This is a genomic window from Pseudomonas sp. S3_B11 (assembly GCF_054667715.1).
This window is the reverse complement of record NZ_CP162749.1, coordinates 3,892,739-3,950,409: the sequence shown is the minus strand read 5'-3', so window position 1 is coordinate 3,950,409 and position 57,671 is coordinate 3,892,739. Positions and strand designations below refer to the sequence as shown.

Genomic DNA, 57,671 nt, shown 5'->3' with positions numbered 1-57,671 from the left:
CTAACGAACTGCTGATCCGTCATGGCTTCGGCATCGACCTGAACCCCGATGACGTCATCGTCAGCTGGCTGCCGCTGTACCACGACATGGGGCTGATTGGCGGCTTGCTGCAGCCGGTGTTCAGCGGCGTCCCCTGCGTATTGATGTCGCCGGCCTACTTCCTGGCCCGGCCCCTGCGTTGGCTCGAAGCAATCAGCGAATACGGCGGCACTATCAGCGGTGGCCCGGATTTCGCCTATCGGCTGTGCAGCGAACGGGTCAGTGACTCGGCCCTGCAGCGTCTCGACCTGAGCGGCTGGCGCGTGGCCTATTCCGGTTCCGAGCCGATCCGTCTCGACACGCTGGAGCGGTTTGCCGAGAAGTTCGCCCCGTGCGGCTTCACGCCGGACAATTTCATGGCCTCCTACGGCCTGGCAGAAGCGACCCTGTTCGTCGCCGGTACGCCACGCCGCCACGGCATTCCTTCGCTGCGGGTGGATGATGCGGCACTGACGCAAAACCGTGCCGAGCCGGGGCAGGGCCGTGCGGTGATGAGTTGCGGTGTCAGCCAGCCCGGGCACGCGGTGCTGATCGTCGAACCCGCCACGTTGCAGCCGCTGGCCGACAATCAGGTCGGTGAAGTCTGGGCTGCTGGCCCGAGCATCGCCCTGGGTTACTGGCGCAACCCTGAAGCCAGCGCCAAGACCTTTGTCCAGCACGACGGGCGGACCTGGCTGCGTACCGGTGACCTGGGTTTCCTGCGCGGCGGCGAACTGTTCATCACCGGCCGCCTGAAAGACCTGCTGATCGTGCGCGGGCATAACCTCTATCCCCAGGACATCGAGCAAACCATCGAGCGCGAAGTGGAGGTGGTGCGCAAGGGCCGCGTGGCCGCGTTCGCGGTCAACGATGGCGGCGAGGAAGGCATCGGTATCGCTGCGGAAATCAGCCGCAGCGTGCAGAAAATCCTCCCGCCCGAAGCCTTGATCAAAGCCATTCGCCAGGCCGTGGCCGAGGCCTGCCAGCAAGCCCCGAGCGTGGTGGTGCTGCTCAATCCCGGCGCGTTGCCCAAGACCTCCAGCGGCAAGTTGCAGCGCTCGGCGTGCCGCAGTCGATTGGCCGACGGCAGCTTGGACAGTTATGCACAGTTCCCGTCAGCCGAGGCAGAAGTCGCTGACGAATCTGCTCCGTCATCCGAGCTGCAAACGCTCATCGGCCAAATCTGGCGCGAGCAACTGCAGGTCGAACAGGTCCAGGCTGACGATCATTTCTTCCTGCTGGGCGGTAATTCCATCGCCGCCACCCAGGTGATCGCACGACTACGGGAAACCCTGGGGCTGGAACTGAACCTGCGCCTGCTGTTCGAAGCGCCAACCCTGGCCGCGTTCGCCGCAGCGGTGGCGAACCAGCAACAGGACGGCGGCCAGCCTCAAGGCGCGATCAGCGCATTGTCGCGCGACGATGCGTTGCCGCAATCCCTGGCCCAGAACCGTTTGTGGTTTACCTGGCAGCTCGATCCGACGAGCCATGCCTACAACATTCCTGGCGCCTTGCACCTGCGCGGCGAGCTGGACGAAGACGCGTTGCGCGCCAGTTTCCAGCAATTGATCGAGCGTCATGAGTCCCTGCGCACGCGGTTCCTGGAGCGGGATGGCGTGGCCCTGCAACAGGTCGATCCGGCCGGTGAATTCAAGCTGCATGTCATCGATCTCGGCGACCTGCCTGCCGACTTGCGCGAAGCCCGGGCGCGGCAGGTTCGAGAAGACGAAGCGGCCACGCCGTTTGATCTGGAGAAGGGGCCGCTGCTGCGGGTCAGCCTGTTGCGTCTCGACGAGGATGACCATCAGCTGCTGGTGACACTGCACCACATCATCGCCGACGGCTGGTCGATGAATGTGTTGATTGAAGAATTCTCCCGCTTGTACGCCGCCGCCTCCCAAGGTCAGCTCGCCGAGCTGGCGCCGTTGCCCTTGCAATACGCCGACTACGGCAGTTGGCAGCGCCAGTGGCTCGCCCAAGGCGAGGCCGAGCACCAACTGAGCTACTGGAAGCAGCAACTGGGCGCGGAACCTTCGGCCCTGGTGCTGGGCACGGATCATCCACGCAGCGCTCAACGCCAGCGCAGTGCCGCGCGGCATAGCCTGCGCCTGGACAAGGGCCTCTGCGATACCTTGCGCCACGTGGCCCAGGCACACGATGCAACGCCGTTCATGCTGTTGCTGGCAGCCTTCCAGGCGCTGTTGCAGCGTTACACCGGCCAATCCGACATCCGCATCGGCGTGCCCAACGCCAACCGTCCGCGCCTGGAAACCCAGGGGCTGATCGGCTTCTTCATCAACACCCAGGTGCTGCGCGGGCAGGTCGATTCACGTCAGCCATTCGCTGCGCTGCTGGCCCAGGCCCGGGAAGCCACACTCGGTGCCCAGGTCCACCAGGACCTGCCGTTCGAACAACTGCTCGAAGCGTTTCCCGAGGCGCGTGAACAAGGCCTGTTCCAGGTGATGTTCAACCACCAGCAGCGTGACTTGAGTGCCTTGCGGCGCCTGCCGGGGTTGCTGGCCGAGGAGTTGCCGTGGCACAGCCGCGAAGCCAAGTTCGACCTGCAACTGCACAGCGAAGAAGATCGCAACGGCCGCTTGACGCTGTCGTTCGACTACGCCGACGAACTGTTCGAGGCGGCGACCATCGAGCGGCTGGCGGCGCATTACTGCAACCTGTTGCGGGCGGTCTGTGCCGATCCGCAGCAAGCCATCGGCGATGTGCCGTTATTGGCCGCCGATGAACACAGCCAACAGCAGCAATGGAGCGCGGCCCCGTGCGCGCCGGCCAGCCAATGGCTGCCGGAGCTGTTGAACGAACAGGCCCGGTGCACGCCGCAACGCACTGCGTTGCGCTGGGACGGTGGTCAACTCGATTATGCCGAGCTGCACACCCAGGCCAATCGCCTGGCCCTTTACCTGCGGGACAAGGGCGTTGGCCCGGACGTGTGCGTGGCGATTGCCGCCGAGCGCTCGCCGCGGCTGCTCATCGGTGTGCTGGCCGTCATCAAGGCCGGCGGTGCCTATGTGCCGCTGGATGCGGACTACCCGGCCGAACGCCTGGCCTACATGCTCCACGACAGTGGCGTCGACTTGCTGCTGACCCAAACCGAGCTGCTCGAACGTTTGCCGGCGTGCGACGGCGTCAGTGTCATCGCCATGGACGCCCTGCATCTGGAGCAATGGCCAAGCAATCCGCCGGGCCTGCACCTGCACGGCGACCATCTGGCCTACGTGATCTACACCTCCGGCTCCACCGGCCAGCCCAAAGGCGTCGGCAATACCCACGCGGCCCTGGCCGAGCGCCTGCAATGGATGCAAGCGACCTACGGGCTGGATGCCACCGATGTGCTGATGCAAAAAGCGCCGATCAGTTTCGACGTGTCGGTCTGGGAATGCTTCTGGCCTCTGATCACCGGCAGCGAATTGGTACTGGCCGGCCCCGGCGAACACCGTGACCCGCACCGCATCGCCCAGTTGGTGCAGCAGTTTGGCGTCACCACGCTGCACTTCGTGCCGCCGTTGCTCAGCCTGTTTGTCAATGAGCCGCTGAGCGCCCGCTGCAGCAGCCTGCGTCGGCTGTTCTCCGGTGGCGAAGCCTTGCCCGCCGAACTGCGCAAGCGGGTGTTGGCGCAACTGCCGGCGGTGCAATTGCACAACCGCTACGGCCCGACCGAAACCGCGATCAACGTCACCCATTGGCATTGCACCGAGGCCGATGGCGAGCGCTCGCCGATCGGCCGGCCCCTGGACAACGTCCTGTGCCGGGTACTCGACAGCGACCTCAATCCCGTGCCGGCCGGCGTGCCCGGCGAGCTGTGCATCGGCGGCCTGGGCCTGGCCCGGGGTTACCTCGGTCGTCCGGGCCTGAGCGCCGAGCGTTTTGTCGCTGACCCTCTGGGGCCGGCCGGTGCGCGGTTGTACCGTACCGGCGACCGCGCGCGTTGGAACGCCGACGGCGTGATCGAGTACCTCGGCCGCCTCGACCAGCAGGTCAAGCTGCGCGGTTTCCGGGTCGAGCCGCAGGAAATCGAAGCGCGCCTGCTGGCCCAGGACGGCGTCGCCCAAGTGGCGGTGTTGGTGCGCGACACCTCGGCCGGCCCTCAGTTAATCGGCTATTACACCGCCCCGGATGTCGCTCAGGATCAGGACGCGTTGAACATTCGGCTCAAAACCGCCCTGGCCGCCGAACTGCCGGACCACATGGTGCCCGCCCAACTGCTGCGCCTGGACGCCATGCCCCTGGGCCCGAGCGGCAAGCTCGACCGCCGCGCCTTGCCCGAGCCGCAATGGCAGGTGCGCGAGCACGTCGAGCCGGCCAGCGCCCTGGAGCAGCAAATCGCCGGCATCTGGCGCGAGGTGCTGGGCCTTGCGCGCATCGGCCTGCGGGACGATTTCTTTGCCCTCGGCGGTCATTCGCTGCTGGCGACCCAGATCATTTCCCGCACCCGCCAAACCTGTGACGTCGAACTGCCGCTGCGCACTTTGTTCGAGGCCAGCGAGCTGGGCGCCTTCGCCGAACAGGTGCGCTTGATCCAGGCCAGCGGCCAGGCCAACCGCCAGCCACCGATCGAGAAAGTTGACCGTAGCCAACCGGTGCCGCTGTCCTATTCCCAGCAGCGCATGTGGTTCCTCTGGCAGATGGAGCCGGACAGCCCGGCCTACAACGTCGGTGGCATGGCGCGGTTGCGCGGGGTGCTGGATGTCGGGCGTTTCGAGGCGGCCTTGCAGGCGTTGATCCTGCGCCACGAAACCCTGCGCACCACGTTCCCGAGCGTCGACGGCGTGGCCCGCCAGCAGGTGCACGGCGAGACGGGTCTGCGCATGGGCTGGAAGGATTTTTCGATGCTGGCTGCCGACATTCGCCAGCAGCGGGTGCAACAACTGGCCGACAGTGAGGCCCACCAGCCTTTCGACCTGGAAACCGCGCCGCTGCTGCGAGCCTGCCTGGTCAAGACCGCCGAGCATGAGCATTACTTTGTCCTGACGTTGCACCACATTGTCACCGAAGGCTGGGCGATGGACATCTTCGCCCGTGAACTGAGCGCGCTGTACGAAGCCTTTATTGATGACCGTGAGTCGCCGCTGGAAGCCTTGCCGGTGCAGTACCTGGACTACAGCGTCTGGCAGCGTCAGTGGCTGGAGTCCGGCGAGCGTCAGCGACAACTCGACTATTGGACCGCGCAATTGGGCCGCGAGCATCCGCCGCTGGAACTGCCCGGCGACCGCCCGCGTCCATCGGTGCAAAGTCATCGCGGTGAATTGTTCCGTTTCGACCTCAGTGATGATTTGGCGGCGCGGGTCCGTGCCTTCAACGCGCAACAGGGCCTGACCCTGTTCATGACCATGACCGCCGCCCTGGCCGTGCTGCTCTATCGCTACAGTGGCCAGACCGACCTGCGCATCGGCGCGCCGGTGGCGAACCGCATCCGCCCGGAAAGCGAAGGGCTGATCGGGGCGTTCCTCAACACCCAGGTCCTGCGCTGCCAACTCGACGGGCAGATGTCGGTGGGCGAACTGTTCGAGCAGGTGAGCCACACCGTGATTGAAGGCCAGTCCCATCAGGATTTGCCTTTCGATCACCTGGTGGAAGCCCTGCAGCCGCCGCGCAGTGCGGCCTACAACCCGCTGTTCCAGGTGATGTGCAACGTGCAGCGCTGGGAGTTCCAGCAGAGCCGCACGCTGGCCGGCATGACTGTGGAATACCTGGTCAACGACGCCCGGGCCACCAAGTTCGACCTCAACCTGGAAGTCACCGACCTGGATCAGCGCCTGGGTTGCTGCCTGACCTACAGCACCGACCTGTTCGACGAACCGCGCATCGCGCGGATGGCTGGGCACTGGCGCAATCTGCTGGAAGCGTTGCTGGTCGATCCGGCCCGACGCCTGAGCGAACTGCCGTTGCTGGACACCCGCGAGCAGCAACAGCTGCTCGACAGCCTGGGCGTCGAGCCCGGTGAGCATCGCCTGGACCAATGCCTCCACGAACTGTTCGACGAACAGGCGCGGATGCGTCCCGATGCGTCGGCCCTGACTTTCGCCGGGCAGACCCTGACGTATGCGCAACTGGACAGCCGCGCCAATCGCCTGGCCTGGATGCTGCGCGAACGAGGCGTCGGGCCGCAGGTGCGGGTCGGCCTGGCCCTGGAGCGTTCGCTGGAAATGGTCATCGGCCTGCTGGCGATCCTCAAGGCCGGCGGTGCCTACGTGCCGCTGGACCCGGAATACCCGCTGGACCGCTTGAGCTACATGATCGAGGACAGCGGCATCAGCCTGCTGCTCAGTGACCGGGCGATGTTCCAGGCCCTCGGTGCATTGCCCGAGGGCGTGGGCTGCTGGTGCCTGGACGATGATTCGCCAGCCCTGGCCCAATACCCGGATCAGCCGCTGCCGCTGATCAACCTGCCGCAACACCAGGCGTACCTGATCTACACTTCCGGCTCCACCGGCAAGCCCAAGGGCGTGGTGGTGTCCCACGGTGAAATCGCCATGCATTGCCAGGCAGTGATCCAGCGTTTCGGCATGCGCCCGGACGATTGCGAACTGCATTTCTACTCCATCAACTTCGATGCGGCCACCGAACGACTGCTGGTGCCATTGCTCAGCGGCGCCCACGTGGTGCTGCGGGCCCAGGGCCAATGGGACGCCGAGGAAATCTGTGGGCTGATTCGCCAGCATCGCATCAACATTCTTGGCTTCACCCCCAGCTACGGCAGCCAGCTGGCCCAGTGGCTGGCGACCCAGGGCCAGAGCTTGCCGGTGCGCATGTGCATCACCGGCGGCGAAGCCCTGACCGGCGAGCACTTGCAGCGCATTCGCGCGGCATTCAACCCTAGCCTGTTCTTCAACGCCTATGGCCCGACCGAAACCGTGGTCATGCCGTTGGCGAGCCTGGCCCCGGAGCGACTGGAAGAGGGCGCTGCCAGTGTGCCGATTGGCAGCGTGATTGGCGCCCGCGTGGCATACATCCTCGACGCCGACCTGGCGTTGGTGCCGCAAGGCGCCACGGGTGAGTTGTATGTGGGCGGCGCCGGTCTGGCCCAGGGTTATCACCAGCGTCCTGGCATGACCGCCGAGCGTTTCGTCGCCGACCCGTTCGCCACCGAGGGCGGACGCCTTTATCGCACCGGCGACCTGGTGCGCCAGGGTGCCGACGGTCTGGTGGAGTACCTGGGACGGATCGACCATCAGGTGAAAATCCGCGGCTTCCGCATCGAACTGGGGGAAATCGAAACCCGCCTGCTGGAACATGACGCGGTGCGCGAGGCCGTGGTACTGGCCTTCGACACGCCCGGCGGCAAGCAACTGGCCGGCTACCTGGTGAGCGACCTTGCCAGCCAGGACGGCGAGCAACAAGCGACCCTGCGCGAAGCCTTGAAAAACCACCTCAAGGCCCAGCTGCCGGACTACATGGTGCCCGCGCACCTGATCCTGCTGGCGAGCATGCCGCTGACCGCCAACGGCAAGCTCGACCGCCGTGCCTTGCCGTTGCCCGATCCCGAACTCAATCGCCAACACTACGTGGCGCCAAGCAATGCCCTGGAGCAGACCCTGGCGGCGATCTGGTGCGACGTGCTGAACGTCGGGCAAGTGGGCCTTAACGATAACTTCTTCGAGCTGGGCGGTGATTCGATCCTGTCCATCCAGGTGGTCAGCCGCGCCCGGCAGCAGGGCATTCACTTCACGCCCCGGGACCTGTTCCAGCACCAGACCGTGCAGACCCTGGCCGCGGTTGCCACGCGCAGCCAGCAGGTGCTTGCCGAGCAGGGCCTGTTGCAGGGGGAGTCCGGGTTGACGCCGATCCAGCACTGGTTCTTCGAGCGCCAGATCCCCAACCAGCACCACTGGAACCAGGCGCTGGTGCTGGCGCCGACCACGGCCCTGGAACCGCAACCTCTGGAACAGGCGCTGCGCAGCGTCTTCCTGCACCACGATGCCTTGCGCCTGGGCTTCGGCGAAAGCGTCGGGCACTGGCGTGCCGAGCACCAGCCATTGTCAGACGCGGCGTTGTTGCAGCACATATCCGTGGCCACCGCGCAGGATTGCGAAGCGTTGTTTGCCCAGACGCAGAGCCGTTTCAATCTATCAACCGGGCCATTGCTGCGCGCAGTGCTGGCGCAGTTACCCGACGGCCAGCAACGTTTGCTGATCGTCATCCATCACCTGGTGGTCGACGGTGTGTCGTGGCGGGTGTTGATGGACGATTTGCAAACCGTCTACCGCCAGCTCACCGCCGGGCAGCAGGTGCAGTTGCCGACCAAGACCAGCCCATTGCGCGACTGGGCCGCGCGCTTGCTGGCTTACGCCGGCAGCGAATCCCAGCGCGAAGAACTGGAGTGGTGGCAAGCGCAGTTGAGTGGTGCGCAGCTGCAGTTGCCCTGCGCGAATCCCGAGGGCGGGCTGCAGGAGCGTCATGCTGAAACCGTCAGCGTGCGCCTGGACGCCGAGCGCACCCGGCAACTGTTGCAACAGGCGCCGAGCGCCTATCGCACCCAGGTCAACGACCTGTTGCTTACCGCGCTGGCCCGGGTGCTGTGCCGCTGGAGTGGCCGTGCCTCGGCCCTGGTCCAGCTCGAAGGCCACGGCCGCGAAGCGCTGTTCGACGACATCGACCTGACCCGCACCGTCGGCTGGTTCACCAGCGTCTATCCCGTGCGCCTGAGCCCAGCGGACGAAGGCTTCGGTGCCTCGATCAAGGCCATCAAGGAACAATTGCGCGCGGTGCCCCACAAGGGCCTAGGCCATGGCGTATTGCGCTACATGGCCGACGCGGCGACTCGCCAGACGATGGCCAACCTGCCGCGCGCGGCGATCACCTTCAACTACCTGGGCCAGCTCGACCAGACCCTGGGTCAGGATGCGCTGTTCCAGCCGCTGGATGCGCCGCTGGGCGCGATCCACGATCCCGATGCGCCGCTGCCCAATGAGCTGAGCGTCGACAGCCAGGTCAGCGGTGGCGAGTTGGTGCTGCGCTGGACGTTCAGCCGCGAACGGCATGATCGTCAGGCTATCGCCACCCTGGCCGAGGCCTACCTCGATGAGTTGCAACGCCTGATCGAGCACTGCCTGACGGACGAGGCGGGCGGCCTGACGCCATCGGACTTCCCCCTGGCGAAGATGACCCAGGGCCAACTCGACAGCCTGCCGGTACCGGCCGGGCAGATCGAAGATGTCTACCCGCTGACACCGATGCAGGAAGGCATGCTGTTGCACACCTTGCTGGAACCGGGCACAGGCCTGTACTACATGCAGGATCGCTATCGCATCAACAGCGAACTGGACCCGCAGCGTTTTGCCCAGGCCTGGCAAGCGGTCATCGCCCGGCATGAAGCCTTGCGGGCGTCGTTCTGCTGGAACGTCGGCGAAGACATGCTGCAAATCATCCACAAGCCGGGCCGCACACCGGTGGACTATCTCGACTGGTCCGAGGTGCCCGAAGACGCCCAGGAAGCCAAGCTCCAGGCGCTGCTCAAGAACGAGCGCCAAGCCGGTTTCGATCTGTTGAACCAGGCGCCGTTTCATCTGCGACTGATTCGGGTCGGCGCGGCACGCTACTGGTTCATGATGAGTAACCACCACATCCTCATCGATGCGTGGTGCCGTTCGCTGCTGATGGACGACTTCTTCGAGATCTACACCGCCCTGGGTGAAAACCGCGAACCGCAGTTGACCGTGCCACCGCGCTATCGCGACTACATCGGCTGGTTGCAGCACCAGAGCCTGGCCGAGGCCCGGCAGTGGTGGCAGCGCAACCTGAAAGGCTTCGAGCGAACCACCCCGATCCCTGGCGACCGGCCGTTTCTGCGCGAGCACGCCGGTGACAGCGGCGGCATGATCGTCGGCGACTGCTACACCCGTCTCGATGTCGAGGATGGCGCACGGCTACGGGAACTGGCCCAGGCCCATCAACTGACGGTCAACACGTTCGCCCAGGCGGCGTGGGCCCTGGTGCTGCGGCGGGTCAGCGGCGACCGCGACGTGCTGTTCGGCGTCACTGTGGCCGGGCGTCCGGTGGAGCTGCCGCAGATGCAACGCACCGTGGGGCTGTTCATCAACAGCATCGCCTTGCGCGTGCAGATGCCTGAAGACTATCAGCGCTGCAGCGTGCGCCAGTGGCTCAGCGATTTGCTGGACAGCAACATGCAACTGCGCGAGTACGAATACCTGCCACTGGTGAGCATCCAGGAAGTCAGTGAACTGCCCAAGGGCCAGCCTCTGTTCGACAGTTTGTTCGTGTTCGAGAATGCCCCGGTGGAGGTCTCGGTGCTGGACCGCGCCCAAAGTCTCAATGCCACTTCGGACTCGGGCCGGACCCACACCAATTTCCCGCTGACGGCGGTCTGCTACCCGGGGGATGACCTGGGGCTGCACCTTTCATACGACCAGCGCTACTTCGATGAAAGCACCGTCCAGGGGCTGCTGGGCGAGTTCAAGCGGTTGCTGCTGGCATTGATGGCGGGCTTGCACGGCGACATGAGCGAGCTGCCGCTGATCGGTGCCGAAGAACAGGACTTCCTCATCGAGGGCTGCAACCAGAGCGAGCATGCCTATCCGCTGGAGCAGAGTTACGTCGAGCTGTTCGAGGCCCGAGTCGCGGCCCATCCGCAGCGCCCTGCGGTCAGTTGCCTGGACGCGAGCTACAGCTACGCCGAGCTGAATGCGCGCAGCAACCGCCTCGGTCATGCCCTGATCGCGTCCGGTGTCGGCCTGGATCAGCCCGTGGCGCTGCTGGCCGAACGGGATGCCGAGCTGCTGGGCATGATCGTCGGCAGCTTCAAGGCCGGTGCCGGCTACCTGCCGCTGGACCCGGGCCTGCCGAGCCAGCGCCTGAGCCGCATCATCGAATTGAGTCGCACGCCGTTGTTGGTTTGCACCCAGGCCTGCGAGGCCCAGGCGCAGGCTTTGCTGGACGAGTTCGCCTGTTCCGGGCGGCCGAAGTTGCTGGTGTGGGAAGCCGTCCAGGCCAGCGCTCTTTCGCTGGAAAACCCAGGGATCTACAGCGGGCCGGATAACCTGGCCTACGTGATCTACACCTCCGGTTCCACCGGCCTGCCCAAAGGCGTGATGGTGGAACAGCGGGGCATGCTCAACAACCAACTGAGCAAGGTGCCGTACCTGGCGCTGAGCGAGGCGGATGTGATCGCCCAGACGGCGTCCCAGAGCTTCGATATTTCGGTCTGGCAGTTCCTGGCCGCGCCGTTGTTCGGTGCCCGGGTCGACATCGTGCCCAACGCCATTGCCCACGACCCGCAAGGGTTGCTGGAGCATGTACAGCAGCAGGGCATTAGCGTGCTGGAAAGCGTGCCGTCGTTGATCCAGGGCATGCTCGCCCAGGAACGCATCGGTCTGGACGGCTTGCGCTGGATGCTGCCCACCGGCGAAGCGATGCCGCCGGAACTGGCCCACCAGTGGTTGTTGCGTTACCCGGACACTGGTCTGGTCAATGCCTACGGCCCGGCGGAATGCTCCGACGACGTGGCGTTCTTCCGGGTCGACCTGGCCTCGACCCGTGGTACGTATCTGCCGATTGGCACACCCACCGACAACAATCGTCTGTACCTGCTCGACGGCGCGCTGGACCTGGTGCCGCTGGGCGCGGTGGGTGAGCTATGCGTGGCGGGCACCGGGGTCGGGCGTGGTTATGTCAGCGATCCGTTGCGCACCGCCCCGGTCTTTGTGCCGAACCCGTTCGGCGCGCCGGGGGAGCGGCTGTACCGCACTGGCGACCTGGCACGGCGGCGCAGCGATGGGGTGTTGGAGTACGTCGGGCGCATCGACCATCAGGTGAAGATCCGCGGCTACCGCATCGAACTGGGGGAAATCGAAGCACGCTTGCATGAACAGCCGGAAGTGCGCGATGGGGCGGTGGGTGTGCAGGAGGGCGCCAATGGCAAGCATCTGGTGGGCTACCTCGTGGCCACCGACTCGGCGCTCAAACCCGCCGAACGACTGGAGCGCATCAAGCAGCGCCTGCGGGCCGAACTGCCGGAATACATGGTGCCGCTGCACTGGCTGTGGCTCGAGCGCCTACCCCTCAACGCCAACGGCAAACTCGATCGCAAGGCCTTGCCGACCCTGGAGATCGGTCAGTTGCAAAGCCAGGACTACCAAGCCCCCGGCAATGAACTGGAACAGACCCTGGCAGACATCTGGGCCCAGGTGCTGAAAGTCGAGCGGGTGGGGGTGCGGGACAACTTCTTCGAACTGGGCGGGCATTCCCTGCTGGCGACGCAGATCGCCTCACGGGTGCAAAAGGCCCTGCAACGCAACGTACCGCTGCGGGCGATGTTCGAATGCAGCACGGTGCAGGAACTGGCCGACTACATCGATGGGCTGGCGGCCGGCGAAATCACTGAGGAGAAGGTGGATCGGTTGAATGATTTGATGGCGGAGTTGGAAGGAATGTAGTTTTGCGGCGTCTATAAGGACCCCTTCGCGGGCAAGCCTTGCTCCCACAGGGATCAGCTGTGAACAGAGTATTTGTGTTCGAGCATCAACCCTGTGGGAGCAAGGCTTGCCCGCGATGAGGGCAGCATAGGCACTGCCGGCTCAAAGGTTGACTGCTCAGCCTGCACAGCTCAGTCTCCCAAGGCTTTTTCCAGACACAAACAAGGAGGTCACCCATGCCCTTTTCAATCATTGACGGACAACCGCTTCACTACCTGGACCAAGGCCAGGGCCCGGTGGTGCTGCTGGGCAGCAGCTATCTGTGGGACCACACCATGTGGGCGCCGCAGATCGAGGTGTTGTCCCAACATTACCGGGTCATCGCCCTGGACTTGTGGGGGCACGGCCAGTCCGGGCGTTTGCCTGAGGGCATGACCTCCCTGGACGACCTGGCTCGTCAGGCATTGGCATTGATGGATCACCTGGGCATCGACTGTTTCAACCTGCTCGGGCTCTCGGTGGGCGGGATGTGGGGGGCACGGCTGGCGCTGGCGGCGCCTGAGCGCGTGCTGTCGCTGGTATTGATGGACACCTACGTCGGTGTCGAGCCGGAACCGACCCGCCAGTACTACTTCTCGTTGTTCGACAAGATCGAAGCCAGCGGCAGCGTTCCCGAGCCGTTGCTGGACATCATCGTGCCAATCTTCTTCCGGCCGGGGATCGACCCGCAGTCGGCGCTCTATCAGCAGTTTCGCGCCGCGCTGGCCGCGTTGCCGACCGATCGCCTGCGCGACAGTATCGTGCCGCTGGGGCGGATCATTTTCGGTCGGGACGACATCCTGCCGCGCCTGCATGAACTGGATGCCAAGCGCACGGTGGTGATGTGTGGCGACCAGGACAAACCGCGTCCGCCGTCCGAGTCCATGGAGATGGCCGAGTTGATCGGTTGCCCACATATACTGATTCCGGAGGCGGGGCACATCTCCAACCTGGAGAACCCTGAATTCGTGAATCGGACATTGCTGGGGTTATTGCGCAACTGATCCGCCGTCATCGCGAACAGGGATTTTGTGACCGATGCAAAGCCCCTGTGGGAGCGAGCTTGCTCGCGATTGCGGTGTGTCTGTCATATCAATGCTGACTGATCTGCCGCTATCGCGAGCAAGCTCGCTCCCACAAGGGGTCTGCAGTGGAGGCCAGTCACTTCGGCCCGAGAATCTTCGCCAGTTTGTCCGGTGACGGCGCGCCTTGCTGTTGTTGCAGTTCGCCTTTTTCATCCAGATAGAAAATTGCCGGGGTGGCGGACAGTTCCAGTTCGTCCATCAACTGCTGGTTGGCGTCCAGTTTCGCCTGGATGGCCGGCGGTATGTCCTTGAGCGGTTTGAGCGGGCTGCCCTTGCCGGCCTTTTCATGCTCGGCCAGGGTTTTTTCCGGGTCCTTGGCCGCCAGCAAGGCAGCGGATTTACCCGGGCTGTCTTCGCGGATGATGCCCACCATGATGTGACGCAACTGCACCTTGCCGGCCTTGACCCAGGGCCGTGCCTGTTCCCAGAACATGTTGCAGTACGGGCAGTTCGGATCGCTGAACAGGTACACCGTGCGCGGTGCGTCCTTGTTGCCGTCGGCGATCCAGTTGCTGCCCTCCATCTTCGCCCAGATGGCCTTGGCCATCGGTGCATAAACCAGTTTTTGCAGTGGCTCGGCGCTCAGGTCCTTGCCGTCGGCGTCGTACAGGTTGCCCAGCAGGACGTGTTGCCCATCCGGGGTCAGGTACAGCGCCATGCCACGGTTCTGGTATTGCGCCGCGTAACCGCGCAAGCCGTCCGGCGCGTCGAAGGTGCCAACGATTTTTGCGCCCTTGGCTTCGATCTTCTTGATGGCTGCGGGCGATTCTTCGGCCTGGAGCAGCGGGGCCTGCGACAGTGCGGCGGCAACGGCCAGGGTCAGCAGGTGGCGGAGGCGGGGCATGGCGTTTTCCTTGTGGCGGAGTGGGGCGTCGTGGACGAGTCCGGCGTTTCGAAGTTTTCCAGGGCGCGAGCCAGGCTCGCTTCCGACAATTCCCCCAGGTGGCTGCCCAGCAGGCGGCCATCGGCGCTGTAGAACAGGGTCGTCGGCAGGGCCATGGAGCCGACAGCCTGGCCGAGACGACCGCTGCCATCGAACAACACGTTGTCCAGGCTCAGGCCTTGGGTGGCGAGGTAGGTGCTGACGCTTTGCATGCTTTCGGCCTGATTGACGAACAGGAAGGTCAGGTCTGGACGTTGTTGCTGGGCTTCTTCGAGCACCGGCATTTCACGCCGGCAGGGCGGGCACCAGGTGGCCCATAGATTGATCACCAGGGGGCCGCCCTGGTAATCGGTGAGTTTCACGGTCGCGCCGTCGGCGGTGCGCAGGGTTATGTCCGGCAGCCGGGTGCCTTGTTCATAAATCGTCAATGACAGGGTCGCCACCAGCCAGAACAGCAAGCCGCTGCCGACGCCAAAGCCCAATGGCCGGCGCAGGGGCGGACGGCGCCGGGCCCACAACAAGGCGCCAATCAGCAGCGCCACGATGCCCGGCCAGGCCAGGAAGCCACCGTCGCGCAGGTCGACGATCTGCCACGGGTCGTCCCGGTAATGTTGCCAATAGGCGACGACGAAGCCGATCCGTGCGGCCAGCAGGCCCAGTAGAAACAGCACGAACAGCACCGACTCGGGGTTTTCGCCACCGCGCTTGGCCACTCGCCAGCCCACGAAGGTCGCCAGCGCCAGGGCGCTGATGAGCAACAGGTGGTTGAGGGCGATGGCAAAGGTGCCCAAGGTAAACGTCAGCATCAGCGCGCGTCCCGGGTGAGGTTCCAGCGCTCCAGGAACGCCTTGGCGTCGACTTCCCCGGTGATCCGCTGGCTGCGGCGCTCTTCACCGTCGGCGCCGATCCACAGCAGGCTCGGCGGCCCCGGCACTTGGTAACGGCCCAGCAGTTCGCGGCTGGCAGGGCTGTCGGCGGTGACGTCCAGGCGCAGCAGGCGCACACCGCTCAGGGCGTCGAGCACTTCGCTGCGGCCGAAGACCTGTTTTTCCATGATCTTGCAGGACACGCACCAATCGGCGTAGTAGTCCAGCAGCACCCACTGGCCCTGGGCCTTGGCGGCATCCAGTTCCCGTTGCAGGGTGGCGGGTTCGTTGACCGTGACGAACGCATCGTGGGCACTGACGGTCGCGCGGCCTTCGGTGCCGGCGTAGACCTTCAGGGGTTGGAAGAAGTCATCGCCGCCGCCTGCTGCGCCAATCACCAGCAGGCTGCCCCACAGGCCGAACAGCAACGAGGCGCTGCCGCAGACATAGGCGATGCGGCCGAACCCTTCGGTCTGGCGCCAGGCGCTGTAGGCGGCAATCAACATCAGCACGCCCCACAGGCCGACCCACAACGAACCGTCGATGATCGGACGAATCATCAGCAGCGCGGTGCCCAGGAACAGGAAGCCGAACACGCCCTTGAGCAGGTCCATCCAGGCACCGGGCTTGGGCAGGAAGCGGTTGCCCACGGTCACCAACAGCAACAGTGGCAGGCCCATGCCGATGCCCATGGTGAACAGGATCAGCCCGCCGTGCAGCGCATTGCCGCTCTGGGCGATATACAACAGCGCGCCAGCCAGCGGCGCGGTCATGCACGGGCCCACCAACAGGCCGGACAGCGCCCCGAGAATACCGGCGCCTACCAGGCTGCCACCGCGCTGCTGGCGCCCGGCGTTTTCCAGGCGGTCACGCAGGGCGGCCGGCAATTGCAATTCGAAGAAGCCGAACATCGGCAGTGCCAGCAACACGAACACGGCCGCAAAGCTGCCCAGCAGCCACGGTTGTTGCAGCAGCGCCTGAAGGTTGGCCCCCAGCAGCGCGGCGAGCACGCCCATGGCGGCGTACACCAGGGCCATGCTGATCACGTAGCTGCCGGCCAAGGCCAGGCCGCGTCTCGGCCCGGCACCGCTGCCCACCACCAGCCCGGCCAAAATCGGCAGCATCGGCAGCGAACAGGGGGTGAACGCCAGCAGCAGGCCCAGGCCGAAGAACACCAGCAGGCTCCAGCCCAAGGCCCGTTGTTGCAGGCCGCTGGCCAGGGCCTGGTCCGGCGCCTCGCCGCTGGCCGCCACCGGTGCGCTGCCCCCCAGGTCGACCACTTGGGTCTGGGGTGGATAGCACAGGCCGGCGTCGGCGCAGCCTTGGAAGCCGACCTTGATCTTGCCCGTGGCACCGGCCGGAATCTTCAGCTCCAGCGCCTGGCGATAGACCTGCTGGTCGCCGAAAAATTCGTCGCTGTGGGCTTCACCCTCCGGCAGCTTGGGTTTCTGCGCCTCGGCCAGGCCATCGAACTTGAGGCGCTGCTGATACAGGTAGTACCCATCGGCGATCTGCCAGAACAGCTGGGTTTCACCGGAGTCCAGGCGTTCGGAGGTAAACACGAACGCCTTTTCCACCGGCAGGAAATCGGGTTTGGTCTCGAAGGGATTGGCGGCCTGGGCCAGGCCCGAGATCAGGAACAGCCACAGCAAAAACAATCGACGCATGGATAAAGCCTTAGAACGAAGCAAGTGGAAAACACAATGGCGGCTGGCGATTAACCGTCGATTAACCCGACGACGGCCGGCAGGCGCCAATGATCGCCCATGTTGGCCGTACTCGTCGCATAATGTCGGCTTAATCGGCCGGCGGCCTAATGTACCTTTTTCCACGGGGCTTACCATGCGCGTACTGGTCTGCGAAGACGATGAGTTGATTGCCAGCGGGATCGTTGCCGGCCTTACGGCGCAGGGCCTGACCGTCGAGCACGTCGCCACTGCATCGGCGGCGCGGGCGATGGTCGGCGTGGCGGAATTCGATGTCATGGTGCTGGACTTGGGATTGCCCGACGAGGACGGTCTCAAACTGCTCAGGCAGTTGCGTCAGCAGGGGCTGGAGACGCCGGTGCTGATCCTCACCGCCCGGGACTCGGTGACCGACCGGGTCGACGGCTTGCAGGCCGGCGCCGATGACTACCTGCTCAAACCCTTCGACCTGCGCGAACTTGCGGCGCGCCTGCACACGTTGCTGCGGCGCGTGGCGGGGCGCAGCGTCAACCTGATCGAACACGGTCGCCTGACCTATGACCCCAGCAGTCGGGAAACCACCCTGGACGGCCAACCGGTGGATCTGTCCCGGCGCGAGCAATCGCTGTTGCAGGCACTGTTGCACAGTCGCGGCAGGGTGCTGTCCACTGAACAGCTCAAGGACAGCGTCTACGGGTTCAACGACGAACTGGAAAGCAACGCCCTCAACGTCCATATCCATCACCTGCGGCGCAAGTTGGGTAACGGGATTGTCGAGACCGTGCGTGGCCTGGGCTATCGCCTGGGGCCGGCCGAAGGTGGAGAGTCTTCCAAGTGATGAGCCTGCGACTGCGCCTGAGCCTGACCCTCGGCGCGGCCTTTGCCCTGATCTGGGCCCTGGCCGCGGCGTGGATGCTCAGTGACCTGCGCAACCAGATGATGTTTTCCCTCGACCAGCGCCTGGTGGCTTCGGCGCGGATGGTCGCCGGGTTGCTGGAACAGATGCCACCGTTGCCCAGCAAGGGCGACGGCACGCATTTGAGCTCCGAGCAATTGAGCATTCCAGGCGGCATGGCCTGTCAGGTCAGTTCCTTGCGCGGCGAGATTCTGGCCCGCAGCCACGGCACCCCGGAGCAAACCCTGGAAGCCGAGAAAATGGGCTTCCACGACCAGATGATCGACGGCGCGCCCTGGCGCAGCTTCACCCTGGCCCGGGGCGATTTGCGCATCACCACCGCCGACCGCCAGATCGAACGCGAAGCCCTGAACATGTCGATACTGTTGGCCGCCTCGGTGCCGGTGGGCGTGGCGCTGCTCGGTTGCCTGTGCCTGTTGTGGCTCGGCATTGGCCAGGGCCTGGCACCGCTCAATCGCATTCGCGATGCGCTGATGCGGCGTAGCGCCGATTCCCTGGAGCCCTTGCAGATCCATCCACTGCCCAGCGAATTGCGACCGCTGCTGGAGACCCAGAACCAGTTGTTCCAGCGCATCGGCAAGACCATCGAGCGTGAGCGCCGGCTGACCGGCGACGCCGCCCACGAGCTGCGCAGCCCGCTGACCGCGATCAAGACGCACCTGCAAGTGGCGCGCATGACCGAAGGCGCCGCCCGCGACCAGTCCCTGGCCCGGGCCGAGGAGGGCGCCGACCGCATGCACCGCACACTCGAACAGTTGCTGTTGCTCGCGCGGGTCGAAGGCAGCCTGTCGTTCGACGATGGCGTGCAATGCAACGCCGAGCAGGTCGCCCGACTGGCGATCCAGGATGCCGCCAGCAGTGATTCGCGGCGGATCAGGCTGCACGTATCCCCAGGGTTGTCCGATGCACCGGTGCAGATGCCGGCGGTGCTCTCCATCGCCGCCTTGCGCAACCTGCTGGATAACGCCCTGCGCCATACCCCGGACGATACCGATGTGGAGCTGAGCCTGGAGATGGTCGGCCAGCGCGTGCGCTTCCAGGTCCGCGACCACGGCCCCGGCATCGCCGCCGACGACATCCAGCACCTGACCCAGCGCTTCTGGCGCAATGGCCATAGCACCGGCTGCGGACTGGGGCTGGCGATCGTCCAGGCCATCGTCCAGCGTTGCGGCTGCGGCCTGCATTTCGACACGCGCCCGGATGGGTTGCGGGTCGAGTTGACGGTGCCGGTGCAGGTGTTACCGGCCTGATTCACTCCAACAATGGCCTGTGCAACGGCTTTGCTCCCACAGGCTTCATGAACAAGCCACTGATCGCGTCGACCCGCAAAGTTCTGCCCGAGAGTAAATCCCTGCGTTGCTGATGCGTTTCCACAACAGGAAACCTGCATGTGCGCTCCGACCGGAGATGCACCTGTGCGGTGTGTCGTTGGGTCATTACTTCAGTGTATTGCGGGGTCGAGGGATGTCAGTCGCCAACAGTCTTATCGAAGCACAGCCGGCCCGGGTCAGCCCTGCGCCGGTCGAGACGCTCTACCAGTTCAATGAGTCGCCGCTGCTGGCCCGCCAGAATCGGCAGGAGTCCAACGCCCGCAGCTACCCAAGGCGGATTCCCCTGGCCCTCAAGCGTGCCAAGGGGCTGTATGTCGAGGACGTCGAGGGTCGCACCTTCATCGACTGCCTGGCCGGCGCCGGCACCTTGGCGCTGGGGCATAACCATCCGGTGGTGATCGAAGCGATCCAGCAGGTGCTGGCCGATGAGCTGCCCTTGCATACCCTGGACCTGACCACGCCGGTCAAGGATCGTTTTGTCCAGGACCTGTTCGGCTTGTTGCCGGCAGAGCTGGCCGCCGAGGCGAAGATCCAGTTCTGCGGCCCCACCGGTACCGACGCGGTGGAAGCCGCCCTCAAGCTGGTACGCACCGCCACCGGCCGCAGCACCGTGCTGTCGTTCCAGGGCGGTTATCACGGCATGAGCCAAGGGGCGTTGAGCCTGATGGGCAGCCTGGGGCCGAAGAAACCCTTGGGCGCCTTGCTCAGCAGCGGCGTGCAGTTCATGCCCTATCCCTACGATTACCGCTGCCCGTTCGGACTGGGTGGTGTCGAAGGCGTGAAGGCCAATCTGCATTACCTGGAAAACCTGCTGAATGACCCCGAGGCCGGCGTGCAATTGCCGGCAGCCGTCATCGTCGAAGTGGTGCAGGGCGAGGGCGGGGTGATTCCCGCCGACCTGGACTGGCTACGCGGTTTGCGGCGGATCACCGAGCAGGCGGGGGTGGCGTTGATCGTCGACGAAATCCAGAGCGGCTTTGGCCGTACCGGCAAGATGTTTGCATTCGAGCACGCCGGGATCATCCCGGACGTGGTCGTGCTGTCCAAGGCCATCGGTGGCAGCCTGCCCCTGGCGGTGGTGGTTTATCGCGATTGGCTCGACACCTGGTTGCCGGGCGCTCACGCCGGGACCTTCCGTGGCAATCAGATGGCCATGGCCGCCGGTTCCGCAGTGATGCGCTATCTGCAGGAGCACGACCTGCCGGCCCACGCCGCGGCCATGGGTGAACGCTTGAGCGAGCACCTGCGCATCCTGCAGCGAGACTTCCCGCAACTGGGCGATATCCGCGGTCGCGGGTTGATGCTCGGCGTCGAACTGGTGGATCCGGCGGGTAAGCCTGACGCCCTGGGCCATCCGCCGGTACATGCACGGCTGGCGCCACAGCTGCAACGTGAATGCCTCAAGCGCGGGCTGATCCTGGAGCTGGGTGGCCGGCAAGGCGGCGTGGTGCGGTTCCTGCCACCGCTGATCATCACAAAGGCGGAAATCGACCGGGTTGCCGAGATTTTCGGGCGAGCCCTGCAGGCGGCGGTCGTCGAGGCCTAATTTTCACCCCGGCCCGTACGTTCCTTTCATATCCTGGCTGCGCATGCGCCGCCGCGAACCTCGAGCAAAGATGGAGAGACACCCATGACTTCAGTATTCGACCGCGAGGACATCGTCTTTCAGGTCGTGGTCAACCACGAAGAACAGTATTCGATCTGGCCAGACTACAAGGCCGTCCCCGAAGGTTGGCGCACCGTCGGCAAAAGCGGGTTCAAGAAGGAATGCCTGGCCTACATAGAAGAAGTCTGGACCGACATGCGCCCGCTGAGCCTGCGCAAGAAGATGGAAGAACAGGCGGCTGTGGCTCATTGATACAACGGTTGTAAGAACGCCTCAACCCTTGTGGGAGCGAGCAGGCTCGCCCCCACAAGGGTTTTGTGTTGTTGCGGGGTTACTTGAACCGCCGCTCCACCCCTTTCTCCACCAGGATCTTCGCCGAAATCTCTTCCACGGAAAAATGCGTGGAATTGATGTGCGGAATATTCTCCCGCCGGAACAGGTTTTCCACCTCGCGCACTTCGAACTCGCACTGGGCATAGCTCGAATAGCGGCTGTTGGGCTTGCGCTCGTTGCGGATCGCGGTAAGGCGGTCCGGGTCGATGGTCAGGCCGAACAGCTTGTGCTGGTGTGCGCGCAGGGCGCTGGGCAGTTGCAGGCGCTCCATGTCGTCTTCGGTCAGCGGGTAGTTGGCCGCACGGATGCCGAACTGCATCGCCATGTACAGACACGTCGGCGTCTTACCACAGCGCGACACCCCCACCAGGATCAGGTCGGCCTTGTCGTAATAATGCGTGCGCGCGCCGTCATCGTTGTCCAGCGCGAAGTTGACCGCCTCGATCCGCTCCATGTAGTTGGAGTTGTGGCCAATGGAGTGGGATTTGCCGACCGAGTAGGAGGAATGCTCGCTCAGTTCCTGCTCCAGGGGTGCCAGGAACGTGGAAAAAATGTCGATCATGAAACCATTGGACGTTGCGAGAATCTCACGGATGTCCTGATTGACGATGGTATCGAAGATAATCGGGCGGAAACCGTCGGTTTCGGCGGCTTTATTGATTTGCTGTACCATGGCCCGCGCCTTGTCGACGTTGTCGATGTACGGCCGTATGAACTTGGCGAAGGTAATGTTTTCGAACTGTGCCAACAGGCTTTGGCCTAGCGTTTCGGCCGTAATGCCGGTGCCGTCGGAGATAAAGAAAGCAGATCGTTTCATTTGCGCCTTGGGCCTTAAGCTAGTGAGCTAGTGACGATTCTTGGATATGATAGGCGCGATTTGCTGGCCGCCAGTGGTCCGCATTCTCACTTATTTTCCAGGTCCAGGCCATATCGCCGGTCATCGCTCCCCCTGGAGCCACCGGTGCCTTGAGCTTTTCCAACACAGTTAGTGGAGAGATCACCTTGGTAGAGTACGTAGTTTCCCTCGATAAGCTCGGCGTCCATGATGTGGAGCATGTGGGGGGCAAGAACGCATCCCTGGGCGAGATGATCAGCAACCTCGCCGGCGCCGGCGTATCGGTGCCAGGCGGCTTCGCCACGACCGCCCAGGCTTATCGTGATTTCCTGGAACTGAGCGGCCTGAACAAGCAGATCCACGATGCGCTCGATGCCCTGGACGTCGATGACGTCAATGCCCTGGCCAAGACTGGTGCCCAGATCCGTCAATGGATCATGGACGCCGAGTTCCCCGAGAAACTGAACGCCGAGATCCGCACCGCTTTCGCCAAGCTGTCCGAAGGCAATCCCGATATCGCCGTCGCCGTGCGTTCCTCGGCCACCGCCGAAGACCTGCCGGACGCCTCCTTCGCCGGCCAGCAGGAAACTTTCCTGAACATCCGTGGCGTGGAAAACGTCATCCGCGCCGCCAAGGAAGTCTTCGCCTCCCTTTTCAACGACCGTGCCATTTCCTACCGCGTGCACCAGGGCTTCGACCACAAGCTGGTTGCCCTGTCCGCCGGTGTGCAGCGCATGGTGCGCTCCGAAACCGGCACCGCCGGCGTGATGTTCACCCTCGACACCGAGTCGGGCTTCCGTGACGTGGTGTTCATCACCGGCGCCTACGGCCTGGGTGAAACCGTCGTGCAGGGCGCGGTGAACCCGGATGAGTTCTACGTCCACAAAGGCACGCTGCAAGCCGGTCGCCCGGCTATCCTGCGCCGCAACCTGGGCAGCAAGGCCATCAAGATGATCTACGGCGACGAAGCCAAGGCCGGTCGTTCGGTGAAGACCGTCGACGTGGACAAGGCCGAGCGCGCGCGTTTCTGCCTGAGTGACGCCGAAGTCAGCGAACTGGCCAAGCAGGCGATGATCATCGAACAGCACTACAAGTGCCCGATGGACATCGAATGGGCCAAGGACGGTGACGACGGCAAGCTGTACATCGTGCAGGCCCGCCCGGAAACCGTGAAGAGCCGCACCCAGGCCAACGTCATGGAGCGCTACCTGCTCAAGGAAACCGGCACCGTGCTGGTGGAAGGCCGTGCCATCGGCCAGCGCATCGGCGCCGGCAAGGTGCGGATCATCAAGGACGTCTCGGAGATGGACAAGGTCCAGGCCGGCGACGTACTGGTCTCCGACATGACCGACCCGGACTGGGAACCGGTGATGAAGCGCGCCAGCGCCATCGTCACCAACCGCGGCGGGCGTACCTGCCACGCGGCGATCATCGCCCGTGAACTGGGGATCCCGGCAGTGGTCGGTTGCGGCAACGCCACCGAGCTGCTCAAGGATGGCCAGGGAGTGACCGTGTCCTGCGCCGAAGGCGATACCGGCTACATCTTCGAAGGCGAACTGGGCTTCGACATCAAGAAGAACTCCGTGGACGCCATGCCGGACCTGCCGTTCAAGATCATGATGAACGTCGGCAACCCGGACCGCGCCTTCGACTTCGCGCAGCTGCCGAACGCTGGCGTGGGCCTGGCCCGCCTGGAGTTCATCATCAACCGCATGATCGGCGTGCACCCCAAGGCGCTGCTGAACTACGACGGCCTGCCGCAGGAAACCAAGGACAGCGTCGACAAGCGCATTGCCGGTTACAACGATCCGGTCGGTTTCTACGTCGAGAAGCTGGTGGAAGGCATCAGCACCCTGGCCGCAGCGTTCTGGCCGAAAAAGGTCATCGTGCGCCTGTCGGACTTCAAGTCCAACGAATACGCCAACCTGATCGGCGGCAAGCTTTACGAGCCGGAAGAAGAAAACCCGATGCTGGGCTTCCGTGGCGCTTCGCGCTACATCAGCGAAGCGTTCCGTGACTGCTTCGAACTCGAGTGCCGCGCCCTCAAGCGCGTGCGCAACGAGATGGGCCTGACCAACGTCGAGATCATGGTGCCGTTCGTCCGGACCCTGGGCGAAGCGAGCCAGGTCGTCGACCTGCTGGCGGAAAACGGCCTGGCCCGTGGCGAAAACGGCCTGCGCGTGATCATGATGTGCGAGCTGCCGTCCAACGCGATCCTGGCTGAAGAATTCCTCGAGTTCTTCGACGGCTTCTCCATCGGTTCCAACGACCTGACCCAGCTGACCCTGGGCCTGGACCGCGACTCCGGGATCATCGCGCACCTGTTCGACGAGCGGAATCCGGCGGTCAAGAAGCTGCTGGCCAATGCCATCGCCGCCTGCAACAAGGCTGGCAAGTACATCGGCATCTGCGGCCAGGGCCCTTCGGACCACCCGGACCTGGCCAAGTGGCTGATGGAGCAGGGCATCGAAAGCGTTTCGTTGAACCCGGACTCCGTGTTGGAAACCTGGTTCTTCCTGGCTGAGGGGCAGGCGGCGGTCTGATCGAGTGAAGGGGCCTCACCGGTAATGTAAGCCGGGTAACCTTTGTGGGAGCGAGCTTGCTCGCGATAGCGGAGTGTCAGCCAAGATTGTTTTGCTGATCCACCGCCATCGCGAGCAAGCTCGCTCCCACAGTCGTCTTTTTTTGTGCAAGAAGATCATGCAAAGCAGCAGCAACCTCTTTCCTGTCGCCCTGATCAGCGCCGAGCGGCGCGGTGATCTGAGCGAAGATGTCTATCGCTTGAAACCCGGCAACAGCCCGGACGCCAGCGTCGAACTGGCCGTCACCCGGCTGGGCATGGCCGACGCCTGCGAAACCCGTGGGGTCCCGGTGATCCTGTTGCACGGCAGTTTTTCCAATCGGCGTTTCTGGTATTCCCCCAAGGGCCTGGGCCTGGGCGCGTACCTGGCACGCCTGGGGTTCGATGTCTGGATTCCCGAGATGCGCGGCCATGGGTTGTCCCAGCGCAACCAGGGCTATCGCAACAATCGCGTCGCCGACTACGCCCGCTACGACTTGCCGGCCATTGGCGCCTTCGTTCGTGAGCAGAGTGGGCAAGTGCCCCACTGGATCGGTCACTCCCTGGGTGGCATCACCCTGGCGGCCGCCTTGGGCGGCCATTACCTGGGCGAGCCGGCGGTGGCTTCGGCGGCGTTCTTTGGTACCCAGGTCAGCCGTACCTACTGGCCGTTGAAGATTCCGCCAGTGGAGTGGAGCGGTCGCTTCATCCTCAAGCGTTTTGCCCAATTGTCCGGTTCAAGGCTCAAGCGCGGCCCCGAGGACGAGCCCATCGGCCTGGCCCTGGAAAGCATGCGCTGGTACGGCCTGTTCGGACGTTTCGGCGATGCCGAGAAGAACTGGTGGGCCGGGTTGGCCGATGTCCAGTTGCCGGTGTTGGCGGTGAGTGCCACAGGCGATCACCAGGACCCGACCTGGGCGTGCCGCAAGCTCTTCGATCAGATTGGTTCCGAGCACAAGCAGTTTGTCTGCCTGGGCCGGGGACAGGGTTTCACCGAAGACTTCGGTCACGTCGAGATGCTGGTCAGCAAGGCTGCGCATCTTGAAGTATGGCCGCTGGTGGCGCGTTGGCTCAAGGATCAGCAGGCCCCTTTGCTGGCCGAACAGCCCCAGTTGGCCGAGGCGGTTTGAGGCGAAGGCTCTGACAAGGGCATTTCGCTCTGGTCGGCTTGCGGCTAAGATATGACGCTTCAAGCGGTTCCAGTCACAAACGGTTGCTCATTCAGTCCGACGTTCCAGCCTTTCAGGAGTTGTTCGATGAACCATTACCTCACGCCCGATCTGTGCGACGCCTACCCGGAACTGGTACAGGTGTTGGAGCCGATGTTCAGCAATTTCGGCGGCCGCGATTCCTTCGGCGGCGAAATCGTGACCATCAAGTGCTTCGAGGACAACTCGCGGGTCAAGGAGCAGGTTGAACTCAAGGGCAACGGCAAGGTGCTGGTGGTCGATGGCGGCGGTTCCCTGCGTCGGGCGCTGCTGGGGGACATGCTGGCGGAAAAAGCCGCGAAAAACGGCTGGGAAGGGCTGGTGGTCTACGGTTGCATCCGCGACGTCGACATCATTGCCCAGACGGACCTCGGGGTCCAGGCCCTGGCCAGTCACCCGATGAAGACCGACCGGCGTGGCGTCGGCGAACTCAATGTGCCGGTGGCCTTTGCCGGCGTGACGTTTCGCCCGGGCGAGTATGTCTATGCGGACAATAACGGCGTGATCGTCTCGCCAAGCCCGCTGAAAATGCCTGAATGAAGCAGTACAGCCATAAGGGATGAGGATGTTCGAGGAAGAAAACGCGCAGTGGGGGCTGGTGCATGCCCTGGTGCTGGACGGTAAAGGCGGCGCGCGTTCCATAGCCCGGACCGAACTCGACGATTTGCAGTTGCAGGCCCATGAAAGCCTGTGGCTGCACTGGGATCGCAGTCATCCGCAAACCCACACCTGGCTGCGCAAATCCAGTGGCCTGAGCGAATTCAACTGCGACTTGCTGCTCGAAGAGAACACCCGGCCGCGCTTGTTGCCGTTGCCCAACGCCGAACTGCTGCTGTTCCTGCGGGGGATCAACCTCAACCCGGGCGCCGAACCTGAAGACATGGTGTCGGTACGGATCTTTGCGTCTGCCCAGCGGGTGATCTCCCTGCGCCTGCGTCCGTTGCGCGCCACCGATGAGCTGCTGGCGCAACTGGCCGAGGGCAAGGGTCCGAAAACGGCGTCCGAACTCATTCTCTACATGGCGCAATACCTCACCAATAAGGTGCAGGACCTGGTCACCTGCCTCTCCGAAATCGTCGATACCGAGGAAGAAAAACTCGATACCGACGAACGGTATACCCCTGAGCACGACGCCATTTTGCACATCCGTCGAAGGGCTGCGGGGCTCAAGCGATTCCTGGCGCCACAGCGGGACATCTTCGGCCAGATGACGCGGCTCAAACTGCCATGGTTTTGCGACGATGACGGCGACTACTGGAACGAATTGAACAACAGCCTGACCCGTTACCTCGAGGAGCTGGAATTGACCCGAGAGCGCGTGGGGCTTGTGCTGGAGGCCGAAGACCGGCGCCTTTCGGTGCGCATGAACCGCACCATGTACCGCTTCGGTATCGTCACCGGGATTTTTCTGCCGATGAGTTTTCTCACCGGCCTTCTGGGTATCAATGTCGGCGGCATTCCGTTTTCCGCAAGCCCCTACGGTTTCATGATCGCCTGCCTGCTGATGATCTGCGTGGCGCTGGGGCAGTGGTGGTTGTTCCGTCGTTTGCGCTGGGTGTGATGGGGTTTCATGTGACCCGACGAAATTTGATCGCGTCTTCCACAGACATCACGAGAGGTGCGTATGCACGATCCGTTTGAACAGTCTTTGCGCGACATGCTCAAGGCTTCGCCGTCCAGCCGGGACGACGATGCATGCCTGGGACGTGTACTGAAAACCGCCAACCGCCAGGTCGGCGCAGGTGATCTGTTCAGCCTGCTGGGCCGCTGGTTGCCCGCGCTGATGATCGCCCTGAATAACGGATCGGCCCATCTCTCGCCGGTTTCCCGCCGTAAACCTGTTACTCGCACCGTTGATAAGGCTGATTGAATATGGAACTTGATCTCTGGACCCAGAGCCTCGTCACGGCGATGACTGCGTTGTGGACCAAAGTAGCTAACTTCATCCCGAACCTCTTTGGCGCCCTGGTGGTGCTGCTGTTGGGCTTTGTCGTGGCCAAGCTGCTGGACACGCTGCTGTCCAAGCTGCTTGCCAAGCTGGGCCTCGATCGCCTGATGGGTGGCACCGGCCTGACCAAGTTGCTGTCCCGTGGCGGCATCCAGGTACCGATCTCGACCCTGGTCGGCAAGATCGTGTATTGGTTCGTATTGCTGATTTTCCTGGTTTCGGCAGCAGAATCCCTTGGCCTTGAGCGAGTTTCGGCTACGCTCGATATGCTCGCATTGTATTTGCCGAAGGTTTTTGGTGCTGCGCTGGTGTTGCTGGTCGGCGTTCTGCTGGCGCAACTGGCCAATGGGCTGGTGCGCGGCGCGGCCGAGGGCGTTGGGCTGGACTACGCCGCTGGCGTAGGGCGAATTGCTCAAGGCCTGGTGATCATCATCAGTATTTCGGTGGCGATCAGCCAGTTGGAGGTCAAGACTGACCTGCTCAACCACGTGATCGTGATCGTTTTGATTACCGTTGGTCTGGCGGTTGCGCTGGCAATGGGATTGGGGAGTCGTGAAATCGCCGGTCAGATCCTGGCGGGAATCTATGTGCGTGAATTGTATGAGGTTGGGCAACAAGTGCGTGTTGGCGAGGTCGAAGGCCAGATCGAAGAAATTGGCACGGTGAAGACCACATTGCTGACCGAGGAGGGCGAGCTGGTGTCGCTTTCCAATCGGATCCTGCTGGAACAGCATGTGAGTAGCCGCTAACCCGGCAAACCCTGCTAATGTATGCCGCCGCAAAATGCCTGCTATCGCAGGCTGCGGCGCACATTGACCTAGACTGTCGGCCCGACTTGTTTTGAACAAACCCCAATCGCTATCTACGCGCTACGACCCCCGTGATCTCTCCGATGAGGAGTTGGTCGCGCGCGCGCATACCGAGCTGTTTCACGTAACGCGCGCCTATGAAGAATTGATGCGCCGCTACCAGAGAACATTATTTAACGTTTGTGCACGATATCTTGGGAACGATCGCGATGCTGACGATGTCTGTCAGGAGGTGATGTTGAAGGTGCTGTATGGGTTGAAGAACTTCGAGGGGAAATCGAAGTTCAAGACCTGGCTCTACAGCATCACCTACAACGAATGCATCACGCAGTATCGCAAGGAACGGCGAAAGCGTCGCTTGATGGACGCTTTGAGCCTGGATCCTCTGGAGGAAGCGTCGGAAGATAAGGCGCCCAAGCCCGAGGAGAAGGGGGGACTCGATCGCTGGCTGGTCTATGTGAACCCGATCGATCGGGAAATTCTGGTGCTACGATTTGTCGCAGAGCTGGAATTCCAGGAGATCGCAGACATAATGCACATGGGTTTGAGCGCGACAAAAATGCGTTACAAGCGCGCTCTTGACAAATTGCGTGAGAAATTTGCAGGCATTGCTGAAACTTAAGTTCGGCGCAAATATCTCTTACGTGTAGGCAAGTTCTGTTAGACTTGCCGCCGAGTTGTCCCCCGGTTTGCGGGACTGCTTCACAATCACCAGATGGGGATTTAACGGATGAAACTGAAAAACACCTTGGGCTTTGCCATTGGTTCTTTGATTGCTGCCACTTCGTTCGGCGCTCTGGCACAAGGCCAAGGCGCAGTTGAAATCGAAGGCTTCGCCAAGAAAGAACAATTCGACAGCGCTCGTAACTTCAAGAACAACGGCAACCTGTTCGGCGGTTCGGTTGGTTACTTCCTGACCGACGACGTTGAACTGCGTCTGGCCTACGACGAAGTGCACAACGCCCGTACTGACGACGGCACCAACGTCAAAGGCGCCAACACCGCTCTGGACGCTCTGTACCACTTCAACAACCCAGGCGACATGCTGCGTCCATACGTTTCGGCCGGTTTCTCCGACCAGAGCATCGACCAGAATGGCAGCAACGGCCGTAACCGTTCCACCTTCGCCAACGTTGGCGGCGGCGCCAAGCTGTACTTCACCGAGAACTTCTACGCCCGTGCTGGCGTTGAAGCTCAGTACAACATCGACCAGGGCGACACCGAGTGGGCTCCAAGCGTCGGTATCGGTGTGAACTTCGGTGGCGGCTCCAAGCCTGCTGCTGCTCCAGTTCCAGCTCCGGCTGAAGTCTGCTCCGACAGCGACAACGATGGCGTGTGCGACAACGTCGACAAGTGCCCTGACACCCCAGCCAACGTAACCGTTGACGCTGATGGCTGCCCAGCTGTTGCTGAAGTCGTACGTGTTGAGCTGGACGTGAAGTTCGACTTCGACAAGTCGGTTGTCAAGCCTAACAGCTACGGCGACATCAAGAACCTGGCTGACTTCATGAAGCAGTACCCATCCACCAGCACCACTGTTGAAGGTCACACTGACTCCGTCGGTCCTGACGCTTACAACCAGAAACTGTCTGAGCGTCGTGCAAACGCCGTTAAGCAAGTTCTGACCAACCAGTACGGTGTTGAATCGTCCCGCGTTCAGTCTGTTGGCTACGGCGAATCCCGCCCAGTTGCTGACAACGCCACTGAAGCTGGTCGTGCAGTTAACCGTCGCGTAGAAGCGCAGGTTGAAGCCCAAGCTAAGTAATTAGCCCACAGCTTTGGAAGAGCCCGGCCTAGGCCGGGCTTTTCTTTGCCTGGGATTTATGAAAATCAGCGGGGAAATAGTTTACGGTGGCGGTTTGATTGGGTGCATATCCATTGCTGCGCGATGGCGGTCTGACGGCATGACCGGGTACATATCCATTGCTGCGGTAACGGCTACTTAGGGTTCCGCCCTTACGGCGGCTCACTTTTTTTCAGACGCCAAAAAAAGTAAGCAAAAAAGGCTTGCCCCACCACTCGGTGCCTCGCTTAGGCTCGGCATGCCCTCACTCCGGCATTGCTCCGTGGGCCCGCCGCGAAGGGCCATCCATGGCCCAGCGCGGCTAACCCGGCATCCATGCCGGGTTGCCCACTGCGCAATGCCTGCGTTCGGCCAGCGTGGTTAACGGGGCGTCCCAGATCAAAATCAAAAGCGAGGCGGCCTAACAGCCGGTCTGGTTCTCCCGGTCGTACGCCCATCCGATCTGTGGGAGCAAAGCTTGCTCGCGAGGCGGCCTAACAGCCGGCCTGGCTCTCCCGGTCGAACTCAGATCCCATTGTGGGAGCGAGCTTGCTCGCGATTGCTGTGTGTCAGTCACCATCCAGGCTGCTGATACACCGCCATCGCGAGCAAGCTCGCTCCCACACTGGTAGGGGGTCTATGTCAGAGGGCTGAAACCTGGACCCAGGCAGACGGGGAGGTGGCCAGTTCGGCAGCACCGGCCACCGCGCCAATCACCAGGATCGCCGGGCTCTTGAGTTGAAAGGTGCTGGCATCGGCTTCCATCGAGGCCAGGTCGCTGCGGCAGTCACGTTGATGGGGCAGGGACGCATTTTCGATCATGGCGACAGGCGTGTTCGCGGCCAGGCCACCGGCCAGCAACTGTTCGCGAATTTCGCTCAGTTTCGCCACACCCATGTACACCACCAGCGTCGTGCCGCTTTGCGCCAAGGCTTGCCAGTTCAGGCTGCTGCCATCCTGGGTGTGGGCCGTCACCAGCGTCACGCCCCGGGCAATCCCGCGCAGGGTCAGTGGAATATCGCACTGGGTCGCCCCCGCGAGGCCGGCGGTGATGCCATTGACCATCTCCACTTCGACACCCTGCTCGCGCAGCCACTGCGCCTCTTCACCGCCGCGGCCGAAGATGCATGGGTCGCCACCCTTGAGACGCACCACGCATTTGCCCTGGCGGGCATAGCGCAGCATCAGGCGATGGATAAAGGCCTGGGGCGTGGAGCGGCAGCCGCCGCGCTTGCCCACGGCAATGATGCGCGCGTCGGGGCAATGTTCCAGCACCGCGGCGTTGACCAGATCGTCGATCAGCACCACGTCGGCTTCGCTCAAGGCGCGCACGGCTTTGAGGGTCAGCAATTCAGGGTCACCAGGACCTGCACCCACCAGCCAGACTTTTGCGTTCATAGTGTTTTCCTCACGAGATAGCCGCCAGCGGTTGCGCAGTGGCAACCAGCAGGCGCTTGATTTCCGGTACGCAGGAGCCGCATTGCGTGCCACAGCCCAGCTCCTGTTTGAGCCCCTGCAAGTCCAGGCCGCGTTCAATGCCTGCGCAGATCGCACGCTGGCTGACGTTCATGCAGTTGCACAGCGTTTTACTGCCACCCGTTGCGGCGCCGACATTGCCCGGCGGCGCGCTCAAAGGCGCCAGCAGCCAGCGCCGCAGTTGTTCATCGGCACGACCTTCCAGCCACAGGTTCTGCAACCAGTGCCGGGCCAGAGTTTCGCCGGCCAGGCGAATGGCGGTGATGCGGCCGTTTTCGATGCGCACCCGCTTACCGATGGAGCGACGCGGATCGTCGTAGGCCAGCACCGGCCCATCGATCAGGCCCAATTGTTCATCAATGGCCTGGAGCAGTTGCGGTTCGGGGGCGACAGCGCTGGCAGCGCGAATCAGCAGCGCGGGACGCTCACGGCCAGTCAGGCTCAGGCTGACGTAGGAAAACGCCTCGCACAGGGGGCGCAGGGCCTCCAGATGCTGTTGAACATCGCCTTCGATCAAGGCGAAAAGCTGCCAAGGCAGGTTTACCGGTTCCAGGCGTACGCCGCTGTGCTTGAGTTCCGGTTGTTTCGACAAGGGATCGAAGGCCGGTTGCGTCAGGGTATTCACGCCGCCCTTGAGGAACCGGTCGCCCCAGTGCATGGGCAGGAACGCCTGGCCGGGCCGGACGCTGTCGTCGCTGTCCACGGCCACGATCACGCTGCCGCGACGGCTCTTGAGGCTGACCAGGTCGCCCGCTTGCAGGCGATGGCGTTGCAGTTCGTCGGGGTGCAGGCTGAGGACCGCTTCGTTCACATGACCAAACAACTGCGCGGCGGTACCGGTACGGCTCATGCCGTGCCATTGGTCCCGCAGGCGGCCGGTGTTCAGGGTCAACGGGTAGCGGGCGTCACGCAGTTCCTTGGCGACGCGATAGGGGTCGGTCACAAACCGCGCCCGGCCGCTGTCAGTAGGAAAAATTCCGTCCACGTACAGGCGCGCCGTCCCGACCGTGGCGCCGTCCGGGAAAGGCCATTGCTGAGGGCCGAGTTGGTCGATCAGGGCATGGCTGATGCCGGACAAGTCCAGGTCGCGGCCACGGGTCAGCTGTTTGTATTCATCGAAGAGTTGGGCCGGGCTTTCAAAGGCGAACAGGCTGGGTTGGCTCGGGCGCAGGTGTTTTTCCAGGCGTTGTGCGAAATCTACCGTGATTGCCCAGTCCGGCCGTGCTTCACCCGGTGCGCCGATGGCCCGGCGGACGTGGGAAATGCGCCGTTCGGAGTTGGTCACCGAACCTTCTTTCTCGCCCCAACTGGCCGCTGGCAGCAGCAGGTCGGCAAACGCGGCGGTTTCGGTGGTCCGGAACGCTTCCTGCAACACCACGAACGGGCAGGCTTGCAGGGCTTCACGTACCGCGGTCTGGTCCGGCATCGATTGGGCAGGGTTGGTACAGGCGATCCACAAGGCCTTGATCTTGCCGCTGCGAACCTGCTCGAACAGCTCGATGGCGCTCAAGCCAGCGGTGGCGGGCAGTTGCTCGACGCCCCAGTAGTGGGCGACTTCGGCACGATGTTCCGGGTTGGCGGCTTCGCGATGGCCCGGCAGCAGGTTCGACAGGCTGCCGGTTTCCCGTCCGCCCATGGCGTTGGGTTGACCGGTCAGCGAGAACGGCCCCGCACCTGGACGGCCGATCTGCCCGGTGGCCAGGTGCAGGTTGATCAGGGCGCTGTTTTTCGCGCTACCGGCGGTGGACTGGTTCAAACCCATGCACCACAACGACAGGAAGCTTGGCGAGGTGCCGACCCATTCGGCGCACTGATGCAGTTGTTCGACACTGATGCCGCACAGCTGGGCGACCATGCTCGGGGTGTAATCGCGCACCAGGTTTTTCAGCTCCGCCAGGCCTTCGGTGTGGGCCTTGATGAAGTCGCGGTCGATCCAGTCTTCCCACAGCAGCAGGTGCAAAATCCCATGGAACAAGGCGACATCGGTGCCCGGCAGGATCGCCAGGTGCAGGTCTGCCAGATCGCAAGTGTCGGTGCGCCGGGGGTCGATGACGATGATTTTCATCTGCGGTCGACGGGATTTCGCCTCTTCGAGACGGCGAAAGAGGATGGGATGGGCGTAGGCCATGTTACTGCCGACGATCATCACGCAGTCGCTCAACTCCAGGTCTTCGTAGCTGCAGGGCGGGGCGTCGGCGCCGAGGCTGCGCTTGTAGCCCACCACGGCGGAGGACATGCACAGCCGCGAATTGCTGTCGATATTATTGGTGCCCACCAATGCCCGGGCGAGCTTGTTGAAGGCGTAGTAGTCCTCGGTCAGCAATTGGCCGGAGATGTAGAACGCCACGCTGTCCGGGCCGTGCTCGGTGATGGTCTCGGCGAAGACGCTGACGGCGTGATCCAGGGCGCTGTCCCAGTCGGTGCGGGCCCGGGCCAGTCCTTTGCCCAGGCGCAGTTCGGGGTAGAGCGCGCGTGCGGCGAGGTCGCCGGTCAGGTGCAGGGTCGAGCCCTTGCTGCACAGTTTGCCAAAGTTGGCCGGATGGGCGGGATCGCCGCTGACGCCGAGGATGCGCTCGCCGTCATGCTCGATCAGGACGCCGCAACCGACCCCGCAATAACAGCAGGTCGAGGCAGTGATCTGGCGGTTCATCAGCTTGCGTCCCGCAGGGCCAACTGCACCCGGCCGTTTTCGACCCGGGCCGAATGATGATGGGCGCAGCCTACGTCCGGGGCCTGGGCCTGACCGCTTTCCAGGTCGATCTGCCAGTTGTGCAGCGGGCAGGCCACGCGTTTGCCATAGACCAACCCTTGGGACAACGGGCCACCCTTGTGCGGGCAACGGTCATCGAGGGCGAACACTTCATCGTCGCTGGTACGAAAAATCGCGATGTCGCCTTTCGGGCCATTGATGATGCGCGAACCCAGGATATTGATGTCCTCCAGTGCGCAGATATCCAGCCAGTTCATGCCGGCACCTCCAGGTTTTTCACGGGGATGACCTCAAACTCTTTCTTCAACTGGGGTTGTTCCAGGCGTTGTTTCCACGGGTCTTGTTCCAGCGACAGGGAAAATTTCAGGCGTTCATGGAGCGCCTTACGTCGAACCGGATCTTCAAGCACGGCTTTCTTGATGTGCTCCATGCCGACCCGCTGCATGTAATGCACGGTGCGTTCGAGGTAGAAGGCTTCCTCGCGGTACAGCTGCAGGAAGGCACCGTTGTATTCACGCACTTCTTCGGCGGTCTTGAGCTTGACGAAAAACTCCGCGACTTCGGTCTTGATCCCACCGTTGCCGCCGATGTACATCTCCCAGCCGGAGTCGACACCGATAATGCCGACGTCCTTGATGCCGGCTTCCGAACAGTTGCGTGGGCAACCGGAGACGGCCAGTTTCACTTTGTGCGGCGACCACATGTTGAACAGGTCGTGCTCCAGCTCGATACCCAGTTGGGTGGAATTCTGTGTGCCGAAGCGGCAGAACTCGCTGCCCACGCAGGTCTTCACGGTGCGGATGGACTTGCCGTAGGCGTGGCCGGACGGCATGTCGAGGTCTTTCCAGACGCCGGGCAGGTCCTGCTTCTTGATGCCCAGCAAATCGATGCGCTGACCGCCGGTGACCTTGACCATGGGCACGTTGTATTTGTCGGCCACGTCGGCGATGCGCCGCAGTTCCGAAGGGTTGGTCACGCCACCCCACATCCGCGGGACCACGGAATAGGTGCCGTCTTTCTGGATGTTGGCGTGGGCGCGTTCGTTGATCAGGCGCGACTGTGGGTCGTCCTGGGCTTCGCCGGGCCAGGTGGAAATCAGGTAGTAGTTCAACGCCGGGCGGCAGGTGGCGCAGCCGTTGGGGGTGCGCCAGTTCAGGTAGCTCATGGCCCCGGCGATGGTCAGCAGGTGCTGGTCGCGGATCGCCTGGCGGATCTGGCCGTGGTTGAGGTCGCTGCAACCGCAGATGGCTTTTTCGCTTTTCGGCTTGACGTCCGCCGCACCGCCGACGGTGTTGATCAGGATCTGCTCCACCAGGCCGGCGCAGGAACCGCAGGAACTGGCGGCTTTGGTGTGTTTTTTCACGTCATCGACGCTGAACAGCCCGTGCTCCTGGATCGCCTTGACGATGGTGCCCTTGCACACGCCGTTGCAGCCGCAGACTTCGGCGCTGTCGGCCATGCTCATGGCTTTGTCCTGGCCCTGGTGGCCTACGTCGCCCAAGGCGTTTTCACCGAACATCAAGTGATCGCGGATCTCGCTGATGCCATGGTTCTCACGGATCTGGCGGAAATACCAGCCGCCATCCGCCGTATCGCCGTACAGGCAGGCACCGACCAGCACGTCATCCTTGATCACCAGCTTTTTGTAGACGCCGCCGATGGGGTCGGAAAGGGTGATGGTCTCGGTGCCTTCGCCGCCCATGAAGTCCCCGGCGGAGAACAGGTCGATGCCGGTGACCTTCAACTTGGTCGAGGTGACCGAACCCTTGTAAGTGGCGAAGCCCAGTTGCGCGAGGTGGTTGGCGCAGACCTTGGCCTGTTCGAACAACGGCGCCACCAGGCCGTAGGCGGTGCCACGGTGGCTGGCGCATTCACCAATGGCGTAGATGCGCGGGTCGTAGGTTTGCATCGTGTCGTTGACCAGGATCCCGCGGTTGCACGGGATGCCGGATTTTTCCGCCAGTTCGGTATTGGGACGGATGCCGGCGGCCATCACCACCAGGTCGGCGGGGATGATGTCGCCGTTCTTGAACTGGACCGAGCCGACCCGGCCATTGCCGGCATCGTGCAAGGCCTGGGTCTGCTCGCTGAGGCGGAATTTCAGGCCACGGTTTTCCAGGGCGGTCTGCAGCAGTTGGCCGCTGGTCTTGTCCAGTTGCCGTTCCAGCAGCCATTCGCCCAGGTGCACCACAGTCACGTCCATGCCCCGCAGCTTCAAGCCGTTGGCGGCTTCCAGGCCGAGCAGGCCGCCACCGATCACCACGGCGTGCTTGTGGGTCTTGGCGGTGTTGATCATCGCCTGGGTGTCGGCGATGTCGCGGTAACCGATCACGCCTTCCAGGGTGTTGCCAGGAATCGGCAGGATGAAGGGTGTGGAGCCGGTGGCGATCAGCAAGCGGTCGTACTCGGCTTCGCTGCCGTCTTCGGCGATGACCCGGCGTTTGACCCGGTCGATTTCCACCACTTTGCGGTTGAGCAGCAGCTTGATGTTGTTGTCCAGGTACCAGCTCAGGTCGTTGAGCACGATCTCTTCGAACGTCTGCTCACCGGCCAGCACCGGCGAGAGCAGGATGCGGTTATAGTTGGTGTGGGGCTCGGCGCCGAACACCGTGATGTCGTACAGCTCGTTGCTCAGCTTGAGCAGTTCCTCGAGGGTTCGAACCCCGGCCATGCCGTTGCCGATCATCACCAGTTTGAGTTTTTTCATCAGGGTTCTCCGCAAGCTCAGGTCCGCTTTATCACGGCGATCGGACTGGCTCGGTCATTTTTACGAAAACAAAAAAAGGCGTCCCGCTAGCAAGCTAGCGAGGACGCCTTTGTCCTGGTCCCGTTCTCTCGGGAAGCACCGCCTTCATCGTTGGAGGCGTTGCCTTATGTCTGTTGAAAGGGATTATGCAGTGGTTGTGCCAACTGGCGCGAAGGCACGGATTTATTGAGTGGCGGGCTGGTGGAGCGGATTGGGGAGGGATTTATTGCACCGAATCAAAGCGTGTTGCCCGGTAATGGAGCGTGGCAGCCGGCAGCTTGGTAGTGGCAGGCAGGCCGCCATCGCGAGCAAGCTTTGCTCCCACAGCAGATCCCCTGTGGCAGCAAATTCCCTGTGGGAGCAGGTCCCCTGTGGCAGCAAAGCTTGCTCGCGATGGGCGCGACCGGATCTCAGCCATGAAACACTAGAAACAGCAGCACCAGATTCACCACCAGCGACACCAGCGCCAACGTCCGCCAGACCTTCAGCGGTTCTCTTTCCAGCAGCGGCCTGGGCCTGACGCTCAAGCTGCGGCGCTCGCCCTGTTCCAGCAGCAACAACCATTCCTCGGCGGTTTCAAAACGCTGCTCCGGATCCGCCGCGGCGGCGCGTTCCAGGCTTTGCCCGAGCCATTCGGGCAGGTCCGGCCGATAGCGGCTGGCACTGACCGGCACGCCAAAGCGCGGGCGCTGGAAGGCTTCGATTTCGCCGTAGGGATAGTGCCCGGTCAGCAGGAAATACAAGGTCACGCCGACGGCATACAAATCCTGTTGCGCCGTTGGCGCGGTGCCGCCGAAGGCTTCCGGGGCAATGTAGCTGGGGGTGCCGGGCAAGACGTTGGCCTGGTCCTCGGACAGGCCCGGGCAGTACGCCAGGCCGAAATCCAGCAGGCGCAATTCCCCGTCGTCGCCCTGGTGCAGGTTTTCCGGCTTGATGTCGCGGTGGTAGATCTGCCTTCGATGCAACAGGCCCACCGCCCGCACCAGCCGTTGCGCCAGGTCCAACCACTGGGCCAGAGGTAGCGGCCCGCCCTGGTTGAACAGCTCGGCCAGGGTCGCACCCGGATATTCCCGCATCACGTAGTACAAATGCTGACGCTGGGGAACGCCATGGACCTCGGGAAACTGCCGCCCGGCGACGCGCTTGAGAAACCATTCTTCCGAAAGCAGGGCCTGTCCGGCCCGGCTGTCGTCCCGTAGATGCACGGGCAGGGTTTTCAGCAGCCAGGGTTGGCCCTGGCCGTCGCGTACCCGGTAGAGCAACGATTGCTGGCTGTGGCCGAGCAGGCTTTCGATCTGCCAGCCCTCGAACACCTGGCCCGGTTTCAGCGCAGGTGGCAGGGGCCATTGCTGCAGCTGGATCAGGGCATCGCCGATGCTGGCTTCGCCCACCGCATCGACCCGCACCAGCAAGGCGCTGGCGTTGTCCTGGCTACCGGCCAGGTGCGCGGCGTTGACCAGCGTCTGCGCGGCCAGGTCCAGGTCCGGCTGGTCGCGCAGGATACCGGCGATGGCCGTATCCCCCAGGACCGCCCAGACGCCGTCGCTGAGCAGCACGAAGGTTTCGTCGGTGCGCAGCTCGCCGTCGAGAAAGTCGAGGATCAGGTGTTGATCCAGGCCCAGGGCGCGCTTGAGCACATGCTGCATGCCTTGCTGTTCCCAGACGTGATCCTCACTGACCCGTTGCAGGTGGTCGGCGTGCCAGCGGTAGACTCGGCAATCGCCGACATGCGCGAGGGTGAAGCGCCGGCCCCGCAGGACCAGGGCGCTGACGGTGGTGAGCAGCGGTTGCCCGCCACCGTTGGCTTGCAGCCAGCGATTCTGCGCCAGCAACAGCCGGTCCAGCGCCTGGGCCACGCCCCAGGTTTGCGGCGTGGAGTAGTAGTCCAGGGCCAGCGCCTGCAAGGTCGAACGGGCGGCCAGCCCGCCGTCGGCGCATTGGCTCACGCCGTCGGCGATGGCGAACAGGTAACCCTTGCTGGCGGCCAGGGCTGGGGCGGGGGTGACCAGGCGCAGGGCGTCCTGGTTTTCCTCCCGCGGGCCGATGGCACTGGCTTCGGCGAAACTCAGTTGCAGGCTCATGGTTGCAGCTTATACCCGAGCAGCGGTGACAGCTGCCGAACCCCAAGTGGTTCTCCAGCGACGCTTGACGCCGTGCAGGCCGAACCAGGCCAGGACACCGAGGCTGGCGAACAACCACAGCGCCAGTTGATAGCTGCCGGTGCTTTGCTTGATCGCGCCCATGCCCGCCGCCAGGGCGAAGCCGCCGATGCCGCCGGCCATGCCGATCAGCCCGGTCATCACGCCGATCTCGCGACGGAAGCGTTGTGGTACCAGTTGGAACACCGCACCGTTGCCCGCACCCAAACCGAGCATGGTGCAGACGAACAGCGCCAGGGCCGCGTAGGAGCTCGGCAGGTTGAAGCCCACTGCGGCGATGCAGACGGCCGCCACGGTGTACATGCCCAGCAAGGTGCGGATGCCGCCGAAACGGTCCGCCAGGGCGCCGCCCAATGGACGCATCAGGCTGCCACCGAAGACGCAGGCGGCGGTGTAGTAGCCGGCGGTGACCGGGCTCAGGCCATATTGGTCGTTGAAGTAGCCGGGCAGGGCGCTGGCCAGGCCGATGAAGCCGCCGAAGGTCACGCTGTAGAAGAACATGAACCACCAGCTGTCGCGGTCGCCCAGGGCCTTGAGGTAATCGGCCATGGATTTGGCTTTTGGCCGCTCGGGGGCGTTCTTGGCCAGCCAGGCGAAAAGCACCAGGGTCAGCACCAGCGGGATCAGCGCGAAGCCGAACACGTTGGTCCAGCCGAAGGCCACGGCCATGACCGGTGCGATCAACGCAGCGAGCACGGTGCCCGAGTTACCAGCACCGGCAATGCCCATGGCCTTGCCTTGATGCTGTGGCGGATACCACTGGGACGCCAGCGGCAGGGCCACGGCGAACGAAGCACCGGCCACACCCAGGAACAGGCCGAGCAGCAGGGCTTGTTCGTAGCTGTGGATACCCAGTTTCCAGGCGCAGAACAGCGCGCTGATCACGATCACCTGGCCCACCATGCCGGCGGTTTTTGGCGAGATCCGGTCGGCCAGCAGGCCCATGAACAAACGCAGCACGGCGCCAGCCAGGATCGGCGTCGCGACCATCAGGCCGCGTTGCTGGGTGGTCAGGTGCAGGTCAGCGGAGATCTGTACCGCCAGTGGGCCGAGCAGGTACCAGACCATGAAGCTCAGGTCGAAGTAGAGGAAGGCCGCGAACAGGGTCGGGGTATGGCCGGATTTCCAGAAGCTTGAATTCATCGCGCACCTCAGCTGTAAAAGTCTCGAGAAATGAGTCAGTGCTTTGAGCAGTGCGCCGTCTGTGGTCGCACCACCGGTCCCGAAGGGCCAAAACAAAAAAACGCCGCAACCCGGATCGCCAGAGAGGCAAGAAGGGTGTGCGACGTCTTTGTCGTAGGTGGGGCAACCGCCGTTGGTTACCTGTGGGTTTGCTTAAGCGATATCTGTGCCAGGTCTGTCATGATCGTTCCTACGCTCTGCGTGGGAATGCATCCCGTGACGCTCTGCGTCACCTTGTGAAGCGGAACGCGGAGCGTCCCTGGCGGCATTCCCACGCAGAGCGTGGGAACGATCATTAGTAGGGGGCGAGGCAGGCGCTACAAGGCTTTCAGCCCAGCAGCTCATTCATGGCAATGATCTGCTCCGCCACCTGGATCAGCTTCTGCTGGCGGCTCATGGCCTGGCGGCGCATCAGGGTGTAGGCCTGTTCCTCGTTGCATTCCTTCATCTTCATCAGCATGCCCTTGGCCAGTTCGATGCGCTTGCGCTCAGCCAATTGCTGGTCCCGGGCCAGGAGCTGGGCGCGCAGGGCCTGGTCGCTTTCGAAGCGGGCCATGGCCACGTCGAGGATCGGTTGCAGGCGCGCGGCATGGATGCCTTCGACGATGTAGGCGCTGACGCCCGACTTGATCGCCTGGCGCATCACATTGGGGTCGTGCTCGTCGGTAAACATGACGATCGGTCGTGGCTGGTCGCGACTGACCAGCACCACTTGCTCCATCACATCGCGCCCGGGTGACTCGGTATCGATCAGGATCACGTCCGGACGCACCGTTTCGACGCGCGCTGGCAGGTCGATGGTCAGGCCGGATTCGTCGATGACTTCGAACCCGGCTTCAATCAGGGCGGCCTTGAGGCGACCGACTTTTTTCGCGGTGTCGTTGATCAGCAGGATACGCAGCATGGTCGTGGCTCCTGTCAGCGGCTGGCGAGAAGGGGAGCCGCATCGCTCAAGGCGTGCAGTTTGAAGCTGCGGGCGTACCCGGCCGGATCCGAGCCGTCCCAGGTGATGCCGTCGATCAGTTGGCTGCTGCGCATGTCCTGGCGCGGGGACGCGATGTCCAATGCCGCGCAGGCTTCGCGGTACAGCTTGAGTTGCTGGACGTCCTGGGCCACGGCCAGGTAATCCGGGTCTTCGCGCAGCAGGCCCCAGCGGCGGAACTGGGTCATGAACCACATGCCGTCCGACAGGTACGGCAGGTTCACCTCGCCGTTGCCATGAAAGCGCATGGCGTGGGGATCCTGCCAGCTATTGCCCAAGCCGTCGGCATAAATCCCCAGCAGGCGCGGCTCGATGCAGTCCAGCGGGGCGTCGAGGTATTCAGGCGCAGTCAACAGTTGCGCGGTACTGCGACGGTTTTCGCTGCTTTGTTCGATGAAGCGGCTGGCTTCGAGGATCGCCATCACCAGGGCCCGGGCGGTATTGGGGTATTGCTCGACGAACGCGCGGGTGCAACCCAGGACTTTTTCCGGGTGATCGGGCCAGATGGTCTGGGTGGTCGCCAGGGTGAAACCGAGGTTCTGCTTCACCGCGCTGGCGCACCAGGGCTCGCCGACGCAAAACCCGTCGATACGCCCGGCTTGCAGGTGCGCGATCATTTGCGGCGGAGGCACGACCACGCTGTCGACATCCGACAACGGGTGGATGCCCTGGGCGGCGAGCCAGTAATAGAGCCACATGGCGTGGGTGCCGGTGGGGAAGGTCTGGGCGAAGGTCAGTTTCGGGCGAGTTTGGTGCACGTGTTGTTCCAGTGCTTCAGGACTGGTCACGCCCTGGGCCTGCAAGCCATGGGACAGGTTGATGCTCTGGCCGTTCTGGTTCAGCCCCATCAGCACGGCCATGTCACTCGCCGCGACCCCGCCGATGCCCAGGTGCACCGCGTAGATCAACCCATACAGGCTGTGGGCGGCATCGATTTCGCCGCTGACCAGCTTGTCGCGCAGGTTGGCCCAGGAGGCCTGGCGCTTGAGGTTCAGGGTCAGGCCGTAGGGTTGGGCGAAGCCCTGGGTGGCGGCCACGACGAGCGGGGCACAGTCGCTCAAGGCCATGAAACCGAGGTTGACCGCGCTCTTTTCCGGGGCATCGCTGCCGTTGACCCAGGCCAGGGGGTTGGCTGGAACTTCATTCATCGGTATCACCTTCCACATAAAAAAGCGCCGTGTCCGGGCCCAGGAGGCCGGACGACGACGCCGTTGTCCCTTAAAACAGTGTGGCACTCATTCCGTCGTTGGCATGGGCGCTGATGACCAAAAGGGTGCAAGGCATATGCCAGCGCTATCGTTTTGTGCGGGCGCCTCGCTTGAGCCGCCGTTGCCCGGCTATAATCGCCGCCTCATTTCGTCGCCCGAGTCAAAGCCGCCCATGTACACCCTGGCCCGTGAACTGCTGTTCAAACTCTCCCCGGAAACTTCCCACGACCTGTCCCTGGACTTGATCGGCGCGGGCGGACGCCTCGGCCTAAACGGTTTGTTGTGCAAGGCCCCGGCAAAATTGCCGGTGACGGTCATGGGCCTGGAATTCCCCAACCCGGTCGGGTTGGCGGCGGGCCTGGACAAGAATGGCGCGGCCATCGACGGGTTCGCCCAGTTGGGTTTCGGTTTCGTGGAAATCGGCACCGTCACCCCCCGACCGCAGCCGGGCAACCCCAAGCCACGGCTTTTCCGCCTGCCGCAAGCCGAGGCGATCATCAACCGCATGGGGTTCAACAACCTGGGCGTCGATCATCTGTTGGCCCGTGTGGCCGCGGCCAAGTACAAGGGCGTGCTGGGCATCAACATTGGCAAGAATTTCGACACGCCGGTGGAGCGCGCCGTCGACGACTACCTGATCTGCCTGGACAAGGTCTACGCCCACGCCAGCTACGTGACCGTCAACGTCAGCTCCCCCAACACCCCGGGGCTGCGCAGCCTGCAGTTCGGTGATTCGCTCAAGCAACTGCTGGCCGACCTGGCCCGGCGGCGCGCAGAACTGGCGTTGATTCACGGCCGGCACGTGCCGCTGGCGATCAAGATCGCCCCGGACATGACCGACGAAGAGACCACCCAGGTGGCCCAGGCCCTGATCGAGACGGGCATGGACGCAGTAATCGCCACCAACACGACCCTGGGTCGCGAAGGTGTCGAAGGGCTGGAACACGGTGACGAGGCGGGCGGCTTGTCTGGCGCGCCAGTACGTGACAAGAGCACCCACACCGTGAAGGTGCTGGCCGCTGAATTGGCGGGGCGCTTGCCGATTATCGCCGCGGGCGGGATTACCGAAGGCCGCCACGCCGCCGAGAAGATCACCGCCGGGGCGAGCCTGGTGCAGATTTATTCGGGCTTTATCTATAAGGGGCCGGCGTTGATTCGTGAGTCGGTGGATGCCATTGCGGCGTTGGGTTGATTCAGGAACGGTCGGCATCTATTGATGCGAGCAAGTTGTGGGAGCAAAGCTTGCTCGCGATGCAGGCGCCTCGGTTCCAGGTAGACCGCGTCGTCTTCATCGCGGGCAAGCCTTGCTCCCACAGCGTGTCGCCACAACAGTGTTTGCAGCTCAACCTCTTGAAACCCAGGCATTAAAAAGGGCTCCTCGAAGGAGCCCCCTGGGCCGTAGCCCGCCGTCCGGATGGGACGTGCGTGGTTAAATCGATATGAGTGTCAAATTGTCGAGTTCTTGAGTATTAAGCCCTGTGTCAGCCGACGGCGTGAAGTTCGTTGAGTCTATGGATACCCGCAGTGCCGGTCATACCGTCCCAGTTGTCGCCGCGTCCTTCTCGCCAGCCATTGATCCAGGCTTGACGTACCGACGGTAGAGTAAAGGGGCAAAGCTCACGGGATTTACCACCAACGCCATATTGGTAACCACGTAAAAATGCTCTTTCCAACGGATCACGCTTAAGTCTTCTCATAGGGTGTTGCCCTCACTTGTTGACTGTTACTTAGCGTCGACCTCTATCGAGGCCGGGGCAGAATCATTCTGCCGTTGGTGGCTCGTTGCCGGCGTGACGAGCCGAGGTGTTGACGCCGTTGCGACGTCAACCTGTGTTGAGTTCTAACCAAAGCGTCACATGGATGGAATGATCGTTTTGTCATAAGCACGTAACAATAAAGATGTTAGGGCGATAAGTAACTTGATGTTCGTTGACCGCTTTTGAGCAAGACCCCTGTATGATCGGCCCTGCGCCGAAAGGGGTAGGTCTGGCTCGGATGAGAATGTCCTCCCGTTGCACTCGGGTACTATTCGACGAAAGGGTCGAGTTTTCACAATTTGTTGCACAGAATTTTTTTTCTGCCTTCGCATCTAAGCTCTTTTAACCTGAGCGGCGAGGGTGGCACGGCACACTTTCGTGCCACGCGGGTGCTCTTGAGAAAAGCACCTGATTGAACCCGGCCCGGCAATGCGTTGCCCGGTCCACTTAGCCAAAGGCTCTGGAAATCCCATGTCCGATCGTTTCGAACTCTTCCTCACTTGCCCCAAGGGCCTCGAAGGCCTGCTCATCGAGGAAGCCGTCGGGCTTGGCCTTGAAGAGGCGCGCGAGCACACCTCGGCCGTGCGCGGCATGGCCGACATGGAAACGGCGTATCGCCTGTGCCTGTGGTCGCGCTTGGCCAACCGCGTGTTGCTGGTACTCAAGCGCTTCCCGATGAAGGACGCCGAAGACCTGTACCACGGCGTGCTGGATGTCGACTGGCAAGACCACATGCTGGCCGATGGCACCCTGGCGGTGGAGTTCAGCGGCCACGGCTCGGGCATCGACAACACCCATTTCGGCGCCTTGAAGGTCAAGGACGCCATCGTCGACAAGCTGCGCACGCCGACGGGCGAGCGGCCGTCCATCGACAAGCTCAACCCGGACCTGCGCATCCACCTGCGCCTGGACCGCGGCGAAGCGATCCTCTCCCTCGACCTCTCCGGCCACAGCCTGCACCAGCGCGGTTATCGCCTGCAGCAGGGCGCCGCGCCGCTGAAGGAAAACCTCGCCGCCGCGATCCTGATCCGTGCCGGTTGGCCACGCATTGCCGCTGAAGGCGGGGCGCTGGCCGACCCGATGTGCGGTGTGGGCACATTCCTGGTGGAAGCCGGGATGATCGCCGCCGACATGGCGCCGAACCTGCGCCGCCAGCAGTGGGGTTTCACCGCCTGGCTCGGCCATGTGCCGGCGTTGTGGAAGAAACTCCACGAAGAGGCCAGTGAACGCGCCGCCGCCGGCCTGGCCAAGCCACCGTTGTGGATTCGCGGCTACGAAGCCGACCCACGACTGATCCAGCCGGGGCGTAACAACGTCGAACGTGCCGGCCTGAGCGAATGGATCAAGATCTATCAAGGCGAAGTCGCCACCTTCGAGCCGCGTCCGGACCAGAACCAGAAGGGCCTGGTGATCTGCAACCCACCGTACGGCGAGCGCCTGGGCGATGAAGCCAGCCTGCTTTACCTCTACCAGAACCTTGGCGAGCGTCTGCGCCAGGCCTGCCTGAACTGGGAGGCGGCGGTGTTCACCGGCGCGCCGGACCTGGGCAAGCGCATGGGCATTCGCAGTCACAAGCAGTATTCGTTCTGGAACGGCGCCTTGCCGTGCAAATTGCTGCTGATCAAGGTGTTGCCGGACCAGTTCGTCACGGGTGAGCGTCGTACCCCGGAACAGCGTCAGGCCGAGCGTGAACAGGCCGTCTACGACCAGGCCCCGGAAGTACCGCAGGAGCGCCAGTACAACAAGAACGGCAACCCGATCAAGCCAGCACCGGCGCCGGCCCCTGTGGTCGAGCAGGCGCGGTTGAGCGAAGGCGGGCAGATGTTCGCCAATCGCCTGCAAAAAAACCTCAAGCTGCTGAGTAAATGGGCCAAGCGTGAAGGCGTTGACTGTTATCGGGTCTACGATGCCGACATGCCGGAATATTCCATGGCCATCGACCTGTACCACGACTGGGTGCACGTCCAGGAATACGTCGCGCCGAAGTCCATCGACCCGGAAAAAGCCTCGGCCCGGCTGTTCGACGCCCTGGCGGCGATTCCCCAGGCGCTGAACGTGGACAAGAGCCGCGTGGTGATCAAGCGTCGCGAGCGCCAGAGCGGCACCAAGCAGTACGAGCGCCAGAGCGCCCAGGGCAAGTTCACCGAGGTCAACGAAGGTGGCGTGAAGCTGCTGGTCAACCTCACCGACTACCTGGACACCGGGCTGTTTCTCGACCATCGGCCGATGCGCCTGCGGATCCAGAAAGAGGCGGCCGGCAAGCGTTTCCTCAACCTGTTCTGCTACACCGCGACCGCCAGCGTCCACGCCGCCAAGGGTGGCGCGCGCAGTACCACCAGCGTCGACCTGTCCAAGACCTACCTGGACTGGGCGCGGCGCAACCTGTCGCTCAATGGTTTTTCCGACAAGAACCGCCTGGAGCAGGGCGATGTGATGGCCTGGCTTGAAGCCAGCCGTGACGAATACGACCTGATCTTCATCGACCCGCCGACTTTCTCCAACTCCAAGCGCATGGAAGGCGTGTTCGACGTGCAGCGCGACCATGTGCAGTTGCTGGACCTGGCCATGGCGCGCCTGGCGCCGGGCGGCGTGCTGTATTTCTCCAACAACTTCCGCAAGTTCCAGCTCGAGGACAACCTCGGCGAGCGTTATGCGGTGGAAGAAATCACCGCCAAGACCATTGATCCGGATTTTGCCCGCAACGGCAAGATCCACCGCGCCTGGAAGATCATGGCACGTTGATTTGCAGTTGATTGGATCCACGAAGCCTTGTAATACAAGGCTCCTGGCCTATTTTAAGGGCTGGTCAAAGTGATGGCGAATAGCTATAACTTAGGCTGTGTCCAGGGCTATGCCTATGCCTGGCTCCTTTCTGAGTTGTATTTATGGCATTGCATCAGGTGCGTCCCAGGATCCTGGGCTTTATCAGCGAAGACGTTTCGGCCTGGCTGGTGGCTTCGCTGGTCCTGCTGGCCGGTACGGTCCTGACCGGCTTGCTGACCTGGGCGATGATGAACCTGTTCAATCAGCAATTGCGCCAGCGCTTCGAGCTGCAAGCCGAGGAGCGTTTCAGCCGCATCGAAGAACACTTCCAGGACCAGGAGCAACGCCTCGACAGCCTCAGGCGTTTCTTTGCCAACTCCGAAGGGGTCTCCAACACTGAATTCCGTGGTTACGCCGACGCGCTATTGCGGCGTACTCGCGCCTTCGCCTGGGCGCCCAGGGTGCTGCGCGACGAACGGCAATCGTTCGAACAACACGCGCAGGCCGAAGGGGCCACCCAATTCACGATCCGCGAGGCAGACGGCGACGGTGGCTTGCGGCAGGCCTCCGAACGGGACGAATACGCTCCAATGCTCTACATCCAGAGCCAGGCTTCCTACGGGGCGCCGCTAGGCCTGGACCTGCTTTCCGAACCCTTGCCTCGTGCCGCCCTCGAGCGGGCCCGCCAGCGTGACGGGCTGGTGGCCTCGCAGCCATTGGACCTGATGGGCACCGACCCGGTGTTTGCCCGCGGTGTGCTGCTGGTCGCGCCCGTCACCCGGGAATCGGCCAGCGAACCGTTGGGGTACGTGGTGGCGGCTATCAGCATGCGGCAACTGGCGGGTGATGGGCTGCCAGCGTCCAGTCACGACAATCTGTCGATGCGTGTCATGGACCTGTCTGGCGAAAACGCGGAAGAGGCGTTGTTCGAATCCCACAACCCGCCAGGTCGTAGTGATTTGTCGTCGACCCGCCTGCTGCGTCTGGCTGATCGCGACTACCGGGTGGAATTGCGGCCCAGCCGGGTGTTCCTGGCCACCAATCATTCTTCGGTCACCAGCATGGTGATACTCGGCGGTTTGCTCAGCCTGCTGCTCAGTGCCTTGCTCTATGTGCTGGTCAGCCAGCGGCAGCGGGCCTTGAAACTGGTAGAGCAACGCACCCGAGAACTGCGCGCCCGGGAGCAGGAGCTGCGCGGTACCCACGGCCAGTTGCGCGGTGTACTGGATGCCGCAACCCAAGTCGCGATCATCGCCACTGACCTGCGCGGCGTCATCACCACCTTCAACGCCGGCGCCGAACAGATGCTCGGCTACCCGAGCTGCGAGGTCCTGCAGAGCATGACCCTGGAAAGCCTGCATGTACCGCGCGAACTCCAGGCCCGCGCCGCCCAACTCGGCGCGCGTTTTGGCAAGCCGATCCCGGCGTGCCACGCGATGCTGCTCGAAGGCGGCGAGCAGGGCGGGCAACAGGCGCGGGAGTGGACCCTGGTGCGCCGCGATGGGAGTCACCTGACCGTGAACATGCTCGCCACACCGATGCTCGATGACCAGGGGTTGTGGATCGGGCACCTGGCGATCTGCATCGACATCACTGAACGCAAGCGCGTCTACGAAGCATTGGCTGCCCGTGACCTGTTGCTGAAAAAGCTCAGTGCCCACGTACCCGGGGGGATCTACCAATTCAGAATGGATTTCAACGGTCGCTTCAGCGTCATCTATGCCAGTGACGGCATTCGCGACATCTATGAATTGGAACCCGATGTGCTGGTGCAGAACGCCGAGGCGATTTTCTCGCGCATTCACCCGTTGGACAGCACGCGCGTCCGCGCTTCGATTCGCGCTTCGGCCCACACCTTGAGCCCGTGGCGGGAAGAGTACCGGGTGCAACTGCCTTTGCGCGGCCTGCGCTGGGTACGCGGCGAGGCCACGCCCGAGGAACTGCCCGGCGGCGGGGTGTTGTGGCACGGCTATATCTCGGATATTTCCGACCTCAAGCGCGTAGAAGAAGAGCTGCGGGCCCTGTCCGTGACCGACGCCCTGACCGGCATTCGCAACCGTCGCTATTTCCAGGACCGCCTGACTTCGGAGATGGCTCGGGTCGAGCGCGGTTCCGGAGGGCTGGCGGTCATCATGCTCGACATCGACCACTTCAAGCGCATCAACGACCAGCATGGCCACGCAGTGGGCGACCGGGTGTTGCAGGCCGTCTGTCAGCGCGTCGGCCAACGGTTGCGGCGCACCGATGTGTTCTGCCGGCTGGGCGGAGAAGAGTTCGTGGTGCTGTGCCCGGACACAGACAGCGAGAGTGCCTACACCTTGGCATTGGAGCTGTGGGAAGGCTTGCGGGCGGCGCCCATCGAGGGTGTGGGGTTTGTCACCGCCAGCTTCGGTATCGCCACCTGGCGCATCGGGGAGGGTGCCGATGCGTTGCTGCTAAGGGCTGACTCGGGCGTGTATGCGGCCAAGCAGGCCGGACGGGATCGGGTTGAGGTGCAGTTGGGCTAGCCACATATCATCGCGATATCGGTGGTTCAGTTGATGAATAGACTGAATGACATGCCGCTATCGCGAGCAAGCTCGCTCCCACAGTGGGTCGGCTTCGTACACGAGTTTTATGCCCGCGGCAGATCAAGTGTGGGAGCGAGCTTGCTCGCGAAAGCGGTGTGTCATTCAGCATCGATGTCTGCTGACCTACCGAATCGCGAGCAGGCTCGCTCCCACATTGGGTTTGTGCTGGATTAGAGCGCCGAAGCCGTCTGTGGCAGTTTCGGCTGGCGATACAGGTCCAGCAGCACCTGGTCCAGCACCGATGAAGCGCCCCAAGGCTTCGGATCGTTGAGAATCGCCACCACCGCCCAGGTGTTGCCATTGATGTCACGGCTGAAGCCGGCGATGGCGCGGACGGTGTTCAGGGTACCGGTCTTGACGTGGGCTTCGCCGGCCATGGCGGTGGTCTTCAGGCGTTTGCGCATGGTGCCGTCGGTGCCGGCAATCGGCATCGAACTGATGAACTCGGCCGAGTACGGGCTGCGCCAGGCAGCCTGCAGCATGGCCGCCATTTCCCGGGCGCTGACCCGTTCGGCACGGGACAAGCCGGAACCATTCTCCATCACCAGGTGCGGCGCGGTGATGCCTTTCTTGGCCAACCACTGGCGCACCACCCGTTGCGCGGCCTTGGCGTCATCACCGTCGGCTTCGTTACGGAACTGCGCACCGAGGCTCAGGAACAGTTGCTGGGCCATGGTGTTGTTACTGTATTTGTTGATGTCGCGGATGATCTCCGCCAGGTCCGGGGAGAACGCCCGGGCCAGCACCTTAGCATTGCTCGGGGTCGCGGCCAGGCGGTCCGTGCCCTGGATGCTGCCGCCCAGCTCTTTCCAGATCGCCCGCACCGCGCCTGCGGTGTAGGTGGCATGGTCCAGCAGCGACAGATAGGTCTGGGAGCTGCAACCGTCACCGAGCTGGCCGCCGACGGTCACTGTCACGCTGCCGTCCGTCTGGGCCACCGGGTTGTAGCGCACACCGCCGGTGCATTGCTTGGAGTTGACGGCCTTGACCTGGTTGTCGATGCGAATGCTCGCAATCGGCGGCTCCACCGACACCAGCACCCGGCCGCCGTCGTTACGGGCGACGAAGCGCAGGGCCTTGAGGTTGACCAGCAACGAGTCGGGCTTGACCAGGAACGGTTTGTTTTCGTCGTTGCCGTCGTCGTTGAATTCAGGCAGTTGCGGCTGGATGAAGAAGCCTCGGTCCAGTACCAGGTCGCCGGTAACCTGCTGCACGCCGTTGGCCCGCAGGTCGCGCATCAGCAGCCAGAGTTTTTCCATGTTCAGCTTGGGATCGCCGCCGCCCTTGAGATACAGGTTGCCGTTGAGGATCCCGCCGTTGAGGGTGCCGTCGGTGTAGAACTCGGTTTTCCACTGGTGATTGGGGCCGAGCATTTCCAGGGCCGCGTAGGTGGTCACCAGTTTCATGGTGGAAGCGGGGTTAACCGAAACGTCGGCGTTGTGCAGGGTCGGGGTGCCGGGGCCATTGAGCGGCACCATCACGAGGGACAGCGCGTCATCCTGCAGCTTGCTGGCCTTGAGGGCCTTTTGCACGTTGGGCGACAGGGCAGTGTTGATCGTGGCGGCGTGGCTGGTGACAGGGAGGGCCAGGGGAAGAAGAAGGCTGGCCAGAAGCAGTGGACGCAAAGATTTGATCATTTGAAATAAAACCCTACGGGCGAGGGGGAAATAACGAGGACATGAAAATGAACGTCCTCAACGGTCACGAAAGTGTCGGCATTATGCCCCAAGCCGCAGCCGCTTGGGCCGTGCCTGAGCCCTTCGGCTGCTATTTTTTACCGACGGTAGGCCGATACGCCCGATCAGTCGGGCAATCGACGCATCAAACTGGTAAAGTGCCGGCCGTTATTACTTATGAGGATTGTTCCAATGGCGACTAACCGTTCCCAGCGTCTGCGCAAAAAACTGTGCGTGGATGAATTTCAAGAGCTGGGTTTCGAACTGAACCTGGATTTCAAAGAAGATCTGGCCGATGAGGCTATTGACGCTTTCCTCGACGCTTTCCTGAAAGAAGCCATGGAAGCCAACGGCCTGGGCTACGTCGGCGGTGACGACTACGGTCTGGTTTGCCTGCAGAAGCGTGGCTCGGTTTCCGAAGAGCAGCGCGCTGCCGTTGAAGCCTGGCTCAAGGCACGTCCTGAGCTGACCAGCGTTGAAGTCAGCCCACTGATGGACGTCTGGTACCCGGAAAAGCCGATCAATCCGGTCGCTTGATGGTCAGAAACCGGCAGCCCTTTCGGGCGCCGGTTTTTTTGTGCCTGTCTGTTGGGTTGATCGTTCCCACGCTCCGCGTGGGAATGCCTCTAGGGACGCTCCGCGTCCAGTGACGCGGAGCGTCACGGGCTGCATGCCCACGCAGAGCGTGGGAACGATCAGGCGCTACGCCAGTTCAGGATCAGCAAGGTCAACACCCCCGCCACAATCCCCCAGAACGCCGAACCGATGGAGAACAGCGTCAGCCCCGACGCCGTGACCATGAAGGTGATCAACGCCGCTTCCCGCTCCTTCACTTCGCTCATGGCGATGCTCAAGCCATTGATGATCGACCCGAACAGCGCCAAGGCCGCGATGGACAGCACCAGCTCCTTGGGCAGCGCCGCGAACAACGCCGCCAGCGTGGCGCCGAACACCCCGGCAATCCCGTAGAAGATCCCGCACCAGACCGCCGCCGTGTAGCGCTTGTTGCGATCTTCGTGGGCGTGGGGGCCGGTGCAGATGGCCGCGCTGATGGCCGCCAGGTTGATGCCATGGGAGCCGAACGGTGCCAGCAGCAGCGAGGCGATGCCGGTGCTGGTGATCAACGGCGAGGCCGGCACGTTATAACCGTCGGCCCGCAGCACGGCGATGCCGGGCATGTTCTGCGAGGTCATCGCCACCACGAACAGCGGAATGCCGATGCTGATGGTGGCCGCCAGGGAAAAGTGCGGCGTGGTCCAGACCGGCGTCGCGACTTCCAGGGCAAAGCCGCTGAAGTCCAACAGCCCCAGCAGGCCCGACAGCGCCGTACCGATCAACAGTGCCGCCAGAACCGCGTAGCGGGGCGACAGGCGCTTGACGATCAGGTAGGTGAAAAACATCCCCAGCACCAGGCCGGTGCGATGCTGGGTGGCGACGAAGATCTCGCTGCCGATCTTGAACAGGATCCCCGCCAGCAACGCCGCCGCCAGCGAGGCTGGAATACGCTTGACCAGGCGCTCGAAACTGCCGGTCAGGCCGCAGATCGTCACCAATACTGCACAGGTGATATAGGCGCCGATGGCCTCGCCGTAACTCACACCGCCCAGGCTGGTGATCAGCAGCGCCGCGCCGGGTGTCGACCAGGCGATGGTGATGGGCGTGCGATAGCGCAGCGACAACCCGATGGAACACACCGCCATGCCGATGGAAATCGCCCAGATCCACGAGGAAATCTGCCCGCTGGTCAGCCCTGCCGCTTGCCCGGCCTGGAACATCAGCACCAGGGAACTGGTGTAGCCGGTCATCATCGCAATGAACCCGGCGACGATGGCTGAAGGCGAGGTATCGGCCAATGGACGAAGTGGCGTGGTCGTGACTTCGGTCATGGTGGGCGGTGGTCCTTGTTGTAGATTGACTGGGCTTGATCGCGCCGCAGGTTTTGGGTTTGAAGCCTAAACTCAACGCAGTAGCCGATTGCAATACAGCCATGCCCGCAAACAGCCGTACAGTCGTGTTGCCATCAGAGGTTGTGTACAATCGAGCTGTTTTTTACGCGATACTTGCCAGCGACCCGCTGTGCCGTATTACAGTCACGGTCAATTCGCCGCAGTTCTCCCGACTCGAGTGCCCATGAACGAACAGTTGCAGCCCCTCAAGAAACAACCGCGAGCCGGTAAAGCCGGCCGCAGCGGAACCCAGGACGATATTGTCTATGCGCATATCTTCGAGGCCATCCTCGAACAACGCCTGGCGCCCGGTACAAAGTTGAGCGAAGAGGCACTGGGGGAGATTTTCGGGGTCAGCCGCACGATCATTCGCCGGGCGCTGTCACGCCTGGCTCACGAAGGCGTGGTGTTGCTGCGGCCCAACCGCGGTGCCGTGGTGGCGAGCCCGAGTGTCGAAGAGGCTCGCCAGGTATTCATGGCCCGGCGCCTGGTGGAAAGGGCGATCACCGAATTGGCGGTGCAGCACGCCACGGCCGAACAATTGGCTGAGCTGCGGCAGATGGTCAGCGATGAGCGCGACAGTTTCTCCCGTGGCGACCGCGGCGCCGGCATCCGTTTGTCGGGCGAGTTCCACCTCAAGCTGGCCGAAGCGGCGAAGAACGCCCCGCTGATCAGCTTCCAGCGCAGCCTGGTGTCCCAGACGTCGCTGATCATCGCCCAGTACGAAAGCGGCAATCGTTCCCACTGTTCCTATGACGAACACACCCAGCTGATCGACGCCATCGAGGCTCGCGATGCGACGCTGGCAGTGGACCTGATGATGCATCACATGGACCACATTGACAGCAAGCTCAACCTCGACGAGGAAAGTGCGTCGGATGACTTGCATGCGGTGTTCTCGCACCTGCTGCAGAGCAAGAAGCCTGGGCGGTCGACTGCTAAGCTATAACCCCCGACCCTGATCGCTCCCATGCTCTGCGTGGGAACGCAGCCCGGGACGCTCCGCGTCCCAAAAGCCGAACGCAGAGCGTCCGTTGAGGAATTCCCACGCAGAGCGTGGGAACGATCAAAAATCTACCGCTGATGCACCAATTTACCGGCCGCATAAGTCTGCGCCACCGTCCGGTCATCCCCCAGCGTCATCAACACGAACAACCGCTCGGCAATGTCCTTGGCCTGCTTGAGGCGATAGCCCAGCAGCGGCGTGGCGTTGTAGTCCAGCACCAGGAAATCCGCATCGGTACCCGGTTGCAACGTCCCGATCTTGTCCTCCAGGCGCAGGGCCCGGGCGCCGCCGAGGGTGGCCAGGTACAGCGACTTGAACGGGCTCAGCCGCGCGCCCTGCAACTGCATCACCTTGTAGGCTTCGTTCAGGGTTTGCAGCAGCGAAAAACTGGTGCCGCCACCCACGTCGGTGCCCAACCCCACGTTCACTTTATGCTTCTGCGCCATCGGCAGGTTGAACAGGCCGCTGCCGAGGAAAAAGTTCGAGGTCGGGCAGAAGGCTATGGCCGAACCGGTCTCGGCCAGGCGAGCGCATTCGTCGTCACATAAGTGCACGCCGTGGGCGAACACCGAACGTTCGCCGAGCAGTTGGTAGTGGTCGTAGACGTCCAGGTAGCCCTTGCGCTCCGGGAACAGCTCTTTGACCCATTGCACCTCCTGCAGGTTTTCACTGATGTGGGTCTGCATGTACAAGTCTGGGTATTCCCCCAGCAACTGACCGGCCAAGGCCAGTTGTTCCGGAGTGCTGGTGGGGGCGAAGCGCGGGGTCACGGCGTAGTGCAGGCGGCCCTTGCCGTGCCAGCGCTCGATCAGCGCCTTGCTCTCGGTGTAGCTGGATTCGGCGGTGTCGACCAGGTAGTCCGGGGCGTTGCGGTCCATCATCACTTTGCCGGCGATCATCCGCAGGTCGAGATTCTGGGCCACTTCAAAAAACGAATTCACCGATTGCGGGTGCACGCTGCCGAACACCAGTGCGGTAGTGGTGCCGTTGCGCAGCAGTTCCTTGACGAAAATATCGGCCACGGCATCGGCGTGGGCCTTGTCGGCGAACTGGCTTTCGCAGGGGAAGGTGTAGGTGTTGAGCCAGTCCAGCAATTGCTCGCCATAGGCGCCAACCATGCCAGTCTGGGGCAGGTGGATGTGGGTGTCGATCAGGCCGGGGGTGATCAGCGCGTCCGGGTAATGAGTGATTTCGATGTCAGTTGCCAGGGTCGGCAGCAGGTCATGGGCGTGGCCGATGGCACTGATCTGGCCGTTTTCCACCACCAGCAAACCGTCTGCGAAATATTCATAGGACGCCTCGATACCGACTTCGGCCGGGTCGGCGAGGCTGTGGAGCAGGGCGGCGCGGTAGGCTTTGCGTGTCAGGGGCATGGGAATTCTCAACGAGTGTTCAACGGTTCGCCTGGCTGCGGCGCGAGGCCGGCAGCAGCTTGGCAATCGGTTCGGCGCGGGCGGTGTGCTGGCCGAAGTCGGCGTTATAGGTGGCGATGATTTCGCCGGTGATGGAGATGGCGATTTCCACAGGCAACTTGCCTTTGACTTCGCCGATGCCCATCGGGCAACGCATGCGCTGCAAGGTGCTGCTGTCAAAACCACGATCACGCAGGCGATGCTCGAACTTGACCCGTTTGGTCTTCGAGCCGATCAGGCCGAAGTAGGCAAAGTCGTTGCGCTTGAGGATCGCGGCGCTCAGTTCCAGGTCGAGCTGATGGTTGTGGGTCATGACGATGCAGTAGCTGCCGACGGGCAATTCGTCGACTTCATCCAGTGGCTCCTCGGTGACGATCTTGCGCACGCCATGGGGCAGGTGTTCGGGGAATTCCGCCTCCCGTGAGTCGATCCAGCGCACCTTGCAGGGCAGGCTCGCCAGCAGCGGCACCAGGGCGCGGCCGACGTGGCCGGCGCCGAACACGGCGATCTGCGCCTGGACCTGGCCCATGGGTTCGAACAACAGCACGGTGACGCCGCCGCAGCACTGGCCCAGGCTCGCACCGAGGCTGAAGCGCTCCAGATGGGTGTTCTGCTGGCCGCTGGCGAGCATGTGCCGGGCGATTTCCATGGCCTTGAATTCCAGATGTCCGCCACCGATGGTGTCGAACGTCTGGCTGGCGCTGATGACCATCTTCGAACCGGCGTTGCGCGGGGTGGAGCCGAGCTCTTCGATGATCGTCACCAGCACGCACGGTTCACCGCGGGTTTGCAGGTCGGCGAGGGCGCTGATCCAGTTGTACATATTCACCTCGACATCTTTGTTGTCTGTTCCGGCCTCATCGCGAGCAAGCTCGCTCCCACAGGGGATTTGTGAACACCGACCCAATGTGGGAGCGAGCTTGCTCGCGATTGGCCGCGCCGCGGTCTAAAGCGAAGCCAACTCGGTTTCAGCTTCCCCAACCTCCACCGCCCTCAACCCGCGCATCTGCTCACACCCCCACAACACCCGTTCCGGTGTTGCCGGGGCGTCGATGTTCGGTTGGTGCCGGTAATCCCCCAGGCTCGCCACGGCGTCCTTGATGGCGCACCACGCGGCGATGCCGAGCATGAACGGCGGCTCGCCCACGGCCTTGGAGTGGAACACCGTGTCTTCGGGGTTCTTGCGGTTTTCCACCAGCTTGACCCGCAGGTCCAGCGGCATGTCGGCCACGGCGGGGATCTTGTAGCTGGCCGGGCCATTGGTCATCAGCTTGCCCTTGTCGTTCCACACCAGTTCTTCCATGGTCAGCCAGCCCATGCCCTGGATGAAACCACCCTCGACCTGGCCGATGTCGATGGCCGGGTTCAGCGAGGCGCCGACGTCGTGGAGGATGTCAGTGCGCAGCATCTTGTACTCGCCGGTGAGGGTGTCGACGATCACCTCGGCACAGGCCGCGCCATAGGCGTAGTAGTAGAACGGCCGGCCACGGGCCTGGCTGCGGTCGTAGTAGATTTTCGGGGTCTTGTAGAAGCCGGTGCTCGACAGCGAAACCTGGGCGAAATACGCCTGCTGCACCAGCGCCTCGAAGGTCAGGATGTGATCGCGCACCCGCACATGGCCGTTGTGGAATTCCACGTCCTCTTCGCTGACCTTGTACTGTCGCGCGGCGAATTCCACCAGGCGCCGCTTGATGGCTTCGGCGGCGTTCTGCGCGGCCTTGCCGTTCAGGTCGGCACCGCTGGAGGCGGCGGTGGGCGAAGTGTTCGGCACCTTGTCGGTGTTGGTC

The 57,671-nt window shown here is 63.0% G+C and carries 37 protein-coding genes (2 of these 37 running past the window's edge); 19 read left to right on the top strand and 18 right to left on the bottom strand.

Going from position 1 to position 57,671, the window contains the following annotated elements:
• Together AB4O22_RS17685 and AB4O22_RS17680 are read left to right on the top strand one after the other, a co-directional pair.
• Positions 1–12,425 carry the 3' portion of a non-ribosomal peptide synthetase gene (locus AB4O22_RS17685; RefSeq protein ID WP_460106026.1) on the top strand. Its footprint begins 562 nt before the window's first position, so the window shows 12,425 of its 12,987 coding nt (coding positions 563–12,987); its start codon lies off the left edge, out of view; the stop codon is at positions 12,423–12,425.
• A 215-nt stretch (positions 12,426–12,640) separates the two neighbouring features.
• Entirely contained in the window at positions 12,641–13,447 is an 807-nt protein-coding gene (locus tag AB4O22_RS17680) for an alpha/beta fold hydrolase (RefSeq protein WP_003199496.1), read from the top strand.
• A gap of 157 nt (positions 13,448–13,604) precedes the next feature.
• On the opposite strand, the gene dsbG is transcribed toward AB4O22_RS17680, so the two are convergent.
• Genes dsbG through dsbD form a run of 3 tightly spaced genes read right to left on the bottom strand, consistent with a single transcriptional unit; the run spans position 13,605 to position 16,944 of the window.
• A complete protein-coding gene (dsbG, locus tag AB4O22_RS17675) occupies positions 13,605–14,372 on the bottom strand; it encodes a thiol:disulfide interchange protein DsbG (protein ID WP_460096848.1) in 768 nt (255 codons plus the stop codon).
• Entirely contained in the window at positions 14,348–15,217 is an 870-nt protein-coding gene (locus tag AB4O22_RS17670; protein ID WP_003199499.1) for a TlpA disulfide reductase family protein, read from the bottom strand. Before AB4O22_RS17670 ends, dsbG begins: the two co-directional genes overlap by 25 nt.
• On the bottom strand, positions 15,217–16,944 hold the full coding sequence (gene dsbD / locus AB4O22_RS17665; protein WP_003199501.1) for a protein-disulfide reductase DsbD: 1,728 nt from the start codon (positions 16,942–16,944) through the stop codon (positions 15,217–15,219). Before dsbD ends, AB4O22_RS17670 begins: the two co-directional genes overlap by 1 nt.
• A 175-nt stretch (positions 16,945–17,119) precedes the next feature.
• Here dsbD and AB4O22_RS17660 point away from each other — a divergent pair, with 175 nt between their 5' ends.
• The 4 genes from AB4O22_RS17660 to AB4O22_RS17645 all read left to right on the top strand — a co-directional run bounded on the left by AB4O22_RS17660 (position 17,120) and on the right by AB4O22_RS17645 (position 21,067).
• A complete protein-coding gene (locus AB4O22_RS17660) occupies positions 17,120–17,800 on the top strand; it encodes a response regulator (protein WP_013692602.1) in 681 nt (226 codons plus the stop codon).
• A complete protein-coding gene (locus tag AB4O22_RS17655) occupies positions 17,797–19,128 on the top strand; it encodes an ATP-binding protein (protein WP_223473062.1) in 1,332 nt (443 codons plus the stop codon). Before AB4O22_RS17660 ends, AB4O22_RS17655 begins: the two co-directional genes overlap by 4 nt.
• Before the next feature lie 214 nt (positions 19,129–19,342).
• The gene (locus AB4O22_RS17650; RefSeq protein ID WP_003199506.1) at positions 19,343–20,755 is read left to right on the top strand and encodes an aspartate aminotransferase family protein; all 1,413 of its coding nucleotides are present in this window, start codon (positions 19,343–19,345) and stop codon (positions 20,753–20,755) included.
• Positions 20,756–20,839: 84 nt separating this feature from the next.
• Entirely contained in the window at positions 20,840–21,067 is a 228-nt protein-coding gene (locus tag AB4O22_RS17645; RefSeq protein ID WP_028237696.1) for an MbtH family protein, read from the top strand.
• A 79-nt stretch (positions 21,068–21,146) separates the two neighbouring features.
• Here the strand turns inward: AB4O22_RS17645 and ppsR are convergent, their stop codons facing one another.
• Positions 21,147–21,965 (bottom strand): posphoenolpyruvate synthetase regulatory kinase/phosphorylase PpsR, encoded by an 819-nt coding sequence (gene ppsR, locus AB4O22_RS17640; protein ID WP_014337326.1) that lies wholly within the window; start codon positions 21,963–21,965, stop codon positions 21,147–21,149.
• 185 nt (positions 21,966–22,150) lie between these two features.
• Between ppsR and ppsA the strand changes: the two genes are divergently transcribed.
• From ppsA to AB4O22_RS17600, 8 genes are all read left to right on the top strand, one after another.
• On the top strand, positions 22,151–24,526 hold the full coding sequence (gene ppsA / locus AB4O22_RS17635) for a phosphoenolpyruvate synthase (RefSeq protein ID WP_460096846.1): 2,376 nt from the start codon (positions 22,151–22,153) through the stop codon (positions 24,524–24,526).
• Between the two features lie 157 nt (positions 24,527–24,683).
• Positions 24,684–25,673 carry an alpha/beta fold hydrolase gene (locus AB4O22_RS17630; RefSeq protein WP_003199516.1) on the top strand — a complete coding sequence of 330 codons (990 nt, stop codon included), beginning with the start codon at positions 24,684–24,686 and terminating at the stop codon, positions 25,671–25,673.
• A 126-nt stretch (positions 25,674–25,799) separates the two neighbouring features.
• Positions 25,800–26,291 carry a ribonuclease E activity regulator RraA gene (gene rraA / locus AB4O22_RS17625; protein ID WP_460096844.1) on the top strand — a complete coding sequence of 164 codons (492 nt, stop codon included), beginning with the start codon at positions 25,800–25,802 and terminating at the stop codon, positions 26,289–26,291.
• 25 nt (positions 26,292–26,316) lie between these two features.
• Positions 26,317–27,312, top strand: a complete 996-nt coding sequence (locus tag AB4O22_RS17620) for a zinc transporter ZntB (protein ID WP_460096843.1) — start codon at positions 26,317–26,319, stop codon at positions 27,310–27,312.
• A gap of 57 nt (positions 27,313–27,369) precedes the next feature.
• Positions 27,370–27,621: a CrfX protein gene (locus tag AB4O22_RS17615; RefSeq protein WP_223473059.1), complete on the top strand. Its 252-nt coding sequence runs from the start codon at positions 27,370–27,372 to the stop codon at positions 27,619–27,621.
• Between the two features lie 2 nt (positions 27,622–27,623).
• Positions 27,624–28,448, top strand: a complete 825-nt coding sequence (locus AB4O22_RS17610; protein WP_003199523.1) for a mechanosensitive ion channel family protein — start codon at positions 27,624–27,626, stop codon at positions 28,446–28,448.
• A 91-nt stretch (positions 28,449–28,539) separates the two neighbouring features.
• Complete coding sequence (gene sigX / locus AB4O22_RS17605) at positions 28,540–29,130, top strand: RNA polymerase sigma factor SigX (protein ID WP_003183614.1); 591 nt, start codon at positions 28,540–28,542, stop codon at positions 29,128–29,130.
• Between the two features lie 108 nt (positions 29,131–29,238).
• Positions 29,239–30,273: an OmpA family protein gene (locus tag AB4O22_RS17600; protein ID WP_003199525.1), complete on the top strand. Its 1,035-nt coding sequence runs from the start codon at positions 29,239–29,241 to the stop codon at positions 30,271–30,273.
• Positions 30,274–30,933: 660 nt separating this feature from the next.
• Here the strand turns inward: AB4O22_RS17600 and cobA are convergent.
• The 8 genes from cobA to AB4O22_RS17560 all read right to left on the bottom strand — a co-directional run bounded on the left by cobA (position 30,934) and on the right by AB4O22_RS17560 (position 42,694).
• Complete coding sequence (gene cobA, locus AB4O22_RS17595; protein WP_114731123.1) at positions 30,934–31,689, bottom strand: uroporphyrinogen-III C-methyltransferase; 756 nt, start codon at positions 31,687–31,689, stop codon at positions 30,934–30,936.
• A 10-nt stretch (positions 31,690–31,699) separates the two neighbouring features.
• Complete coding sequence (locus AB4O22_RS17590; protein ID WP_305443655.1) at positions 31,700–34,417, bottom strand: nitrate reductase; 2,718 nt, start codon at positions 34,415–34,417, stop codon at positions 31,700–31,702.
• A complete protein-coding gene (nirD, locus tag AB4O22_RS17585; protein WP_003199531.1) occupies positions 34,417–34,734 on the bottom strand; it encodes a nitrite reductase small subunit NirD in 318 nt (105 codons plus the stop codon). The genes AB4O22_RS17590 and nirD overlap by 1 nt, the downstream gene beginning before the upstream one ends.
• The gene (nirB, locus tag AB4O22_RS17580) at positions 34,731–37,184 is read right to left on the bottom strand and encodes a nitrite reductase large subunit NirB (protein WP_003199533.1); all 2,454 of its coding nucleotides are present in this window, start codon (positions 37,182–37,184) and stop codon (positions 34,731–34,733) included. Before nirB ends, nirD begins: the two co-directional genes overlap by 4 nt.
• Before the next feature lie 449 nt (positions 37,185–37,633).
• The gene (locus AB4O22_RS17575; RefSeq protein ID WP_460096841.1) at positions 37,634–39,304 is read right to left on the bottom strand and encodes a protein kinase domain-containing protein; all 1,671 of its coding nucleotides are present in this window, start codon (positions 39,302–39,304) and stop codon (positions 37,634–37,636) included.
• A gap of 9 nt (positions 39,305–39,313) precedes the next feature.
• Positions 39,314–40,525, bottom strand: coding sequence for a nitrate/nitrite transporter (locus AB4O22_RS17570; protein WP_003199537.1), 1,212 nt, complete (start codon positions 40,523–40,525; stop codon positions 39,314–39,316).
• Positions 40,526–40,892: 367 nt separating this feature from the next.
• Positions 40,893–41,468, bottom strand: a complete 576-nt coding sequence (locus AB4O22_RS17565; protein ID WP_003199539.1) for an ANTAR domain-containing response regulator — start codon at positions 41,466–41,468, stop codon at positions 40,893–40,895.
• A 14-nt stretch (positions 41,469–41,482) separates the two neighbouring features.
• Positions 41,483–42,694 carry a CmpA/NrtA family ABC transporter substrate-binding protein gene (locus tag AB4O22_RS17560; protein WP_003199541.1) on the bottom strand — a complete coding sequence of 404 codons (1,212 nt, stop codon included), beginning with the start codon at positions 42,692–42,694 and terminating at the stop codon, positions 41,483–41,485.
• 232 nt (positions 42,695–42,926) lie between these two features.
• Here AB4O22_RS17560 and AB4O22_RS17555 point away from each other — a divergent pair, with 232 nt between their 5' ends.
• Positions 42,927–43,946 carry a quinone-dependent dihydroorotate dehydrogenase gene (locus AB4O22_RS17555; RefSeq protein WP_003199543.1) on the top strand — a complete coding sequence of 340 codons (1,020 nt, stop codon included), beginning with the start codon at positions 42,927–42,929 and terminating at the stop codon, positions 43,944–43,946.
• 289 nt (positions 43,947–44,235) lie between these two features.
• Here AB4O22_RS17555 and rmf read toward each other — a convergent pair whose 3' ends face one another.
• Positions 44,236–44,451, bottom strand: a complete 216-nt coding sequence (gene rmf / locus AB4O22_RS17550) for a ribosome modulation factor (RefSeq protein WP_003223300.1) — start codon at positions 44,449–44,451, stop codon at positions 44,236–44,238.
• A gap of 531 nt (positions 44,452–44,982) precedes the next feature.
• On the opposite strand from rmf, the gene rlmKL reads away from it, so the two are divergent.
• Together rlmKL and AB4O22_RS17540 are read left to right on the top strand one after the other, a co-directional pair.
• Positions 44,983–47,253 (top strand): bifunctional 23S rRNA (guanine(2069)-N(7))-methyltransferase RlmK/23S rRNA (guanine(2445)-N(2))-methyltransferase RlmL, encoded by a 2,271-nt coding sequence (gene rlmKL, locus AB4O22_RS17545; protein ID WP_003199545.1) that lies wholly within the window; start codon positions 44,983–44,985, stop codon positions 47,251–47,253.
• Positions 47,254–47,396: 143 nt separating this feature from the next.
• Positions 47,397–49,781, top strand: a complete 2,385-nt coding sequence (locus AB4O22_RS17540; RefSeq protein ID WP_003199548.1) for a sensor domain-containing diguanylate cyclase — start codon at positions 47,397–47,399, stop codon at positions 49,779–49,781.
• Positions 49,782–50,014: 233 nt separating this feature from the next.
• On the opposite strand, the gene dacB is transcribed toward AB4O22_RS17540, so the two are convergent.
• A complete protein-coding gene (gene dacB, locus AB4O22_RS17535) occupies positions 50,015–51,481 on the bottom strand; it encodes a D-alanyl-D-alanine carboxypeptidase/D-alanyl-D-alanine endopeptidase (protein WP_003199550.1) in 1,467 nt (488 codons plus the stop codon).
• A gap of 231 nt (positions 51,482–51,712) precedes the next feature.
• Here dacB and AB4O22_RS17530 point away from each other — a divergent pair, with 231 nt between their 5' ends.
• A complete protein-coding gene (locus AB4O22_RS17530; protein ID WP_003199553.1) occupies positions 51,713–52,057 on the top strand; it encodes a YggL family protein in 345 nt (114 codons plus the stop codon).
• Positions 52,058–52,215: 158 nt separating this feature from the next.
• On the opposite strand, the gene AB4O22_RS17525 is transcribed toward AB4O22_RS17530, so the two are convergent.
• Entirely contained in the window at positions 52,216–53,406 is a 1,191-nt protein-coding gene (locus tag AB4O22_RS17525; protein WP_003199555.1) for a benzoate/H(+) symporter BenE family transporter, read from the bottom strand.
• A 244-nt stretch (positions 53,407–53,650) separates the two neighbouring features.
• Between AB4O22_RS17525 and AB4O22_RS17520 the strand changes: the two genes are divergently transcribed.
• Positions 53,651–54,415 carry a GntR family transcriptional regulator gene (locus tag AB4O22_RS17520; RefSeq protein WP_003183531.1) on the top strand — a complete coding sequence of 255 codons (765 nt, stop codon included), beginning with the start codon at positions 53,651–53,653 and terminating at the stop codon, positions 54,413–54,415.
• Positions 54,416–54,540: 125 nt separating this feature from the next.
• Here AB4O22_RS17520 and guaD read toward each other — a convergent pair whose 3' ends face one another.
• From guaD to xdhB, 3 genes are all read right to left on the bottom strand, one after another.
• Complete coding sequence (guaD, locus tag AB4O22_RS17515; RefSeq protein WP_460096840.1) at positions 54,541–55,845, bottom strand: guanine deaminase; 1,305 nt, start codon at positions 55,843–55,845, stop codon at positions 54,541–54,543.
• A gap of 19 nt (positions 55,846–55,864) precedes the next feature.
• Positions 55,865–56,707, bottom strand: a complete 843-nt coding sequence (xdhC, locus tag AB4O22_RS17510) for a xanthine dehydrogenase accessory protein XdhC (protein WP_003199560.1) — start codon at positions 56,705–56,707, stop codon at positions 55,865–55,867.
• Between the two features lie 123 nt (positions 56,708–56,830).
• Positions 56,831–57,671, bottom strand: the 3' end of a protein-coding gene (xdhB, locus tag AB4O22_RS17505) for a xanthine dehydrogenase molybdopterin binding subunit (RefSeq protein WP_460096838.1). The gene runs 1,559 nt beyond the window's last position; only the last 841 of its 2,400 coding nucleotides appear in the window; its start codon lies beyond the right edge, outside the window; it ends in the stop codon at positions 56,831–56,833.

Excerpts from the sequence above, each read along its gene's own strand:
- AB4O22_RS17555 (WP_003199543.1), top strand. The coding sequence starts at position 42,927 with ATGTACACCCTGGCCCGTGAACTGCTGTTCAAACTCTCCCCGGAAACT.
- ppsR (WP_014337326.1), bottom strand. The coding sequence starts at position 21,965 with ATGAAACGATCTGCTTTCTTTATCTCCGACGGCACCGGCATTACGGCC.
- guaD (WP_460096840.1), bottom strand. The coding sequence starts at position 55,845 with ATGCCCCTGACACGCAAAGCCTACCGCGCCGCCCTGCTCCACAGCCTC.
- dsbD (WP_003199501.1), bottom strand. The coding sequence starts at position 16,944 with ATGCGTCGATTGTTTTTGCTGTGGCTGTTCCTGATCTCGGGCCTGGCC.
- AB4O22_RS17650 (WP_003199506.1), top strand. The coding sequence starts at position 19,343 with ATGTCAGTCGCCAACAGTCTTATCGAAGCACAGCCGGCCCGGGTCAGC.
- AB4O22_RS17530 (WP_003199553.1), top strand. The coding sequence starts at position 51,713 with ATGGCGACTAACCGTTCCCAGCGTCTGCGCAAAAAACTGTGCGTGGAT.
- cobA (WP_114731123.1), bottom strand. The coding sequence starts at position 31,689 with ATGAACGCAAAAGTCTGGCTGGTGGGTGCAGGTCCTGGTGACCCTGAA.
- AB4O22_RS17560 (WP_003199541.1), bottom strand. The coding sequence starts at position 42,694 with ATGAATGAAGTTCCAGCCAACCCCCTGGCCTGGGTCAACGGCAGCGAT.
- dacB (WP_003199550.1), bottom strand. The coding sequence starts at position 51,481 with ATGATCAAATCTTTGCGTCCACTGCTTCTGGCCAGCCTTCTTCTTCCC.
- AB4O22_RS17575 (WP_460096841.1), bottom strand. The coding sequence starts at position 39,304 with ATGAGCCTGCAACTGAGTTTCGCCGAAGCCAGTGCCATCGGCCCGCGG.
- xdhC (WP_003199560.1), bottom strand. The coding sequence starts at position 56,707 with ATGTACAACTGGATCAGCGCCCTCGCCGACCTGCAAACCCGCGGTGAA.
- AB4O22_RS17520 (WP_003183531.1), top strand. The coding sequence starts at position 53,651 with ATGAACGAACAGTTGCAGCCCCTCAAGAAACAACCGCGAGCCGGTAAA.
- AB4O22_RS17590 (WP_305443655.1), bottom strand. The coding sequence starts at position 34,417 with ATGAACCGCCAGATCACTGCCTCGACCTGCTGTTATTGCGGGGTCGGT.
- AB4O22_RS17680 (WP_003199496.1), top strand. The coding sequence starts at position 12,641 with ATGCCCTTTTCAATCATTGACGGACAACCGCTTCACTACCTGGACCAA.
- AB4O22_RS17565 (WP_003199539.1), bottom strand. The coding sequence starts at position 41,468 with ATGCTGCGTATCCTGCTGATCAACGACACCGCGAAAAAAGTCGGTCGC.
- AB4O22_RS17645 (WP_028237696.1), top strand. The coding sequence starts at position 20,840 with ATGACTTCAGTATTCGACCGCGAGGACATCGTCTTTCAGGTCGTGGTC.
- nirB (WP_003199533.1), bottom strand. The coding sequence starts at position 37,184 with ATGAAAAAACTCAAACTGGTGATGATCGGCAACGGCATGGCCGGGGTT.
- AB4O22_RS17630 (WP_003199516.1), top strand. The coding sequence starts at position 24,684 with ATGCAAAGCAGCAGCAACCTCTTTCCTGTCGCCCTGATCAGCGCCGAG.
- nirD (WP_003199531.1), bottom strand. The coding sequence starts at position 34,734 with ATGAACTGGCTGGATATCTGCGCACTGGAGGACATCAATATCCTGGGT.
- AB4O22_RS17570 (WP_003199537.1), bottom strand. The coding sequence starts at position 40,525 with ATGAATTCAAGCTTCTGGAAATCCGGCCATACCCCGACCCTGTTCGCG.
- AB4O22_RS17610 (WP_003199523.1), top strand. The coding sequence starts at position 27,624 with ATGGAACTTGATCTCTGGACCCAGAGCCTCGTCACGGCGATGACTGCG.
- dsbG (WP_460096848.1), bottom strand. The coding sequence starts at position 14,372 with ATGCCCCGCCTCCGCCACCTGCTGACCCTGGCCGTTGCCGCCGCACTG.
- AB4O22_RS17525 (WP_003199555.1), bottom strand. The coding sequence starts at position 53,406 with ATGACCGAAGTCACGACCACGCCACTTCGTCCATTGGCCGATACCTCG.
- AB4O22_RS17660 (WP_013692602.1), top strand. The coding sequence starts at position 17,120 with ATGCGCGTACTGGTCTGCGAAGACGATGAGTTGATTGCCAGCGGGATC.
- AB4O22_RS17620 (WP_460096843.1), top strand. The coding sequence starts at position 26,317 with ATGTTCGAGGAAGAAAACGCGCAGTGGGGGCTGGTGCATGCCCTGGTG.
- AB4O22_RS17540 (WP_003199548.1), top strand. The coding sequence starts at position 47,397 with ATGGCATTGCATCAGGTGCGTCCCAGGATCCTGGGCTTTATCAGCGAA.
- AB4O22_RS17670 (WP_003199499.1), bottom strand. The coding sequence starts at position 15,217 with ATGCTGACGTTTACCTTGGGCACCTTTGCCATCGCCCTCAACCACCTG.
- rlmKL (WP_003199545.1), top strand. The coding sequence starts at position 44,983 with ATGTCCGATCGTTTCGAACTCTTCCTCACTTGCCCCAAGGGCCTCGAA.
- rraA (WP_460096844.1), top strand. The coding sequence starts at position 25,800 with ATGAACCATTACCTCACGCCCGATCTGTGCGACGCCTACCCGGAACTG.
- rmf (WP_003223300.1), bottom strand. The coding sequence starts at position 44,451 with ATGAGAAGACTTAAGCGTGATCCGTTGGAAAGAGCATTTTTACGTGGT.
- AB4O22_RS17600 (WP_003199525.1), top strand. The coding sequence starts at position 29,239 with ATGAAACTGAAAAACACCTTGGGCTTTGCCATTGGTTCTTTGATTGCT.